The sequence below is a fragment of the Streptohalobacillus salinus genome, assembly GCF_003201605.1.
Classification (GTDB): Bacteria; Bacillota; Bacilli; order Bacillales; family Amphibacillaceae; genus Streptohalobacillus; species Streptohalobacillus salinus.
Window position 1 is genome coordinate 57,672 of sequence record NZ_QJJR01000004.1, and the last position, 57,671, is coordinate 115,342.

The window sequence follows — 57,671 nt, forward strand, 5'->3', positions numbered from 1 at the left end:
ATGGAGTCAACTAATGTTTTATTTGAAGTTGGTTTAGAAGAGATGCCAGCACGTTTTTTAGCTGACACTGAAGCGCAGCTATTAGAAAAGACATCCGCATGGCTAAATGATGCCCGGTTAAGTTTTACAGCAATTGACACGTTTGTTACGCCGCGTCGTTTAGCAGTGTTGATTAAAGGATTGGCAACTGAGCAACCCGATTTGTCAGAAGAAGCAAAAGGACCTCAAAAATCGATTGCTGTTGATGCTGAAGGTAATTGGACCAAAGCGGCTATGGGATTTGCTAAAGGTCAAGGACAACCTGTCGAGAACTTATTTTTCCAAACGTATAATGATGTTGAATATGTCTATGTTAATAAATTTATTAGCGGTAAAGAAGCAACGAGTATTTTGCCTGACTTTAAATCTGTAATCTTATCGTTAAACTTTCCGAAAAATATGCGCTGGGCTGACCGTAACTTGCGTTTTGTGCGTCCGATTAAATGGTTACTCGCCTTAAATGATGAAGCTATTATTCCTTTTGAAATTGAAGGTGTTAAAACGGATCGATTCACGAAAGGTCATCGTTTCTTAGGAAAGACAGTTGCGCTTAAAACAGCTACTGATTATGAATCGCTGCTACGACAAGAATATGTCGTTGCCAATGTAGATCAGCGTAAACAAATCATTGTCGATCAAATCGAAGCAATTGCAACAGAAAAAAATTGGAAGATTAATATCGATGAGGACTTACTTGAAGAAGTTACGCAACTGGTTGAGTTACCAACAGCCTTTTCAGGTCACTTTGATCCAGCATTTCTGATCGTGCCAGAAGAAGCACTTATTACCTCAATGCGCGAGCATCAGCGTTATTTCCCGGTGCGTGATGTTGCTGGTCAATTGCTACCTTACTTTATTGCAATAAGGAACGGAAATGCTGAGCATATTGAGACGGTTGCCCGTGGCAATGAAAAAGTACTCAACGCTAGATTAAAAGATGCTGTTTTCTTTTATGAAGAAGATCAAAAGCACTCGATTGAAGAGAATAATGAAAAATTAACGCGTATGGTCTTCCAAGAAAAATTAGGAACATTGGCTGAAAAAGTTAATCGCGTTGCAGCAATTTCAACGACGATTGCCAATGAATTAGATCTAAATGAAGCTGCACAAATAAACGTTTCTCGAGCTGCTGAAATCAGTAAGTTTGATTTAGTAACGCAAATGGTAAACGAATTCACTAATTTACAAGGGGTCATGGGTGAGAAATATGCCTTACTCATGGGGGAACCTGAAGAGGTTGCAATGGCAATTAACGAACAATATATGCCACGCCATAGCCAAGACAAAACCCCGTCAACGACTATTGGTCAGATTCTGAGTGTAGCTGATAAAATGGATACGATTGTTGGTTCAATTGCTGTTGGTTTAATTCCAACAGGGTCGCAGGATCCTTATGCCTTACGCCGTCAATCATTAGGTGTGATTCAAATCGCAAAACATGCGGAGTGGAACGTGTCATTTGAAACGTTATTAAATCATGTGCTTGAACTATTTATCACCACTGACATCGACATTGAGAATCCAGATCAGGTAAAAATGCAAGTGAAGGACTTTTTCATGCAACGGATGTTGTATTTAGCAAAGGAAAACCATATCCAAGCCGATACAATGAGAGCGGTTATGCATAACAATCTTGGTGTGGTTCATGACACTTTTGAAATTGCGTCAATTTTAGAAGCTAAACGTCAAGATCCAAGTTTTAAAGCGACACAGGAAGCAATAGTAAGGGCCATGAATTTGGCGAAAAAAGCAACAACAAACGATGTTAAACCAACGCTTTTTGAAAATGAATTTGAAGAGCAACTTTACCTGCGGATCAAAGATATGGAAGGGTCATTCAATCAATTTTTTGAAGAAAAACGTTATCAAGAGGCAATTGAATTACTTGCTAGTTTAGTCCCTGCGATTGATAATTTCTTTGAAGAAACAATGGTGATGGCCAAGGACGAAACTGTTAAGGCGAATCGTTTGGCTTTATTGGCGTTGATTAAAACAATGGTCGACCGGATTGCGGACTTTACTTATATTGAATGGAAACAACATGCTTAACTTAAGGAAAGGGTGCTTATTATGAATAAGCCGATCATTTATCTTATTTCTGATTCATTAGGTGAAACAGCTGAAAAAGTTATCAAATCAGCCTTGCTTCAGTTTGGAAATCATCGAGAATATGAATTAGTGAGAGAACCCTATATAAATGACAAAGAAAAAATTAATCATTTATTACTTACGATTGCAAGAGAAAACGCTATAGTCGGTTACACGCTCGTGAATCCAGATTTGAGACAATACATTAAGCGTCGATCAGTTGAGTTAGAACTTGAAGCAATTGATATATTAGGACCGATGCTTGAGGCAATGGAACGCATGTTTCAGAAAAAGCCGCGGTTAAAACCAGGATTAAGTCATCAGCTCGATGAAGCGTACTTCAAACGAGTGGAAGCGATTGAGTTTGCTGTTAAGTATGATGACGGCCGGGACCCACGTGGTATTGAACAAGCGGATATTGTACTTGTTGGTGTTTCGAGAACTTCTAAAACACCACTAAGTCAATATTTAGCACTAAAAAGCTTTAAAGTTGCGAATGTACCGATTGTTCCAGAAGTGGAACCGCCTAAAGAACTCTATCAAACAGATCCAAGTAAGTGTATTGGTCTTAAAATTAATGCGAAAAAGTTAAATGATATTCGAAAAGAACGATTAAAGGCATTGGGGTTAAAGGCTAGTGCGAATTATGCACAAACTGAACGGATTGAGAAAGAGCTTCACTATTTTGAAGGGGTCGTTAAAGCTTTAGGCTGTCCGGTCATCGATGTTTCTAATAAAGCGGTCGAAGAAACTGCTAACCTCATTCTTCAATTACAAATGTTACGTTAATATGAAATCCTGCCGTCTTTAAAATAATCAAAGACGGTAAGGGTTTTTTGCTTGTTCACTGCATCGGCATAAATTACATAAGTAAATTAGTAGCATTATTGACGTAAATGTACTATAATTATTGTTTGTGACAAATTGATAATTGATGTCTTTCTTTTAAATAAATTAACATTTTTAATAAAGAGGCAGGAATTCTCATCAAGGAACACGAATATAGTGTAAGAGAACCTTTGCGTATTTATACAGAAATGAAGCTGTGTTCATTTTCTATTGTTACGTTTAACAAAGCTTATTTAAAGGTAAAGAGTAATTAAGAACAGGAATTTTGTTATAATAATGAACAAAAAGATTGGTGATGTTAATGGCAAATCAAATTCCTGAAACGTTGATTGAAGAGATAAGAAAAACAAATGATATCGTTGATGTCGTAAGTGACTATGTCTCTTTAAAGAAACAAGGCCGTAATTATCTTGGACTTTGTCCGTTCCATGGTGAAAAAACACCTTCTTTTTCGGTAACACAAGAAAAACAGATCTTTCATTGTTTTGGTTGTGGAAAAGGTGGCAATGTTTTCACTTTTTTAATGGAGTTAGAAGGTTTTACATTCTTTCAAGCTGTTGAACACTTGGCAAACAAAAGTGGTGTTGAGCTTCCAGAAGCAACAGTGGGGGCATACAACCAAAAACACTCTTCGCATGACCAAGTTAGTTTAAATGCCTATGAATGGTTAACAAAATTTTATCACCATGTGTTAGAGCATACAAAAGAAGGTCAAGAGGCCAAAAAATACTTGATTGACCGTGGTGTAAACGAAGAAACGATAAAAAAGTTTCAACTCGGATATGCGCCGTCAAATAGTGATTTAACAATTGATTTCTTGCATAAAAAGTCATTTGATAGTGACGAACTTGTTGAGTCCGGTTTATTAGGTGCTACCGATAAACAAAAACCTTATGATCGGTTTAGGGGACGGGTGTTATTCCCTATCCGTAATCATTTAGGTAAAACCGTTGGTTTTGGGGGACGAGCAATTCATGAAGGTAATGAACCAAAGTATCTAAACAGTACCGATTCACGTTTATTTCAAAAAAGCAAGCTGTTATTTAATTTTGATCTTGCTCGGAGTGAGATGAAAAAAGTTAATCAAGCAGTATTATTTGAAGGTTACATGGATGTGATAACCGCAGATCAACACGGGATTTTAAACGGTGTTGCTTCGCTTGGTACATCACTAACTGAGCATCAAGCTGCGCTGATTAAACGTTATGTTGAAGAGGTGGTTGTTTCTTATGATGGTGACCAAGCAGGTATTGAAGCGGCGATAAAAGCTGCTGACTTGTTTCATAAGGTCGGCTTAGACGTGCGGGTGGCGACGATCCCGGAGAACTTGGATCCAGATAGTTATATCCAAAAATATGGTGGCGATCGTTTTAAACAAGAGATTATTAATCAGAGTGCTACGTATGTGTCCTTTTATATGCAAGTATTGAAGCGATCATATAATTTATCAGTAGAAGCAGAATTAATGAATTATATTAATGCAGTGATTGAGAAAATTGCCACATTAGACAGAGCGGTTGATCGAGATCACTATGCAAATGAGTTGGCGACAAACTACCAGTTGTCAGTGGATACAATTCGTGAAGAAATTCAAACGCTCAGACAAAAGATGACACCGGAATCGCAGCGAAAGCCTAATCAACCCCAAAGACAACGTCGTAAGCAGCAACCATTGTTCCCGGCGTATCATAATGCAGAGCGTAAATTAATTGGTTACATGCTTTATGATGAGGCAATTGCTGAGCGGATTAAACACCGGTTGGGGGCGTCTTTTAATATTGAATTGCACAAAGTTATTGTGACCCACCTATATGCATTTTATGAAGCAGGAAATGAAGCAAATATTAGTCAATTTATTGAGCGAATGGAAGACGAGCAAGTAAAACAACTCGTTATTGAATTAGCAATGGCCCCAATTTCACCAGACATATCTAGGCAAGAAATTGAAGACTATATCTATTTAATAGAATCAGAACAAGGTGATAAAGCAGTGATTAAGCGATTACGAACTGAACTAAAAACAGCAGAGGCGAATAAAGATGTTGATAAAGCTGTTCAAATCGGTATGGAAATCGTTCAAATAAAAAAACAAATGCAGTCGTCACAACGCACGTAACATTGAGGGATTATGGAAGGGGGACTCTTTATGGCAGATAAAAAGCCTAAAGATCAAAAAGCAAATGAACCGGAACTAACATTGGACCAAGCTAAAGAAATAATAATGGAAATCGGTAAGAAAACTGGGGTCATTGCCTATGATGACGTAGCAGAACGTTTAGCAATTTTTGAATTAGATTCTGATCAAATTGATGAATTTTATGAGCAGTTAACTGAGCAAGGTGTTGAGGTAATTGCCGACAAAGAAGAAGACCCCGATGAAAAAGATATAAAAAAAGAAGAAGAATTTGATTTGAATGATTTAAGTGTGCCGTTAGGGATAAAAATTAATGACCCTGTACGTATGTACTTGAAAGAAATTGGTCGTGTGAACCTTTTATCAGCAAAAGAAGAAGTAAGTCTTGCTGAAAAGATTGAACAAGGCGATGGCGAAGCGAAGCAGCGTTTAGCCGAGGCTAATTTACGTCTTGTTGTGAGTATTGCGAAACGTTATGTAGGACGTGGCATGCTATTCTTAGATTTAATACAAGAAGGAAACATGGGATTAATTAAGGCTGTTGAAAAGTTTGACCATCGCAAAGGTTTTAAGTTTAGTACCTATGCAACTTGGTGGATTCGTCAAGCAATTACTCGTGCCATTGCAGACCAAGCACGTACGATTCGTATTCCAGTTCACATGGTAGAAACGATAAATAAATTAATTCGTGTTCAGCGACAATTACTACAAGATTACGGCCGGGAACCCACACCAGAAGAAATCGGTAATGAAATGGATTTAACACCTGAAAAAGTGAGAGAAATCTTGAAAATAGCGCAAGAGCCTGTTTCGTTAGAAACACCAATTGGTGAAGAGGACGACTCACATTTAGGTGACTTTATCGAAGATCAAGAAGCAACATCACCGTCAGATCATGCTGCTTATGAGCTTCTTAAAGAACAACTAGAGGACGTACTTGATACATTAACTGACCGCGAAGAAAATGTGCTGCGTCTTCGTTTTGGTCTTGATGATGGACGTACGCGAACGTTAGAAGAGGTAGGGAAAGTATTTGGTGTTACGCGTGAGCGGATTCGTCAAATTGAAGCAAAGGCATTGCGTAAACTACGTCACCCATCGCGCAGTAAGCGATTGAAAGACTTTTTAGAATAAAAATGATGACTTTAAGTCAATCTAGTCTCAGTTGAGCATCAATTGACACTTGATTGACTGTTTTTTTACATATGAAAAGTAAAGAGGTGTTGCTGGTGGATGAGCAACGTAAGATTACGATTATTAATGAAATCAGATATTGGAAAGATAATCACTTATTACCGGAACATTATTGCGATTTTTTAATGGCACTTTATACGGAGGGTGAACAGGATAAGGCGGATGCACTCTCAAAATCAGAAGGTACAGATGCGCTCCTGGCTAAAAAAAGAAACATAAAGGTAGAAAAGCGGGCGAAAGAAAAAATGTTCCTACCACATTTGTATGCATTAGTTATGGTCAGTTTAATCCCGATTATTTTAGTCGCGCGGTTTCTGATTCCATTCTCGCCGCGTTTAGACTTAGGTATTGCCATTACTGCATTTTTATTAGCAAGTTTATTCTATTATATTAGTGTCAAGATTCCCATACTCTCAGCAAACTACACCTTAACGGTCTATATGATGAGTATTTTGATGATTAGTTTAGTCGTCTTAGATGTTTATAATCAAGGTGTAGTGTCACTTGTTATCATAATTATTCCGCAATTTATCCTATGGATTTATCTCATTGTTAAGAAGAAAGACAAATGGTTAATGGCACTAACAGTCTTAATTATCTTAACGGCAAGCATAGGCTTATTATTATAGTGAAATGAGGAAGTTGAATGGAAGCAGTAAAATTATCACATCGATTAAAGACAGCAGCAAATTATATTCAATCAGGTGCTTTTTTTGCCGACATTGGCAGTGATCATGCTTATCTGCCTATCTATGTTTGTCAAATTGATCAAACGGCCCGCGCTATTGCGGGAGAATTAAATGAAGGTCCAAAACAAGCGGCTCAAAGTCATGTCAGCGGCTATCAACTGACAGACCGAATCGATGTAAGAAAAGGCGATGGTCTTTCAGTCATTCGTGAAGAAGCAATCGATACAGTTGTAATTTGTGGTATGGGTGGTGGCTTGATCCGTTCTATTTTAGAAAACGGTGAAGGGAAACTATCATCTGTTAAGCGTCTAGTGCTTCAACCAAATATGGATAGTCATTATTTAAGAGCTTGGTTAGACGATCAGTATTTTCATATAACTGCTGAAGAAATTCTTGAAGAAGACGGCCATATCTACGAGGTTATTATTGCTGATAAAAAAACGACACATCAACAAATGACTGATAAACAGTGTTACTTTGGACCGCTTTTAATGCAAGAAAAGAATAGTGCTTTTCTTGCAAAATGGCGACGCGAACAAGAAAATATTAGCCGTATTATAGAAGGGTTAAAGAAAGGAAAACAAATCGATCAAACGAAAATGGATCAATTTAACCAAGCACTACAATGGACGAAAGAGGTGTTAACTAATGAAGACAACAGCTCAAACGATTATTGATTTATTTGAAAACTGGGTACCGCAATCATTGAGTTACAGCTGGGATAATGTAGGGCTTCAAGTAGGGGATGTTGACCAAACGGTAACGGGTGTATTGACGACACTCGATGTCACAGAAGCTATCGTTGACGAAGCGATTAATCTTAATGCTAACTTTATTTTTGCGCACCATCCGTTGTTGTTTAAATCGCTTAAGCAAGTAGATTTAAAGACACCGATAGGGAGAATTCTGCAAAAAGCTTTAACGCATAACATCGTTATATATGCCGCTCACACTAATTTAGACCTTGTTAATGGTGGAATAAATGATATGCTTGCAGATCAATTAACATTGATTCATCGAGAAATCTTTATCAAAGAAGGCAGTCAAAGACTGTATAAACTGCAAGTGTTTGTACCTGAAGATGCTGTGAATGCTGTCGATGATGCGCTTGTTCGCAGTGGGATCGGTCATATTGGTGATTATGAAGCGTGTGTTTATCAAACAACAGGTACTGGGATGTTTCGTCCGACTGATGCTGCAAATCCGTATATTGGAACAAGTAGCCGTAGAGAGCGGGTCAAAGAAATGAAGCTAGAGTATTTGCTTCAGGCGAGTCAAATTGAAAACGCATTGACCGCATTAAAAGGATCACACCCCTACGAAGAACCCGTTTATGATCTCATCAAACTAGAAAATAAAGGGGAAATGTATGGACTGGGTCGAATAGGGACCTTAAGTCAACCTCACACCTTAGAAAGTCTGGCTAACTTTGTCAAAGACGTCTTTCAATTACAAGGGTTAAGAGTAACCGGTAATTTAGATCAACCAATCAATCGTATTGCTATCGTTGGTGGAAGTGGGGATGATTTCATTGATCAGGCATATCAGCAAGGTGTTGATGCTTATATATCTGGTGATATCGGTTTTCATCAAGCCCAAATCGCTGAGGAATTAGGTTTAGCGGTGATTGATGCCGGCCACTACATTGAATCAGTCATGATTGAGAAGATGCAGTCTTTCTTTGATCATGCATGTAAAGAGGCGCAACTATCTATCCCGATTTATGGCACAAATCATTCTACAGATCCATTTAGGTATGTGTAAGGTGATAAATGCAGTGCAATTTGTTGTAAAGTCCGGTATAATAGGCAAGATAATGAAAGAATAAGGGAGTTTAACATGGAAAAACATAATTTTAAAGAATATAAACTAGACGATTGGGTTCATCAAGTGATTGATAAGTTGCATTTTGATCATCCAACGCCAATTCAAGAAAAAGTCATTCCAGCAGTGCTAAGACACGAAAGTGTCATTGGACAATCGCATACAGGGTCAGGTAAGACACATGCCTTTCTTTTACCGTTGTTCAATCAACTTGAAATGGATAAAGAGGAAGTGCAATTTGTCATCACGTCTCCAACCAGAGAATTAGCGACTCAAATCTTTGATGAAGTGAAAAAGATTATTGATTACGCTCAATTAGAAGATAATGTGTCTGCAAAATTGTTTATTGGTGGGACGGATAAGAAACGTTCGTTAGGAAAATTAAAAACACAACCACAAATTATTGTTGCTACACCAGGTCGATTACTCGATTTAATCGAAGATGATGCGATTAATATGTACACAGCTAAATCATTTGTTATTGATGAAGCTGACTTAATGCTCGATTTAGGTTTAATTACCGAGATCGATAAAATGTTAGTACGGGCAAAGGAATCGATTCAATTATTGGTATTCTCCGCAACCATTCCTGAACGACTACAGCCGTTCTTGAAAAAGTACATGGCGAATCCAACTAATTTCCATATACAAGATCATTTTGCGCCTGAGACGATTGAGCACCGTTTAGTGCCATTAAGACACCGTCAAATTGAAGATGTTGTGTACCAAATTGCTCAAGCAATTAATCCATATTTGGCGATCATTTTTGTTAACAGTAAAGAGGCGGCAAACGCATTAGCAAAGGCCTTAGAGAAACGTCAAATCAAGGCAGGATTGATACACGGTGGGTTGCAAGCGCGTGAACGAAAACGTGTGCTTAAAGATATTCAAGCATTAAAATATCAATACATTGTAGCCACTGACTTAGCGGCGCGCGGTATTGATATTAAAGGTGTGAGTCACGTTATTAATGCGCAAATGCCAAAAGAAGAAGAATTTTATATTCACCGTATTGGCCGTACTGCACGTGCAGGTATGGAAGGAACGGCAATCAATTTATACCATGAAGAAGACTTAGCGCTCTTGAATAAATTAACGTCACGCAAAATTGAATTCACCACGTATGATATCGTAAAGGGTGAATGGAAAGAAATTAAAGCGTGGAATGAACGAAACCTTCGTAAAAAATCTGGTCATGATGTAGACCAAGAGGCATGGCGTCGCGTTCGTAAACCAGATAAAGTAAAACCGGGTTACAAAAAGAAAATGAAATGGCAACATGAGAAGATCAAAAAGCAAATGAAACGGCAAAACAAGAAAAAATAAAGGTAGGTTATCGCAATGAAGTTAGGTTCACACGTATCAATGAGCGGAAAAAAGATGCTGTTAGGCTCGAGTGAAGAAGCGGCAAGTTATCAATCGACAGCAATGATGATTTATACAGGTGCACCACAGAATACGCGTCGTAAAGCAATTGATGCGTTAAATATTGAGGCTGGCATTGCTCATATGAAAGCACATGGTATTGAAGATTTGGTGGTTCACGCCCCTTATATCATTAATTTAGGTAATACAACAAAACCTGAAACATTCCAACTAGGTGTGGATTTTATGCAAAGTGAGATTGAGCGTACCGCAGCGCTAGGAGCAAAACAAATTGTTTTACATCCTGGTGCACATGTGGGTGCAGGTAGCGAGAAGGGCATTGCACGCATTATTGAGGGCCTTAATTTGGTATTATCAAAGCACCATGATGTTCAAATTGCATTAGAGACGATGGCTGGTAAAGGAACTGAAATAGGCCGTAGCTTCGAAGAATTGGCAGAAATCATTAATGGTGTTACGGATAATGAACGCTTAAGTGTTTGTTTTGATACGTGTCACGTACATGACGCAGGTTATGATATTGTCAATGATTTTGAGGGTGTGTTAAACACATTTGATAAAATTGTCGGTATTGATCGTATAAAAGTTGTTCACGTAAATGACAGCAAAAATCCGGTAGGCGCTCATAAAGATCGTCATGAAAACATTGGATTTGGTCACATTGGCTTTGATGCATTATCAGAAATTGTACATCATGATGCGTTTAAAGCGATTCCTAAAATTTTAGAAACACCTTATGTTGGTGTCGAGAAAAAAGATAAAAAACCACCGTATCAATTTGAAATTGCAATGCTTAAAAATCAAAAATTTGATGAAAATTTAAAAAATAAGATCATGAATCAGTAATGTAAGGGCTTTAAATCACAGGTATTAATAGTGGTTTAAAGCCCTTTTTTTGATAAAAATCAACGAAGCCGTCAGATGATACACATGGATATATTTAGGGTTGTATAGTTATTTTATGTAATTTTAATATAATTTAAGTTATTTATAACCATAATATAGGATGGATAATACGTTTAACTTGATATTTAGGATTGTTTGGTGTAGCATATCGCTTTGTAATGCTCAATGGCTTACGGAAAGGAAGAAAAAGGATGAAACAGAATCTTTTTATTCTAGCAAGCGCAATTATTTTAGTCTTAACGTTATTTTCTACGCAATTAACGAAACAACAGAAATTTGTCGCATACGCAGAAGCAAAACCGATGGTCGCAACTGATAAAGCAGGAAAAGAAGATCATTTTAATTTAGTCGATCAAGAAAAGTCAGCAAATGATGTGACGGTGGTTAACTGGAAGATGGTCGAAGAAACGGCAACTAAAATGGTAGCAGATAGTGATCAACGATTCAAAAAGAGCTGGGCAGTTTATATGATTAATGAAGCGGATGCTAAAGGCATTAACCCATACATTGTGTATGAGCTTTTAAAAGTAGAAACAGGTCATACCTTCTCGCCAGATTTAGTAGGACCAAAAACGATTTATGGTCATGCTTATGGCATGTCTCAATTTATGGAGAATACTGCACCATGGATAGCAGAGATGGCGGGTCTTCCTTATGAGAAGGAAATGTTATTTGATCCTTACTATGCTATTAAATTATCTGTGACCTATCTTGATCACTTGTATGGTGAATTTGGCAATTGGGATGAAGCTTTAACTGCATACCATCGAGGTATTGCTGGTATGAAGAATTATAAGACGAAAAACGGTACAGCTAGAAGTGAATATGCGCGTGTCATTCAAACAAAAGCAAATACACACGATGCAGTTGCAATCGCAAACTAAAATAGAGCTGAAGGGAAAGCGTTGAATCCCTTCAGCTCTTTCTTTTTTTGTGATAAATAGGGAGGGTTTAATCGTTCAGGCGCTTTGTAATAAACCGAATCTATGCTTGTTAATGTAAATATTAGTTGAAAGATTCAAACACAATCGCCATAATAGAGAATAGGATGAGATATTGAATTTAAATACTTTAAGATTTTGGTGAAGTGGGGGTAGCTATAATGGAATGGTTCGAGTTAGAATGGTTTAGTTTCGTCGTGGTAGGTCTAGGAACAATGTTTTTACTCGGGGAGTTTCTTGTTCGAGCGAAAGGTATTTTCTTCTTGCTAGGGTTAGGACTCATTACGACATATTTTCTGCAGTACTTAGATCCATCGATGTTTGTCATAATGGGAATTGTCTACGTTGGTGGTATCATATTAATATTTGTTGATGGTGAATACCTTAATGATGGGACATTAGCTGCAATTGGTGGCGTTTTGATGATTGTATCAGTTGGGATGAGTTCTCCAAACTTCACCGTCGGCACTTATGCAGTACTTGGGCTATTATTAGGTGCTGTTGCAAGCTTAGTTTGGTTGAAAATATTACCGAAGCGACAATTATGGGATAAAATAGCCTTAAACGACCGAATGACCGATGATCGTGGATACAGTTCAATTAATCCAACCTTTAAGGCGCTGATAGGTAAACGTGGTATCGCGGCTACAGATCTAAGGCCGGTTGGTCGAATCGAAATTGATGAAAATGAATTTAGTGCCATTACAAATGGCCACTACATTGAAAAAGGGACACCGATAGTTATTAAACAAGTCGATGGAACGCGTATTCTTGTTGATGAAATAACAGAAGAATAAGATAAAAAAACAATGTCAATTTCAATAATTCGATGACATTGTTTTTTTGCGGAAAAATTACTTTGTAAATTTAGTGTAAAGTTTTTAACGAAACCATTTACATTTCATTCACAAACCATTAATAATAGGGAAGGATTGTTGTATGATTAACAAATCAATCGTAATATTAAAAAGAGAAGGGATTGAATGATTGTGGAAATAGATGTTCAATCGATATTATTTGAGTTTATTGGTGGTTTAGGTATTTTCTTACTCGGTATTAAATACATGGGTGAAGGGCTTCAGAAAACTGCCGGCGATCGACTAAAAGATTTACTAGACAAGTTTACGAGTAATCCTTTCATGGGTGTACTTGCAGGTATTGTAGTTACGATACTTATTCAAACAAGTTCAGGGACGACCGTACTAGCTGTTGGTTTAGTAAATGCTGGTTTTATGACGTTACGCCAGTCAATTGGTGTAATCATGGGTGCGAATATTGGGACGACCGTGACTGCCTTCATTATCGGTATTGATATAGAAGCATACGCGTTGCCGATCCTCGCTCTTGGTGCAATGATGTTATTCTTTTTTAAAAATCAAAAATTACAAAATTATGGTCAAACAATCTTTGGATTTGGTGCATTGTTCTTCGGTTTAGATTTAATGGGAAGTGGATTATCCCCCTTAAGAGACCTCGAAGCTTTCCGTGAACTGACTGTACAAATGTCGGAAGTACCAATACTTGGTGTAGTTATCGGTATGGTATTTACATTTGTTGTCCAAAGCTCAAGTGCTACAATTGGGATATTGCAAAGCTTATTAGGGCAAGAAATGATTAAACTTGATGCGGCAATGCCAGTTCTATTTGGTAACAACATTGGTACGACGATCACAGCTATTATTGCTTCAATTGGGGCATCAATTGCTGCCCGTCGAGCGGCTTTAACACACGTGATTTTTAATCTGATAGGCGCAATTATTATTTTAATGTTGCTTAATCCTTATACAGCACTCATATCCTATATTTCAGAACAATTGGTACTGAATTCTGAAATGACAATCGCATTTGCCCACGGGATATTTAACTTTGCAAACGTGTTGTTATTCTTCCCGTTTATAGGTTTACTAGCTGCACTTGTAACTAAACTTATTCCTGGTGAAGATTCTGTTATGGAATTTGAGCCAACGCACTTGGACCCAATTTTCATTCAACAGTCACCTAGTTTTGCTTTAGAACAAGCAAAAGAAGAGATAATCAAAATGGCTGAATATGCATACCGTGGATTAGAGGAAACAGCTCTATTTTTAAACAATCATGATCAAAAACATGCGGATAATGCCTTTCAAATTGAAAATGCATTAAATAAATTAGACCGTGAAATTACGGAGTATTTGATTCAACTATCTTCGGCACAACTTTCTGATCAAGATAGTGAGAAACACTCGGCTCTAATTAATTCCGTACGTGATATCGAACGAATCGGTGATCACTTTGAAAATGTTGTGGAGCTTGTTCAGTTTAAAGTTTCTAATAAAATTGTTATTACCGACGGTGCTAAGGCAGATTTAAATGAGATGATTGAATTGACAAACCGCGCATTCCGCGAATCAATCGAATCAATTTCTGAAATGAACCGTGATAAAGCATTAGAGGTTGTTAAGTTAGAGAATCAAATTGATCGCATGGAAAAATCTTTCCGCAAAAAACATATTATTCGTTTAAATGAAGGGTCTTGTACGGGATCTTCTGGTATCGTTTATGTGGATATTCTAAGTAATTTAGAACGGATTGGAGACCATGCCTTGAACATCGCTGAAGATGTGTTAGGTGAAAAAATTCCTGAGACAGTTCACTAAAAAATTATTAATACAGCATGTCTTGAGTAAGTATGAATCCTTTCATACTTACTCAAACTGTTGTTATTACAGCTAACTCACAAATTGATCTATCTTTTTAAAGAAAGCTATTGACGATTTAAATTGTACGTGATATATTATTAAACGTCGCTGAGTTATTCATTGTTGCTCAGAAGATGATTATTCCACAGTAGCTCAGTGGTAGAGCAATCGGCTGTTAACCGATCGGTCGTAGGTTCGAGTCCTACCTGTGGAGCCATTATGGCGGTGTAGCTCAGCTGGCTAGAGCGTACGGTTCATACCCGTGAGGTCGGGGGTTCGATCCCCTCCGCCGCTACCATAATATTTTAATACGTTGATTTTCTATAATGGCGGTCGTGGTGAAGTGGTTAACACATCGGATTGTGGTTCCGACATGCGTGGGTTCGATCCCCACCGGTCGCCCCATTAAAGGACCCTTAGCTCAGTTGGTTAGAGCTATCGGCTCATAACCGATCGGTCGCAGGTTCGAATCCTGCAGGGTCCACCATTTGACGTATCGCGGAGGAATACCCAAGTCCGGCTGAAGGGATCGGTCTTGAAAACCGACAGGGGCTTCACGGCTCGCGGGGGTTCGAATCCCTCTTCCTCCGCCATTACAATTTTATATTTAGGCTCGGTAGCTCAGTCGGTAGAGCAACGGATTGAAGCTCCGTGTGTCGGCGGTTCGATTCCGTCCCGAGCCACTTAAAAAGACAACTTAGTTAGCTAAGTTGTCTTTTTTATGTTTAAATTTATCGAAAAGTGGAACTAGAAGAGAGTAAGTATACTTGGAAAAGGTGGGGATGTCGATGGACAAGGAAAAACAGAAAAACTTAAAAAAAATGTTAGAGAGTGAATTAAAAAACTTGCATGAAATAGTTAAACGACATAAAGAAGAAACATTAGCATCAACTGAACTATCTCATTATGATAACCATCCAGGCGATGAAGGTTCTGACTTATATAATGAAGAGTTACAACAAGCATTGAATGAAAAAGATCGTCAATACCTAGAAGAAATTAAAGCTGCCCTAACGCGGATGGAAATTGGCACATACGGAAAGTGTGAAGTTTGCGGTAAACCAATTGCCTACGCACGCTTAGAAGCACTGCCAACGACAACGACTTGTATTGATCATGCGGATACGGATGAGGCAGATCAAACCTATCATTCAAAAGAAGGTTTGGCGGTTGATGATGTTGATGCGCTAGCTCAATTAGAGGAATTTGGGTCTTCTGATTCAAAAGCTGAACAATCGAAACAAACAACGAAAGATCCATTTGATCACGTAAGTAAGGATTCGAAACATGTCTAAATAAATCGGACGTATTTTGATAAACGCGAGAAGCAAAACGTTTGCTTGAAATGTTTATCTTTGTTAAAGTATGGGTATAGTAATAGTGAACATTTTGTGAACTTTAATCTTTAAAAATATCAAGGAGGAATTTAACAATGAGTAAATTTGTATTACCAGAATTACCTTATGCATACGATGCACTAGAGCCTTATATCGATAAAGAAACGATGAACATTCACCATACGAAGCACCACAATGGTTATGTTACTAAATTAAATGCTGCGTTAGAAGGGCATGATGAATTAAGCGAAAAATCAATTGAGGATTTAGTTGCTGATTTAAATTCAGTGCCTGAAGATATTAAAACAGCTGTACGTAATAACGGTGGTGGACACTTAAACCATAGCTTGTTCTGGTCAGTTCTTACACCGGATAGTGGAAAAGAACCAACAGGTGAACTAAAACAAGCGATTGAGGAAAAATTCGGTGGTTTTGATGCGTTCAAAGAAACATTTGAAAATACTGCAGCGACTCGCTTTGGTTCAGGGTGGGCATGGCTTGTTGTTAATAACGGTAAGTTAGAAGTTATGAGCACACCAAATCAAGATAACCCAGTTACTGACGGTAAAACCCCAATTCTTGGCATTGATGTTTGGGAGCATGCGTATTACTTGAAGTATCAAAACAAGCGTCCAGAATATATTTCAGCGTTTTGGAACATCGTTAATTGGGAAAAGGTTGGAGAACTCTATAACAACGCAAAATAATCAAATACTTTTAAAGAATCTCATCTTAATTGGTGAGATTCTTTTTGTTTACCTGATAATCATGCTATAATTAAAATTCATGTACGTTTATCAATCACAATATGAAATCAAATATAAGGATGTCGATTATGGCTAAAAAGAAAAAAAGAACAACCATTCCAATCAGATTAAACGTTTTCTTTCTGTTTGTCTTCCTTCTTTTCTCGGTACTCATCTTACAACTTGGTGTCGTTCAAATATTAAATGGTGAGGAAGCTAGAGAAAAATTAAACGAGACAGAGAATACAAAATCAACCATCGCAGTCCCGAGAGGACTTATGTATGATCGTTATGGTCGATTAGTGTTGGACAATGAGCCGGTGCGCTCGATTACTTACACGCCCCCTAAAAACGGTGATTCTAATCAAACAAAGTTAGAAATTGCTGACAAGTTAGCAGCTTTAATGCGTATGGAAGAAAGTGATGAAGACTTAGACGAGTTAATTAGAGAGCGTGATAAAAAAGAGTTTTGGTATGTATACGATCGAGAACACCGCCTAGCCGTTCAAGAGCGATTAAGTGAAGAGGACAGTGAGCTAGATGCAAGTGCGCGTTATCAACGGGAGTTAGATTTGATAACTGCAGAGGATTACAACATGTTTGATTGGTCAGATCCGCACCTGTTAAACACTGTGGCGATAAAAAAAGAATTAGATCAAGCGTTCGAGTTATCTGCTCATACCATTAAAAACGAGGGTGTCACCGAAGAAGAGTACGCGTTGATATCTGAGAATTTAGGAGAGTTGCCGGGCATTGATGCAAAAATAGATTGGAATAGAGTACGTCCATATGGTAGCCTATTTCAAAGTTTTATTGGTAATGTGAGTTCCTCAGACGCGGGAATCCCGAGGGATAATCAAGAATATTACCTGAACTTAGGTTACAGTTTAAATGACCGAGTGGGAGAATCTGGGCTTGAATTATCATATGAATCTTATTTAAGAGGTCGTAAAGAAATTATCCAATACACAACGGATAATGATGGAAATATATTAGGTACCAATACCGTGCGTGAAGGCCAAAGTGGACACGATCTAGTTCTGACTGTAGATATGGATTTTCAAGCAGCGCTAGATGAAATTGTTAAAGACGAGCTTGAAACGTATATTAATCAGGATCCTTATCGAAATCGATTTATGTCAGATGCGTTGGTAGCCGTTTTAGATCCACAGACGGGTGATGTCCTGGCGTTATCGGCAGCACATTATAACCGTGGTGATAATGAATATGTTGATGAAGCATATCGGACGATCTATGATGCCCATATACCAGGATCAATTGTAAAAGGAGCAACCGTGCTCACAGGTTATCAGCAGGATGTTATTGATATTGGGACAGTTTTTAATGATCGACCAATTAAAATTGCTGGGACGCAAGTTAAAAAATCTTGGCGTGATTTTGGTTTAATCAATGATTTGGGAGCATTGGAACAATCATCCAACGTCTATATGTTTGAAATTGCCATGCGGATTTCTGGCGCCACATATAATTATGATGAACCATTATATAATTTTGACAGAAGTAGTTTTCAAACAATGCGTAATTCGTTCCATCAATTCGGGTTAGGATCTAAAACAGGGATTGATTTACCTTTTGAATCAACAGGGTATGTTGGAACGAACATCCAAGATGGTGGTTTGCTGTTGGACTACGCAATTGGCCAGTATGATACGTTCACAACGCTGCAATTGGCACAATATGTTTCAACAATTGCAAATGATGGTTACCGTTTAAGTCCGCGTATCGTCAAAGAAGTGCGGGAAACGAATGGAAATAAAGAGTTACTAGGTCCTGTGCTTGAAAGTTATAGTCCGAACGCTCTCAATCGTATTGCCGTAGATGAACGATATATCGAACGTGTCCAACAAGGATTTAGACAAGCAGCTACGGATGGTACAGGTCGAACACACTGGGCAAATAACCCCTACAACGTGGCGATTAAAACGGGTACTGCTCAAAATGAATTTACTGAAGATGGGGCAAAACAGTACACAAACAATTTAACTTTAGTCGGGTATGCACCATTTGAGGAGCCGGAATTAGCATTTGCGATTGTTGTACCACGTGCAGGCGTTGGTAACGATCAAAATGGAATCCATCACAACATTGGTAACCGTTTAGTTGATGAGTATTTTAAAATTAAAGCAGAACATAATCAAGGGATTACAGTATCAGAAGATGAAACCTTAGCAGACGGGGTAGCTAATACCGTTACTGAAGAAAATGATTAAAGCGATGGCCAACTTGGCCATCGCTTTAATCAACTATTAATTCTCTTTCGTTGCGATTGTTTCAACGACTTCGTCTAAGGACATATCACGGTTTAGTTCAAACTCACCAATTTGGATATTGGTTCCGTATCCGTTGTCGTAGAGATAAGTAACGAACTCATCTCTGGAGTCAATTAAACTAGCAACCATTAAATAATTTGCTACTTCTGTAATTGTCATACCAGGCTGGATAGAAAGAATAAAACTATCGGTTTCTGATGTCGTATCGCCGGGTGTATCTTCATCGGTCGAATTTTGATCGGGTTGTTCGGGGGAGGATGGCTCAGTACTTTCTTCAGTTTCTTCATCATTTTCAGAAAGATCATTCTCTTCAATTGATGTATTATTTTCATTTACTTGTGGTGTTGTTTCGTGTTCTTGGTCACTAATATAATAACCTTCGGCTGTTAATGCTTCAATCATCTCCTGAGTAGATTGTTCTTTTTCAACGATTACTGTTTCTGTTTCAAAGAAAAAGTAATAGTAAACAAGCATAGAGAGAGTAGCTGCAAACAGACCTAAGGAAAAGTATCGTAATGATTGCTTCATAACATATCCCTCTTATCTTGTTTTAATTAATTGATTGATGAGAATTTCAACATCGTAAGCACTCAGTTGAGTTATTTGACTAATTTGACTGATAGACTTTCCGTTCTCATAGAGTGCCTCTACTCTGGATTGAAGTGGCGATTTAGGTTGAGAAGTGAAATTGAAATCAAGTTCTTCAGGCATAAGCTCTTCTTCTAAAATTTTTATTTTTTTCTTTAATTGATAAGCTTCTTGCATTTGATTTAATGACAATTGTTCAAGTTGCGTTTCAATTGATTTAAATCGATCACTGGCGAAAAATGAACTAATAAACAATAGTGTGCTTATAATAAGTAATGTAATAATAACAGTTAACATGGCAACCTCCTTTATTTCTCCTTTAGTTATATCATACTTAGTAAAAGACAGCAAAAAGATTCGAGGGAAGATTATGCAAAAAACAAATAGATATATTTGTTTTTCCCTTGAATTATTCTTAAAGGTTTGGTAATATGAATTAGTCTGAAAATGATAATTTTTGATATTTGATAGCTGAAAAGTTTGGAGGGATAATCATGCGTGTAAACATCACTTTAGCGTGTACTGAAACAGGCGATCGTAACTACATTACGACAAAAAATAAACGTACAAACCCAGAGCGTATTGAAATGAAGAAATATTGCCCACGTTTAATGAAACATACGCTTCACCGCGAAACAAAATAAGTACACTAAAACTCTTATCGCAATTGGTGCAGATAAGAGTTTTTTGTATATAAGGTGGTTTTTATATGAGCGAACAAAGTAAATACCAACTAAGAAAAAAGCAGTTAGAAATCTTAGGTAACTTAACAGAGCGTGAAAGAGCGGAGATTTCATATGCATTACATAACGCGTTAACGAAAGCACCTGTATATAAAAATGCCGCGATTATCGGAATTACTTTAGCACAATCACACGAGTGGCATACAGACTTAATTATTCAAGAGGCTTTAAATGAAGGAAAGAAAATTGTTGTTCCTGTTTGTGAACCAAAAACTAAAACAATGATATTTTATCCGCTATCATCTATTGATGATGTTGCTCCTGGTCATTTTAATATTAGAGAACCAATCGTAGACCACGTAACGCCAATTGATAAAGACAAGATTGATTTATTGATTGTCCCTGGTTTGGTCTTTGATGAAGCACGTTATCGAATTGGTCATGGTGGAGGTTATTATGATCGTTTTCTTGCAACATTTTCCGGTGTGTCGTTATCTTTAGTATGGAAAGAACAAATGGTTAAACATTTTGATCACGAGTATTTCGATGAGCCGGTTGATCAATTAATTATCGTGGAGTAAATTATAAGATGACTTTGTTTACCAATTGACGAGCTTTTTTGTTATAATAGGAATGGTGATAAAATGAAAACGTACCATGATGTGCAAAAATTATTATTACGATTTGGAATTTATACATATATGGGTGATCGTGATGCAGAGCTAGAACTAAGTCTAATTGAATTAAAGGCACTAAGACATGAAGGTGTACTTACTGATGATGAGTATTATCAGTCATTGCGAATTATACTACACGAAAAATCAACCAATTAAAGAGAGGATTGAATCGAATGAAAAAATATCTTTTAGGTGTCGATATTGGTGGTACTACAATTAAAATGGGAATAATATCTGTGGAAGGTAAAATTATCGAAAAATGGGAAGTGACAACAAAGACAGGAGAAGAATCCGATCAAATTCCGAATGATATTTGGAACGCTCTACAATCAAAGTTAACAACACATTCAATTCCCGTAGAAGCTTGTTTTGGCATCGGGGTGGGCGCGCCAGGTTTTGTTGTGACAGATACAGGTGAAATCGCTCAAGCTGTTAATTTAGGATGGTTAGATTTCCCACTTGGAACGCTATTGCATGACCTCTCAAATCTACCTGTTTATGTAGAAAATGATGCAAACATTGCTGCGTTAGGTGAAAATTGGTTAGGTTCAGGTGATTTAGCTGAAAATCTGGTCGCGATTACGTTAGGCACTGGCGTCGGTGGCGGAATCATTGTAAATGGTAGAATTGTAAGTGGAACGAACGGTATGGCTGGAGAAATTGGTCATATGACGATGGAGAAAAATGGTGTCCCTTGTAATTGTGGACGCCGTGGTTGTTTAGAAACAATAACCTCAGCTACAGGCATCGCTCGAATTGCACAAGCGCGTGTGACAGCTGATTCTGACACTGAGCTTGCCCCATTACTAGAGAAAAAAAAGAAATTAACGGCTAAAGACGTATTTGATGCAACCAAAAATAATGACCGTGTTGCCCAAGAGATTGTGGCTGAAGTTGTTGATGTTTTAGGTTTAGCTATTTCGAATATCACAACGATTGTTAACCCTTCAAAAATTGTAATTGGTGGCGGTGTGTCAAAAGCTGGTGAAGAACTTTTAAAACCATTAAAAAAAGCTTTCGTAAGTTATGCATTGCCGCGCATTGTGGAAAGTACCTCGTTTGAAATTGCTGAGCTTGGAAATGATGCTGGCATTATTGGTGGCGCTTATTTAGTAAAACAACACCAATCTTAATGTAACCATTTGGAAAGAGATAACGTCTATACAGTTAATGCGAACAAAATATGTTTGAAGTGATCAGATCAGGGAAAACATATAAAGGTGGGTCTATTCACTTTAGTTTATAGCAATTATTGAGAATAGACGTTAAGGAGGACAATAAACATGTTCAAAAAGAAAGATTTTTTATCACTATATGTTATAGCTAGTTTGTTATTTGGCTTAAAGACATATGTGATGTATCGTTTCATGTTCACGATGGATATAGAAAATATCATGCAAGAGATCATTATATTTATTAACCCATTTGTGATGGCGTTCTTTATTTTAGCGCTAAGCGTTTGGTTGAAAGAAAAGACACAGCCTAAGTATATTAGAACAATGATGGTACTTGGTTCGATTATTTTATATTTAAACCTAGTGTTTTATCGAAACTTTGGCGATTTTCTTACAATTCCAATTTTATTTCAAGGTAGCAATGCTGCTGATTTAGGATCAAGTGTAGTTTCACTTGTTGAATGGTTTGATATTTTCTTATTTTTAGATTTAGCGATTGTTTGGTACTTAACTTCTAAGAAAAGAGACATTCACACCGTTAGTTTCCGCCCGAAGAAAAGATATTTAGTTTTAAGCTTATCTATAATACTCTTACTAGGAAATTATATTTTAGCTGAGATTGAACGCCCGCAATTGTTACAACGTGGGTTTGATCGTGAATATCTAGTGAAAAATATTGGTGTATTTAATTTCCACCTCTATGATGTTGTGCAACAGTCAAAATCTAAAGCGCAACGCGTCTTGGCAGATGGTAACGAACTGTCGGAAATCCTTGACTATATTGAAACTGAAACGACAGATCATACAGATACAGATATGTTTGGCGTTGCTGAAGATAAAAACGTCATATTTGTTTCTTTAGAATCATTGCAATCCTTTGTTATTAATAACACCTTGCATGGTGAGGAAGTGACACCATTTTTAAATGATTTAATTGAAGATAGTTATTACTTTGAGAATTTCTATCATCAAACGGAACAAGGGAAAACAGCTGATTCTGAGTTTATCGTAGAGTCAGGTTTATACAGTTTGCCAAGTGGAGCTGCTTATTTCACTCATAGTGAAAATGAGTACCAATCACTTCCAGAAATGTTAACCCAAAATGATTATTCAACATCTGTTTTTCATGCAAATAGTGCAAGTTTCTGGAATCGAAATGTCATGTATGAAAACATGGGCATTGAACACTTTTATGATATTAATGCCTATCACGTTACTGATGAGAATAGTGTAGGTTGGGGATTAAAAGATAAAGATTTCTTTGATCAGTCGATGAAATATTTGACGAATTTAGAAGAACCTTACTATACACGTATGATTACGTTAACGAATCATTATCCATTTACGTTGGATGAAGAAGACGCAACACTTGCACCATTTGATTCGAATTCAAAAACATTGAATCACTATTTTCAAACAGCACGTTATTTAGATGAATCGATTGAAGATTTTTTCACATCACTGAAAGCGTCAGGAGAATATGAGGATTCAATTATTGTCTTGATGGGTGACCACTATGGTATTAGTGATTTCCACAATCGTGCAATGGCTACCTATCTTGAAAAAGATGAAATTACAGCATTTGATCATGTCCAGTTACAACGTGTACCTCTCTATATTCATATTCCAGGTCATGAGGGTGAAGTTATTTCTGACGTGGCGGGACAAGTGGATATTAAGCCAACACTTCTTCATCTATTAGGTATTGACGAAACTGAAGAGTTAAGTTTTGGGACAAACTTATTCGGAACAAGAGAAAAGGCGTTTACTGCTTTAAGAGATGGTTCATTTATTACCAATGATGTTATTTATGCGAAAGGGAACTACTATGACCTTGAAACGGGAGAAATAACTGAAGAAAATCTTGAGGAACTTGCTAGTATTCGCGAACAAGTTCAAAAAGAACTTGGTTTTTCTGACCAGCTCATTTATGGCGATTTACTTCGCTTCCATGACATCAATGAATAATAAAATAAGAGCGCCTTATTCAACTTGAATAGGGCGCATCTTATTTTTTAATGTTTTTACTAGGAGAGGAGTCAAAACAATTGGAGATTAAACAACTTTCACTCGGTCAATTAGGTACGAATGGATACGTTATCAACGAACAAGGAAAAGCACTAATTATTGATCCAGGTGCAGAAGCTGAACGAGTAATGGAAACGGTTAAAACACTCGATAGTGAACCGCTTGCGATACTGTTAACGCATGCGCATTTTGATCACATAGGTGCAGTTGATCAGTTAAGAGAGACATATAATATCCCGGTTTATTTACATGAAGCAGAAAAAACATGGTTAATGGATCCTAAGTTGAATGCATCGACATATTTCCCATTAGGCGAAATTATTGCAAATGAGGCGGATCATTTTATGGTCGAAGGCGTCTTGTCGATTGGCCCTTTTCAATTTGATGTTAAACATACACCAGGGCACTCCCCGGGTGGCGTAAGCTTTGTGTTCGATCAACAAAATGTTGTCTTTTCAGGTGATTGTCTTTTTAAACGAGGGATAGGTCGTTTTGATTTACCGCAAGGAAATAAAGAGGTGCTGATAGATTCGATTACTCGTGTACTTTATCGATTAAACGATGCATGCATTGTTTACCCCGGGCATGGGCCTGAAACAACGATTGGCGAAGAAAAAGAGTCGAATCCCTTTACTTAAGGGATTGACTCTTTTTCTATGACCAATGGATAATTAAGTGATAGCTGATAAGGGGGGGAGGTCTGACTGACAATGTTTAATGTCCACTGCTCGTCTTCAAGGTAAAAGGTATATTTGGCAGTGCCGATAGGAAATTGATAATTACCTGTTGAAGGTACAGGTTGCGATGACCATGTATCAATACTGTTTTGATAAGTCATTTGATGGATCATCATATGGTCTTGATGTTCGCGTTCAAGATGAATGAACTTTTTCTCTGATTGATAAGCAAGTGTAATTAAAATAAAAAGTAAGCTCAGCAGCTGACTCACAAAGAAAATGTATAGTGAGATGGAACCTCTTTCATTGCTTATAAAAGGGAACGATTGATGTTGCAATTCTATCACCATTCTTTTTAATAACTGTTAAATTTAATTGCGCATTTACAAATGTTAAATCGAACTGATCTACATGGTGTAATAAAACTTCATGACCTGTTTGATTAACTTGACGTCGAATGACGCTTTGATATTTTTCAATTGTGACGACTTGTTTTTGATGATTTAAAATCAATAGTTGCTGATTTTTAACGGATATGATTTGTCCTGTTTGTATTTCGCGTTCGAGGAATCGAATAAATTGATCAGTGTCATAATGAGCATAATTTGTTTCTGGTTGTAATGCTTGCACGAGTAAAGGCAAAAACATTAGGACAATCAACAAGATTTGTAAACTAATAAGTACTTCAATAAGGGTAAATCCCTTTGAATTAAGGCGCATAATAAACGTCGATGACAATCGTTTTCTCACTGTGATTCACGTAACTTGCAACTGCTTTTAAAAAGGTTTGTTCTTGTGAATAGGCAATATTAACAGAGGTATTGAGGTATAGTTGTTCTATTTCTTTAGGGAAACCGCTGCCTGTTTCTTCTTGTAGTTGCGAGTAAACATACTGAGTCATTGCTAGCTCATTTCGATTTTCATGCATTTCTAACTTTAATTGATAAAGATAAGGTATAGTCGCACTTAAAATAACACTTAAAAGAGACAGATTGATTAACCACTCAAGCAGTAAAAAACCGTCAGCGCTCTTTTGTGATAACATACGCACGTCCTTTCCCAAACGGAAAATAGATTTGGTGTGAATAATAAGTTGTTGTCAAACGCATTTGTCCAGGCGATTTAAAGTTTCCATTTCGTGAAAAGCGTAAATGATATGATGTGGTTAGTAATTCTAACTGCCAATCTTTATTATATGTTCGTATCTCTTCCGGAGAATAAATGGGTGAATACCTAATCTCGTAGTTATATCTGTTTGGGTTTAATTGTATAGTCATATCCAGCGTGGTTATCATAGTCTTTTTTTGTACATAGAGTAAGTCATGCTCAAATTGAACATACCATAGCTGAAATTGATATAAGTCTTGTGATTTGGCGTAATGAAAACTGGAAAACATCAGAATTAGTTGTAAGAAACTTAGCACAATTAATAGTTCAATCAATGTAAAGCCAACTTGGTTATGGGACTGGGACATCTTCAACAAGATGTACTTTTTTATTTTCTGATGTTTCAAAAGCTAATACTATTCGATTAGGATCAATTATATCTGCTTTAAGATAGTCGTCATTTACAAGCGCTTGTAAAGATTCTGGATACTCGCCATTATCGAGATAATAAGCTTGTATTTGTGTGTTAACAAAACTAACCGTCGCTTCATCGCTTTTTTTTGCAATGTTCTCATTGTGGTTGCCGAGTCGAGGGGTAATTAAGACGAGCAGTAGAGCGATTACACTCATGACAATTAACATTTCGATTAAAGTAAATCCTTCTTCGTTTTGATTCAAGTGCATATGTGTGCAACTCCTCATGATTATTTTTAAAATAAAGACATTTCGACCACGCATTTCAAAACATGTTAGCATCTAAGTAGCAATTAAGTGGTGAATACGACTAAAGCAATTAAGAACTTATTAAACGATTTGAATCATGTCTAACATAGGTAATAAAATGGATAAATAGACCAAGACGATACTGACAGCGATGGTAACAAAGACAATCGGTTGGATCATTGTTAGCTTACGATCAACGGCTTGTGTTAACTGATCTAAAAGTAGACGCGTATAGGCAGTTAAATCGCGTTTTAATTGTGGATGAGGTTCTTGCTTTTTAAATATTTGATAAAGATCCTCAGTCAAGAAGGTTTCATTTAAGACTGCAAAATCAAGACTGGATCCATTGCTCAAGGCTTGCTCAAGCCGGTTTGTAATGAATGCAAAATAATTAGTGGACTGCTTTTCTGTTAAAGCGACAAAGCACTCTTTAATAGAAAGTTTACTTTCAAGTAACGCACCAATGTGCGTAGCAAGCATAAAACTAAAATAGTAGCGCAACAATGGAAACACAATAGGAATACGGCTAAGCATAGCGAGTTGTTTCGCTGTCTTTAATAGTCGTTTACTTAGAAGGATGAAGATTGTACCAGCAATTAATAGGTAAGCACTAATGACGAGTAAATTAAAAACAATGTCTACGGCTTGAGTGGAAAGGGTCAATAGTGATGACTCTACTTGATTTGTTTGATATAACTGCTGGAAATTAGGATAGACGTAGTGTTGGGTAAAGAACAGCATGAGTAGGAAGCTCATGATTAAGATAAGTGGATAACGCATTGTTTTTTTGAAAGATTGTTGAATCCTGAGCTGTTGTTTGATTAGTGCTGTGCTTTCCACAAAGGCTTCTGTTAAGTTTCCATGAATCAGTGCAAAATGCACAAAGGAGACGATTTGATGATGAAAACCAGTTTGATTAAGGGCAACATCAAAGCGGATGCCATTAGTTAGTGCAAGTGATAGTGACTGTGCAAGTGGTTGGTATTGTTTTTGCCATTGGATGATGATTAAAGCCTGATTAATTGAATAATGCTGCTGCAACAGTTGTCCAAGAACTTCAATGAAATGCAATTGTTGATCAAGGTTTAGTTGTTTAGTTTTATTGTGGAAGGGTGTCAATGTAACCATAAGCATAAGCCTTTCGTTTAAGTGATTTGAAATTGACAAAAGGTTCCGGTAGTATGTGTGGATTTTTCATGTATCGTTCTAAAGGAACGCCTGCAAGAATCTCTAAAATACCGGCGCGACGTTGTTGTAAGTGCAACGGTAATAATTCAATGGCGCAAATGCCAATTAGATTTTGTTCAATATCAATGGGTTTAACCCCCATCTCAATTAAGCGATGGATGGTTCCTACAGCATTCTTTGCGTGAAGTGTGGAAAAGACTAAGTGTCCTGTATAAGCGGCATGAAAGACGAATTCGGCTGTTTTATCATCACGTATTTCACCGACCATTATAATGTCGGGGTCATGACGCAGGGCGGCTTTCAATCCGGTTTGATAAGTCATGCCACTTTTTTCGTTTATTTGCACTTGCAAAAAATTTTTCATATCTTTTTCGATTGGATCTTCAAGTGAGATCGTTTGATAAGCGTGTTGTTCGAGTAGGTAATCAATCAAGCTATAGAGGAGTGTAGTCTTTCCAGATCCAGTAGGGCCTGTCAAGAGGATAATACCTGATGTGCGGTTGATTAATCTCTGCAGTGTTTTCACTTGATGAGGGAACAACAATAAGTCGTTGAGTGATCTTGTGCGGTTGTGAGGTAATAAGCGGACTGCTAGACTTTCTGATTGACGGACAGGCAGGGTGGATATGCGTAAATCGACCGTTGTTTCACTTAAGGACCATGTTAGTGTACCATCTTGGGGATGGCGAGATTCTCCGATATCCATCTGCGCTTGATACTTTAGGTAATTGATAAAGCTCGTATAAAAACTTAAGGGAATTTGCTGATAAGCAACACGCTTTCCTTGGATGCGTACGAAGAGTGAAACGTTTGTTTCACTTGGAATAAAATGAAAATCCGAGATGTGGTGAGTGACAGCATAAATTAAAATTTTAGTTAAATAGTGATCAAAAGTATTGATCTAGTTACACCTCCATTCAACATTTTGAAACAACGCCTTCATCATAATTTATATTCAGACGAAGCACAAGATAAAAAAGACAGGTCAGTCAGAGAGACTTTGTCATTTCAGATCACTAGTAGATGATTTTTTTCAATGATTGCGATAATACTTGAAAAGTGATAGAGTAATTGCAACTAATTAAATAACTGGCTATATAGAAGAAATCAGAAGAGGTGGGATGACTATGGACAGTGATGCAAGTGTTTTTTTAATTGGCTTTATGGGTTGTGGAAAATCAACCGTCGGTAAATATTTGGCAGATCAACTAGGTTATCATTATATAGATACAGATGAAGTAATTGTTGAGCGATGTCATCAATCAATTCCAGATATATTTAACGAATCAGGGGAAGGTTATTTTAGAGATCAGGAAACGTTGGCCCTCTGTCAAGTCCCTTTAAAACAGCATGTTATTGCGACAGGTGGTGGAATAATTGAGCGTGAGCAAAATCGCTCATACTTATCAGATCAAGTCGTTGTCTACTTAAAAACGGAGTGGGAAACAATCGTTAGCCGACTGCAAGGTGATCAAGCACGACCTATTTGGCAAGACAGTAAACGTGACAAGCAGCATTTGTATTATCAACGGGAAAAACTGTATCAGCAGACAAGTCAAATTGTTGTCACCACAGATGATAAATCAATTGGAGCTATTGTGCATGAAATCATTACAAAATTCGAGAAGATATCTATAAAATAACCAATAAAAAGAGAGAGTAGCTTTGAGCTGCTCTCTCTTTTACATGCAAAACAGGGTAGTGACTCCTAACCACAGAGTTCAATTATTTTGCTTTATCAGACTTTTTTATTTTACCTTTCCAATCTTTAAATCCACCTTTGAGATCGTAAATCTGTTGATAACCTTCTTTATGAAGTAACCAAGCAGCTCTTGCTGAACGCGAACCTGATTGACAATAAAGATATATTGGCATGTCTTTTCTTAATTCTTTTTTGCGTTGCTTAAGTTGAGTGACAGGTATATTTCTTGCCCCCCATATATGGCCAGCATCAAACTCTTTTTGTTCGCGAACATCAATTAATTGAGCTTTACGATAGCCTTCTCTGAACTGATCTTCGGATAAAGTGGTTAATATTTTTTTTGTTTTTAAATAACGATAAACAGTGTAACCGAGATAGATGAGTACAAAAGCAATTAATGCAATCCAATCCCATCCTAAACCTAATGTTAAATACATAATTTTATTCCCCTTTTTTTTCAGTCTGGTACCATTATACGATGATTTTTTCTAAAAGTGAACCGTTTTCCTTTTTTAATCGAATAATAGATAAGGTATGAAGGGAAAACACATTTTACTAGAATCCCTTCGTTCGCGTTGTTTTTTCTTTAGAGCCTTTTTAATCGGTCAAATTTATTGTATACTATATAATGATAGGAGGATGTTTATGCCAACGCCTAGTATGGAAGATTACATAGAACAAATATATTTACTTATCGAAAATAAAGGATATGCAAGGGTTTCTGATATTGCAGAAGCGATTGCTGTTCATCCTTCGTCAGTAACAAAAATGGTGCAAAAGTTAGATAAAGATGGATACTTGAACTACGAGAAATACCGAGGTTTAATCTTAACCAATAAAGGCGAACAAATGGGCAAGCGATTAGTTGATCGACATACGCTGCTCGAATCGTTTTTACGAATTATTGGTGTGAACGAAGAAAACATCTATCATGATGTGGAAGGCATTGAGCATCATTTAAGTTGGAATTCAATTGATCGAATTGTTGATCTTGTTTCTTATTTTGAAGAAGACGATGCGCGCGTAGAAGCATTAAAAAAGTTAAATGACCATGAGGTATAATAAGGAATCCTAAGCAGAGGCTACCGCTTAGGATTTTATTTGTTAAGTGCTTAACACCTCTGATCGTATAGAAAAGCTTTTATTTATTTAAAGAAGTCTTTTTTGACTTAGCCTTTTCTCCATCGATGACACGAAGGTGAGATGTTTTCTTCTTTTTTTTACGTTTTCGGCGGGATTGTGTTAAAACACTGCGCTTATTTTTTAGTTTATGTCGATTTTTAGACTGTTTAACAGCTTGCTTATATTTTTTCATATCGGTTGGTACTCGTTTTCTTAGAAAGAAAACGTAGATTACACCGTATATTGAAATTAAAATAGCGACTGTTAAAGCGAGTGAACGAAGGAATGCACCGGTATTAAATATGAGTGTATAGGTAAAACCAAGCATTGCAAATCCTAAAATGATGTAAACAATAAGCGGACGTTTAGTACCCATAAGGTAACCCCATTTCATAGTATGAATATTACGTGTGCAGCAGAGAAGCAATTGCTCCAGCGATGCTGCAAGAATAATTTTTTATTTGTCTGCAAAAGGAGAGGCTATCAATATCGATTACTAAAAGAAAGCAGCCACTCAGACAATTAGTACAACTATAAAAAACATACTACTTATGATACACTATTAAATGGCAAAGATAAATCAAGAAGGGTGAGTTATCGTGAATAAATTAGCAACGTTACGAACTAAATTAAAAGAAAAAAATGTCGACGCAATCATTGTTACTAATGGTTTTAATCGCCGATACATCAGTGGCTTTACCGGAACAGCTGGTGTTGTCCTTATCACTTTAGACAAACAACTCTTTATTACCGATTTTCGTTATACAGAACAAGCTCATGCACAGGCTGTTGGGTATAATATTGTAGAACATAAACAATCCGTTATAAAAGAATTAGCGCGTCTTATTAGTGAGCTCAAACTTGAAAAGGTAGCCTTTGAAGCTGATGATTTAACGTATGATGTCGCAAATCAATACAAAGATCAAATTGATGCAGAGCTAATCCCTACAGTAGATATTATTGCAACTATTCGAATGATTAAAACAGAAGAAGAATTATTAGTTATGCAAAAAGCAGCAGATATTTCTGACGCTGCGTATGCACACATCTTGAACTTTGTAAAACCAGGCATGACAGAAATTGAAGTCGCAAATGAACTGGAGTTCTTTATGCGTCAACAAGGGGCGACCTCATCAAGCTTTGATATCATTGTGGCGTCGGGTTATAGATCAGCTTTACCACATGGTGTAGCTTCTGAGAAGAAAATTGAAACTGGAGAATTGGTTACCTTAGATTTTGGAGCGCTATACCAAGGTTACTGTTCAGATATGACGCGGACATTTGCTGTGGGTGAAATAAATGATCAATTAAAAGAAATTTTCGACACGGTACTGGAAGCACATCTGCGGGGGTTAAAAGGGACAAAAGCAGGGATGACCGGTAAAGCAGCTGATGCGTTAACACGTGATTATATTAAAGCAAAAGGCTATGGTGAATACTTTGGTCACGGTACAGGCCACGGTCTGGGTCTTGAAGTGCATGAAGGCCCGCGTTTATCACCAATGGGAACCATTACTTTGGAAGAAAATATGGTCGTAACAGTTGAACCAGGAATTTATGTACCGAATGTAGGTGGATGTCGAATTGAAGACGATATCATTATCACTAAAACAGGCAATAAAAGCTTGAATAAAGCACCAAAAGAACTTATTATAGTATAGTTAATAGAAATTCTAGGAGGAAATAGAATGATTTCAGTGAATGATTTTAAAACAGGCCTCACAATCGAAGTAGATAATGGCATCTGGCAAGTATTGGAGTTTCAACACGTTAAGCCAGGCAAAGGGGCTGCCTTTGTGCGTTCAAAATTACGTAATTTGCGCAATGGGAATATTCAAGAAAAAACGTTTCGTGGTGGCGAGAAAGTTGAAAAAGCACATATTGAAAATCGTAAAATGCAATATTTGTATGCTTCAGGTGAAATGCACACATTTATGGATATGGAGTCTTATGAACAATTGGAGATTCCCGCTAAACAGATTGCATATGAATTAAAGTTTATTCTAGAAAATATGGAAGTGCATGTTATTTCATATCAAGGCGAAATTCTGGGTGTTCAATTACCGAACAATGTTGAACTTGAAGTAACAGAAACAGAGCCGGGAATTAAAGGTGATACAGCAAGTGGAGGTTCTAAACCTGCAGTGACTGAAACGGGATTAACTGTACAGGTTCCTTTCTTTGTAAACCCTGGTGATAAGTTAATTGTTAGTACAACAGATGGTAAATACGTATCTCGTGCATAATGATTCAAACACTGATTAAATATTTAATCAGTGTTTTTCTTTCTTTCGCAAAACACAATATCAACACTTCAATTGAAGTGCAATTCCTAGAAACAAAGAATTCTTGAACTTTTGTTCAACATCTTATAGAATGAATAGAGGAAAGATTAGTACCTGTTATTAATATTTAGTAATTATTATTTAATTTCGGAAAAAATAGGAGAGATAAACATGTTTAATATAACTGATGTCAAACAATTAATAGAAGCAGTTGATGCTTCGTCAATTCGAGAATTATCATATGAAGGAGAAGAAGGGAAATTAACGTTACGAAAAGATACCCATCAAACGACGCATACTGCTGTTCAACAACCAGCAACTGTCGAGCCAACACTAGCGCCGGTCGAGCAGAAGCCTGTAAACGATGAAGCGGTCGCGGTGAATTCAGAAAAAGAAGTGAACTATGATCATGTGATTCATTCGCCAATGGTGGGTACTTTTTACTTAACTTCTTCACCGGATACACCACCTTATGTCGAAGTTGGCGATACAGTTACAGAAAAAAGTGTGGTTTGTATTATTGAAGCGATGAAGTTGTTTAATGAGATTGAAGCTGAAGTTGATGGCACTATTGTTGAAATTCTTGCTAAAAATGGTGAGCTTGTTGAATACAATCAACCTTTATTCGGCATAAAAAAGGCCTAGAGGGGAGATGTATTTATGATTAATAAAATATTAATTGCAAACCGTGGAGAAATAGCTGTACGTATTATTCGTGCTTGTAAAGAATTAAACATTAAAACTGTTGCAATATTTTCAGAAGCAGATCGAGATGCGCTGCATGTACAACTTGCTGATGAAGCTTATTGTATTGGCCCAGCCAGTAGTCAAGAAAGCTATTTGAACTTTACGCCAATTATGAGTGTGGCTAATCTAACAGAAGTTGACGCGATTCATCCAGGGTATGGTTTTTTAGCCGAGAATGCGGATTTTGCTGAGTTATGCGAGAAGTGTAACATACGATTTATCGGACCAAGTGTTTATGCGATTCAAAAAATGGGAACTAAAGATGTAGCAAGAGAAACGATGAAAAAAGCGAATGTTCCAGTGGTACCAGGTTCAAATGGTATTATTCAGTCAGAAGAAGATGCCATTGAAACGGCTGAAAAAATTGGTTATCCAGTCATTATTAAAGCAACTGCAGGTGGTGGTGGAAAAGGAATTCGTGTGGTCAGGGAGCGGGATCAGCTTCTTAAATCCATTCGCGTTACTGAACAGGAAGCGGCAAAAGCATTTGGAAACCCAGGTGTGTATATTGAAAAATTCATCGAAGATTTTTCGCATGTAGAGATACAAGTACTGGCAGACCACTTTGGAAATGTGATACACTTAGGAGAGAGAGATTGTTCCGTTCAACGTCGATTGCAAAAACTAATCGAAGAAACACCTTCACCCGCAATTAATGACAGTATACGCGAGAAAATGGGTCAAGCTGCTGTAGCCGCAGCTGAAGCTGTTGATTATCGTGGTGCAGGTACGGTTGAATTTATCTTTGATAAAAAGTCTAGCCAGTTTTATTTTATGGAGATGAACACACGCATACAAGTAGAACATCCTGTTACAGAAATGGTCACAGGCGTTGATTTAATTAAAGAACAGATATATGTCGCGGATGATATTCCGTTACGGTTTACACAAGCCGATGTTAAATTTGATGGTTGGGCAATTGAGTGTCGAATCAATGCTGAAGATCCATTTCGTTCATTTATGCCAACACCAGGCACGATTGACTTCTATTTAGCACCAGGCGGCTTCGGCGTAAGGGTAGATTCAGCTGTATATCCTGGGTATAAAATCCCTCCGTACTATGATTCAATGGTAGCCAAGCTAATCACTTATGGAAACTCACGATCAGAAGCGATTGACCGTATGAAGAGAGCCCTTGATGAGTTCTTCATTGAAGGGGTAAAAACAACCATTCCCTTCCATAAACGCGTGATGAATCATCCTGTCTTTTTGTCTGGTGATTTCAACACTAAGTTTTTAGAGGAGAATCCGATTATTGATGATTAATTCTTCGGCAGACAGAACAGCTCGATTAACGTTTAAAGGGGTAGATCGATGATGAGTGAACAAACATTACACGTTAGTGAAGATTTAAAATTTGGCAAGGTTGAGATTGCACCTGAAGTAATTGAGGTCATCGCAGGAATTGCGACAACTGAAATTAAGGGTGTTTATGCAACGCGTGGTAATTTTGCAGTGGGTATGGCTGAGAAATTTGGCCTTAAATCACCGGGCAAAGGTATTAAAGTCGAATTAGTTGACGAAGGCGTACGTATCGATGTTTTTGTTGTATTTGACTACGGGGTAACCATTCCAGTCGTTGCACAAAAAGTCCAATCAAATATTCGACAAGCACTAATCAATATGACATCATTAGGCGTTGAAGAAGTGAATGTTCATGTTGTCGGTGTACAGATGGATAAGGAAGAGCCCATTTCAGAAGAATAAAATGACTTGAATCACCAAACGAGAGTAGACGCTCCTTTGGTGATTTTTAAATTTCAATTTTATCATGAAGAATCATGGATTTATCTTTATTAATGTGGGGTACATGTGATAATATTAATCTTTAGTAGAAGTAAACGAGTGAGTAGACTGTTTGAACAAGGAGAATAAATATGAATCGAAGATTAGCCAGAGAAAAAGCTTTCCAAGTCCTTTTCTCTATTGATAATGAGGATTTTGATCCGAGGGTTGCACTTGAGTTAAGCATGGACGGGGAAGAAGCGAATGAGTTTCTTACAGCACTTATTTATGGTGTTGTTGAAAATAAAAGCGACATTGACGAACAAATCACAGATGCTTTAGAGAACTGGTCGTTTAAGCGATTAGCAAATGTCGAAAAAACGTTATTGCGGATTGCAACGTTCGAGATGACATCAGCTATTGATACCCCAGTTGGGGTAGCGATAAACGAGGCGGTTGAACTAGCTAAGGTGTATGGCGATGATCAGTCTGGAAAGTTTGTGAATGGCGTACTCTCAAAAATAAACAAATAAAAAGGGGATGACGTTTTTGGCTGCAGAAGTAATTTATGGTGATCAACTTGCACAATCATTACGTGAAGCAATGAAGGAAGAAGTAACAGCGTTAAAAGAAGAAGGGTTACAACCGCGTTTAGTCGTTGTTCTTATTGGTGATGATCCTGCCTCGAGATCGTATGTGTCTGGGAAGCAAAAGGCAGCCGACTTTATCGGGATTGATTCGGAATTAATAACTTTACCTGATTCAACAACAGAGGAAGCGTTACTTAGCTTGATTAGCAAATTAAATCAGGACCAAAGCGTCAACGGTATATTAGTTCAATTGCCGTTACCTAAACAAATAAATGAACAAGCAATTATTGAAGCAATTGATCCGAGTAAAGATGTCGACGGCTTTCACCCGATCAGTATTGGTCGGATGTTAACAGGCCAAGAAACATTCTTGCCGTGTACACCGTTTGGAATCATTACGATGTTAAAATCTAAAGAAATTGATCTTGAAGGTAAACATGCAGTCATTGTCGGTCGCAGTAATATTGTTGGTAAGCCAGTAGGACAACTGCTTTTAAATGAACATGCGACAGTAACTTATACGCATTCACGCACAAAAGATATGCAAGCCTTGACGAAAAAAGCAGATGTTTTAGTCGTTGCAGTAGGCCGGGCAGGGATGATTACGCAAGAGTATGTTAAGCCAGGCGCTGTCGTTATTGATGTCGGTGTCAACCGGACAGAAGCAGGGACATTAACGGGCGATGTTGATTTTGAGTCGGTTCGTGAAGTGGCTTCATACATTACCCCGGTACCAAAAGGTGTAGGTCCAATGACAATTACGATGTTAATGAAGAATACAATTAAAGCCTGTGTGAATCAAAATAAAAAGTAATAGGGTGTTGTAGATGACTGATCAATATTTAACGGTGAGTGCACTCACGCGTTACATAAAACGAAAATTCGAATTAGATCAACACTTAACAACCGTTTGGTTAAGAGCTGAAATTTCAAATTTTAAGCATCATAACCGTGGACATATGTACTTCACCTTAAAGGATGATCAAGCACGAATTATGGCCGTTATGTTTAATGGCTATAATCGTGCTTTAAACTTTCAACCAGAGAATGGTATGGACGTTATTGTTAAGGGGCAAGTTAGCGTTTATGAAGCACAGGGTCAATATCAATTATATGTGCATGAGATGATTCCTGATGGCGTTGGTGCCTTACATGTGGCTTATGAACAGCTAAAGGCTAATTTAGAACGGGAAGGTCTTTTCTCAGAAACACGGAAGCTCCCAATTGTTAAATTCCCTAAGCGGATTGCGATCGTGACCGCAAAAACAGGAGCGGCTGTTAGAGATATTATCTCGACGATTATGCGAAGGTATCCGATTGTAGATGTGACGGTTTATCAAACACTGGTCCAAGGAAATGACGCGAAATTTGAAATCGTTGATCGTTTGAAACAAATCAATCAAGAAGCTTCTGCCGATACGATTATTTTAGGACGTGGTGGTGGTTCAATTGAAGAACTATGGGCTTTTAATGAAGAAATGGTAGCCCGTACGATTGCAGAATCATCGATTCCGATTATTACTGGAATAGGACACGAAACAGATTTCACGATTGCTGATTTTGTCAGTGATTTACGGGCACCAACCCCAACAGCGGCTGCGGAACTAGCAGTTCCTTCACTTGTTGAAGTGACAAGAGAATTGAAGCAACTAACCGGTAAATTAGACGAGCAATTAATGCAACGGTTAAAAGATAAAAAATATCAACTCGAACGCTTAACTTCAAGTTATGCCTTTAAGTACCCAAAACAATTAATCAATGAGAAAGAACAAGAACTTGATCGTATGGTCGATCGTTTACAAAAAGCTTCACTTCGTCAGGCTGTAGAAAAACGACAAGCTTTTGATTACTTGGTAAAGCGAATTGAAACCGTTGACTTAAAGCATTTAGTCAAACAAGAACAAGTGAAAATAGACCAGCGTAAAAAACAAATTGAGACGAACTTCTATCAACAATACCAGAGGCATTTGCAGCGTTTCCAAACTCAGTTGAATAAATTGGAACTCCTTAGTCCCTTAAAAATCATGCAGCGGGGTTATAGTTTAAGCTATGACAAAAACAAACAACTGGTTAAGTCAGTGAAACAAATCGTACCTGGTGATTCCTTAACCTTACGTTTACGTGATGGTGATTTAGATTGTCAAGTATGGGGGATTGAAGAAAAGGATAATGTAACAGGAGGGAAAAAGAATGGCGAAAGAAAAGAGTTTTGATGACGTAATGAGTGAGTTAGAAAATATAGTCGAGAAATTGGAGAAAGCAGACATTCCGCTTGAAGAAGCTGTGGACTACTATCAAAAAGGCATTGAACTATCAAAATGGTGCGATGAACGCTTAAAACATGTTGAAGATAAGGTTGTTTCACTCATTGACGAAAATAACAACAAAGTACCACTCGATGACGAGGAGGTCTAATTGATGGCTGAACAATTGATGCCAATAATCTCCCAGTATAAAGCGAGCATTGATCAAGATTTACTTGCTTGTATCGAAGAACTAGACATTCATGAGCACTTAAAAGCATCAATGCAATACTCCATCGAAGCTGGCGGTAAACGGGTTCGGCCGATTTTAATGTATCTAACAACATTAGCATGTGAGGGTTCAATTGATAAAGTTAAGCCCGTAGCGATAGCGTTAGAGCTCGTACATACGTATTCACTGATTCATGATGATTTACCAGCTATGGATGATGATGACTACCGACGCGGTCAGCAAACAAATCATAAGGCATTTGATGAGGCAACAGCTATCTTAGCAGGGGATGCTCTTTTGACACTTAGTTTTCAATGCATTACCAATGCGGTCAGCTTATCGGCTGAAGAGAAGGTATTTGCCTTAAGCCGTCTAAGTGAGGTGAGTGGTGCAAAAGGTATGGTGGGTGGTCAAAGTCTAGATTTACACTTTGAAAACACGCCAATTGATTTGACGCAACTTGAAGACATTCATCATCTGAAAACGGGTCAATTACTTGTTTATGCAATGGAAATGGGGGCGTATTTAGCTGGAGCTCCTTTGGATACCATAGACGCACTGAAAGAGGCAGCAAAAGCGATTGGTTTAACTTTTCAAATTCAAGATGATATTCTGGATGTGACTAGTGATACAGTCACGCTCGGGAAACCAGCGGGTAGTGACGAAGCGAACTTAAAAAGCACCTATCCGAAATTGTTAGGAGTCAAAGGTGCTGAGAGCGAAAAGCAAAAACAAGTAGGTATATCCCGTCGTATGTTAGAAAAAGCGGGTGTTAATGAAACTTTACTTACACAATTTATTACTTATTTAAGTAATCGTGATCGCTAGTCATCTGCATCAAATGATAGTCAAAAAATCTAAAAAATGCTATAATAGTTTTTATTGGAATGGTGCAGTATTCTAGTCGATTCTCCATTTCTGAAGGCAGGCCTAAAAATCTGCCAAAGGGCATATCGATGAAGTTCCTTGTGTCGGCTTGAGGCGCCCAGCCTTGGGTCGGTGCTGGGAGTTAAGGTTGTAGGGCGATCCACAAAGGCATGTGGGCGTTGACCCTACTTCCGCGGAGGCCCATCTCTGTTGTGTTTTTTTAGCCAAAAAAACAGGATGGAATGGGGTATGAACCTGTTAAGTGGATCTAATGGGATTCCAACTGACAGCGTAGCCTGCCTTGAGTGATCACTGAGGGGATTGCAGTATATAGCTTAATATTAAGTTGGCCAACTTTATCATTTAAGTCGTCTGCATGAAATCGGGATTGCAAAAGAGGCTAGGAAATGGTTAAGAATTGTCGAGGAAATCTCCTAGACTGTTCAAACGACATCTGCTAAGGATTATAGTGCGACCTAAGTGGTAATCCAGTCTAGCTTTCGGTAACGAAGTTAAGGTGCATTTAAAGGGGAACCGCCAGAATGGCAACATTCGGTATGCACTTGGGAAAACCTACTGGACCTAAGCCGCAGTTTTTACTTATCAGATGACCATTCCACTTACATATATTATAAATGAGGTTTGTATAATGGCGAAATCTAAAACGCAACTCAATAAAGCGCTAAAATTCAGCATAAGTATTGCCGTTATCACGTTTGTGTTAGCGGCAATTTTTTCAGTTATCTCATCATCCATATTAGGTGGCGTTGGCTGGTATATCGGTTTAGTCATTGTGTTAATTATTGTTTTTATGGGTGTCTTCTTTGATACATTAGGGGTTGCAGCAACTGCTGCGAAAGAAGAACCACTTCATGCCATGGCCGCTGAGCGTGTATATGGTGCAAAAGAAGCAGTTTTAATTGTGCGTAATGCAGATCGCTTTGCTAGTTTTTGTAATGACGTGGTAGGTGACATTTCAGGTATCATTAGTGGGACAGCAGCAGCCTTAGTGGTTTTACAACTTGCGCGTCTTTTTGGCCATTCAGATGGTAGTTTCATGCAAATTTCAATAAACGTTTTACTCACAAGTATAGTGGCAGCGCTAACTGTTGGTGGGAAAGCAATTGGTAAATATTTAGCAATCAATTATGCAACTGAAATTCTTGGGTTTGTAGGGAAAGTCATTGCGGTATTAGACCACCGTTTTAAAATAAAAGTACTAAAAAAATAAAGTATCAGCTAAACGTAACATGACAGTGCAACGGATACTAATATAAAGGGTTCGATATGATATGAAGGTTAATAAAGTTAGATTAGATGTTTTATTGGTTGACCGCGGATTAGCCGAAACGCGAGAAAAAGCTAAACGTTCAATTATGGCGGGGCTCGTTTTTTCAGATACAGAACGACTTGATAAGCCAGGTGTGAAAGTCAATGAAGACATTCCGCTAACTGTTAAAGGGAAGGTCATGCCTTATGTTGGTCGGGGGGGTTTGAAATTAGAAAAGGCTTTATCATATTTCAAACTTGATGTGACAGGGAGAGTGATGTTAGATATTGGATCCTCAACAGGAGGTTTTACTGATTGTGGTTTAATGAATGGTGTGAAACTGAGCTATGCCTTAGATGTTGGCTATAACCAATTAGCATGGAAGCTAAGGAATGATCCGCGGGTTGTTGTTATGGAACGAACGAATTTTAGACACGCAACGCTGGACATGTTTAAAGAAGGCCAACCAGATTTTGCAACGATTGATGTCTCCTTTATTTCACTGTCTCTTATTATCCCGCCACTAAAAGCGATTATTGCACTTGAAGGTGATTGTGTCGTTTTAATTAAGCCACAATTCGAAGCTGGACGTGATCAAGTCGGTAAAAAAGGAATTGTTAAAGACAAACAAGTTCATCATGAGGTGTTGGCTAAAGTTCTGAAGTTATTTTATGCTGAAAGCTTTAACCTTATTGACTTAACTTACTCACCGATTACAGGTGGTGACGGAAATATAGAATTTTTAGCACATATACAACGTGTGAACAATCCGAAGTTGGTGGAAGATGTTAACTCATTCGTCGATAATGTTGTTGAAGAGGCACATGTAGCCTTAAAAAAATAAAGGTGAGGTAATAAAATGAATAAAGGTCAACGTTTAATTAAAATTCGTGAATATATCACTTCAAATGAAGTAGAGACACAAGATGAATTAGTTGAAGCACTTCGAAGTGAAGGTTATGTTGTAACACAAGCGACAATTTCTCGGGACATTAAAGAGTTACACCTAGTTAAAGTACCGACAAGTAATGGTCGCTATAAATACAGTTTACCGGCAGATCAACGTTTTAATCCTTTAGAGAAATTAAAGCGCTTAATGCGTGATGCGTTTGTTCGAATTGACAAAGCGACTCACTTTCTGGTCATAAAAACATTACCAGGAAATGCAAATGCGTTAGGTGCACTTATTGATAATTTAGACTGGGATGAAATATTAGGAACGATCTGTGGTGATGATACAATTCTAGTTATTTGTCGCGATGAGAACGTTACGAATTCAATTGAAACACGCTTTCTAGAAATGCTATAGGATAGTAAAGAAGGGAAGAGATGCATGTTAACCGAATTATCAATCAAGGATTTTGCGATTATTGATCAATTAGAAGTAGAGTTCAAGACAGGTCTCACAGTTTTAACAGGGGAAACAGGTGCTGGTAAGTCGATTATTATTGATGCGATACAGTTACTGGCGGGTGGCAGAGGTTCTGTTGAATTTGTCCGATATGGAGCTAAAAAGGCCATTTTAGAAGGTCTATTTAGTATTGAAGACAAGCATCACCCTGTTTACCGGGTTGCTGGACAATTTGGTATTGAAATCAACGATCAAATGATTGTGTTGCATCGGACCATTTCTGAATCAGGCAAAAGCGTATGTCGTATTAATGGGCATTTAGTGACGCTGGCTATCTTAAGAGAGTTTGGACGAGTATTAATTGATATTCATACCCAACATGAAACACAATCATTAATGGATCAAGAACGTCATATTGAATTACTTGATTTGTATAGTGAAGATGAATTAAAAGAAGTTCAATCAGACTATCATAAAGTTTTTCACCAATGGAAGAAGGTACAACAACGGATGCGTCAATTGAAAGATAATGAGAAGGAAATGATTCAGCGCTTAGACTTATTATCTTTCCAATTACGTGAATTACAAGATGCTGAATTGGTACCTGGGGAAGATATCGAGCTTGAAGAAGAACGGGAACGCCTGAGTCATGCGGAGAAAATTTATGACAATATTAAAGAAGCGCATGATGCGTTGTCTTTAGAACACCGAGCAAACGATTGGTTAACGTTAGCTTTTAGTAACATTGAGCATGCTGCTGAATTTGATCAAGAGTTAAAGCCTGTCCAAATTAATTTTTCTGAAGCATTTTATATGGTTGAAGATGCAACGCATCGTTTACGTGATTACTTAGACCAATTTGAATTTGACCCAGAGCGATTAAATCTGATTGAATCGCGCTTGAACGAGTTGAATCGTTTGATGCGTAAATATGGTGTGAATGTTGAAGAAATGTTAGAGTATCAAGCTTCGATTGAAGATGAAATTGATCAGATCAATGATCGAGATATGTCATTAGACAAATTATCAAAAGAAAGTGAATCGTTAAGGGAAGATGCGCTTGCTGAAGCACGTCATATCGATGAGTTAAGACGAAAAGCCGCATTAACACTAAGCGATCAAATTAAAAGTGAACTGACCGATCTATATTTAGATAAAGCTGAATTTAAAGTGGATGTCTCGCTTAAAAAGGCAGAAAAGTCACCGGTGAGAATTAACGGAACCGCAGTTAGATTAACTGAAAATGGTTTTAATGACGTTCAGTTTTTATTAACAACAAACCCTGGTGAGCCATTAAAACCACTAAATAAAGTTGCTTCTGGTGGTGAACTGTCACGCATTATGCTAGCACTTAAAAAGATATTTAGTAAACACCAAGGTGTGACGAGTGTGATTTTTGATGAAGTTGACACAGGGGTAAGTGGTCGCGTCGCACAAGCTATAGCAGAAAAAATCGCTTCAATTGGCCTGGGTTCGCAAGTGCTTTGTATTTCTCACTTGCCACAAGTGGCTGCGATGGCAGACCGTCATTTGCGAATTGAAAAACATGTAACTGACACACATACGTCGACAAGCGTGGTTGAGCTTGAATCAGCTGAAAGAGAAGAAGAACTCGCACGTATGATGACTGGAAAAGAAATCACAGATACATCGTTAGAACATGCAAAATCGCTAATTACCCATGCGAATATTTTCAAGGGAGAATGATCAAATCATTCTTCTTTTTTATCTAAATATAGGCTTCGCCCCCCACTTCAAGAAATGTGAAGGGCGAAGCCCAAAGCCCAAAGCCCAAAGCCCAAAGCCCAAAGCCCAAAGCCCAAAGCCCAAAGCCCAAAGCCCAAAGCCCAAAGCCCAAAGCCCAAAGCGTAAGTGAGAGATGAATCACCTTCGGGCAAAGGAAAGGATACCCGTCATCTTAATTGCCCCACTTATACCTTTAAAAGTATGTAAACATACAAAAATTAATGGTTTTTTAAATAATCAGAATTTTACTGTAACATTTTACTGTAAGGTATGATATTATTTAAACTACTATAAAGATATTGGAGTTGTATACGATGAAAGTAGCTAAATTCGGGGGAAGTTCAGTTGCAAATGCTGAACAATTAAAAAAAGTAGCCAATATAATTAAAGCGGACAAAGATCGGCGCATTGTTGTTGTTTCAGCACCAGGTAAGCGACTAAGCGAGGATATTAAAGTAACGGATTTACTGATCGCTTTAGGCGATGCTTATCGTAAAGGTGAAGATTATACAACAGAGCTAAATAATGTTTTAGAGAGATTCGAATCCATTTTAATTGAATTAGATCTATCAAAGCATGTCTTAAAAGACATTGTTAAACAGGTTGAATTTATTACTCACCAAGGTGGAGATTTGGCGTTTAAGTTAGATGCGATTAAAGCAATTGGTGAAGATACGTTAGCCAAAATATTAAGTGAGTACCTGGTCAAAGAAGGGTTAAATGCAAAATATGTAAATCCTAAGGATGCAGGATTGATTTTAAGTGATGAACCTGGTGGCGCACAAATATTAGACGAAAGTTTTCCGATTTTGTATAAGTTAAGAGAAGCAAATGAGATTTTAATCATTCCAGGCTTTTTCGGTTACACCAAAGCAGGAAAGCTAGTAACTTTCTCACGAGGTGGCTCAGATATTACCGGTTCCATTGTTGCTGCGGGTGTACATGCGGACTTATATGAGAATTTTACTGACGTTGATTCAGTCTATTGTGTTAATCCACAGTTTGTACCTCATCCAAAAGAGATTCACACTTTAACCTATAAAGAAATGCGTGAGTTATCGTATGCGGGCTTTTCCGTGTTTCATGCAGAAGCGCTCATACCAGCATTTAAAGGTAAAATTCCAGTTTGTATTAAAAATACCAATAATCCATCTGGAAGAGGCACGATGATTGTTTCAGAAAAACCAGAGCAAGCCCAATCAGTCGTGGGCATTGCAAGTGATGATGGTTTTGTTAGTCTATATGTTAGTAAGTACTTAATGAACCGTGAAATTGGTTTTGGACGTCGATTGTTAAATATATTGGAAGATGAAGGTATTTCCTTTGAACATACTCCTTCTGGGATTGATGATTTGTCAGTTATTATACGTGAAGATCAATTAACGGATGAGAAAGAACAAGTCGTTATTAATCGAATCAATAAGGAGTTAAAACCGGACATGGTATACATCGATCGGGGATTGGCGCTTGTTATGATTGTGGGTGAAGGGATGCATAGTTTCGTAGGTACTGCTGCAAAAGCAACAAGAGCATTCCAGGATGCAAATGTAAACTTAGAAATGATTAACCAGGGCTCTAGTGAAGTATCAATGATGTTTGGTATTAAGGAAGAAGGCGTCGAACGAGCCGTTCAATCATTGTATCATGTATTTTTTGAGTAAAGCATCGTGATAAGATTTCCTATATGGGGAATTTTATCACGGTTTTTTTATTGAATTAAAACCTGGTACTATTAACATATATAAATTATCACTTGCGAAATTTACTAATTAGCGATAAGATTAACATGAATTGAAAATGAAAAGTCCTATTTAAAAGGAGATTTTTTTATGTCTAAAAATTATGACCTAGTCATATTGGGTGGTGGTATGGGTGGATATGTATCAGCCATTCGTGCCCGTCAATTGGGGATGACTGTTGCCCTCGTGGAAGCTGAAAAATTAGGTGGTACTTGCTTACACAAAGGATGTATTCCCACTAAAGCATTACTTAAAAGTGCTGAAATCTATCAAACTTTAAAAAATAGTTCAAATTATGGCGTTTACGCTGATAACATTTCTTTTGATTTTTCAAAAGTTCAATCTAATAAAGAAGAAACCGTTACTGCGCTTTACGAAGGTGTACAGCAACTGATGAAAAAACATCAGGTCGATATTTACCAAGGTTATGGGCGCTTGCTAGGTCCATCAATCTTTTCACCACAACCGGGCACAGTATCGGTTGAAATTAAAAACAGCGAGAATCAAATGTTGATCGGAGAATCAGTCTTACTAGCAACTGGGGCGAAACCAAAGGCACTTCCAAACCTCCCTTTTGATGGGAAGGTTGTGTTATCGTCTGATGATTTATTGACAATGGAAGCACTACCTAAGGAGATTGTTATCATTGGCGGTGGTGTAATCGGTTGTGAATGGGCATCGATGTTACTGGATTATGGCGTTAACGTGACACTGGTTGAACAAGCAAATCAGTTGTTACCTAACTTTGACCATTCGATTCAACAAACACTTAAGCAAGCACTAGTAAAACGCGGGTGTAGAATATATACAGGTGCAGCGATGGAAGCATTTGAAGTGACTGAGCAACAATTTAAGACAACACTTATAACCGATGAAGAAACCAAGTCATTGCAAGCTGAGGTGGTCCTTGTTTCGATTGGACGCCAACCGAATACAATCGGAATTGGCTTAGAAAATACAGCAATCGAACAGGATCAACAAGGGTTTATTCAAGTTGATGAGAACTTTCGTACAAAAGAGAAGCATATCTATGCTGTTGGAGATTGTATTGGCGGATTGCAGCTTGCTCATGTCGCTGCGCATGAAGGAAAGTACTGCGTTGAAACAATTGCCGGTGAACATCCTTTTGCAGAAAGTTTAGCAAATGTCAGTAGTTGTGTGTATTCTGAACCAGAAATCGCAACGGTTGGTCTAACTGAAAAAGAAGCGAAAGATGCTTTTGCCAAAGTGAAGGTTTTCTCGGTACCGTTTAGAGCGAATGGTAAAGCAAAAATTGAAGGAAAAGAAGACGGTTTCATAAAAATCGTCATGAATGAAGATACCGATGATTTATTAGGTGTCCATATGATTGGGGCAAAGGTAACTGAAATGATTGCAGAGGCTGGTCTTGCGATGTTAGTCAATGCCTCAATTGAAGAGATTGGTGCGACGATTCACCCGCATCCATCGTTAACAGAAGCGATCGAAGAAGCGGCGTTAGGGTTAAAAGGCAAGATTATTCATGGTTAAGGAGGTAAGTGAAATGACAAAACATAAAGCAGTGGGGTTAACAGATGATGAAGTATTAGCGATGTACCGTTTGGTATTAGCGGCAAGACGTGTTGATGAACGGATGTGGATTTTAAATCGTGCTGGAAAAATTCCCTTTGTGGTTTCTTGTCAAGGACAAGAAGTTGCTCAAGTAGCGGCAAGCTTTGCTTTAGAGAAAGGATCTGATTATACCGCACCTTACTACAGAGATGTTGGTGTTGTCCTTGCGATGGGAATGACCATTAAAGAATTGATGTTACAAGCATATGCAAAAGCAAGTGATCCTAACTCAGGTGGTCGCCAAATGCCCGGGCACTTTGGCTGCAAACGCCTAAAAATGTTATCAGGATCCTCACCCGTTACGACACAAATTCCGCATGCAGTGGGAATAGGACTTGCATTAAAGATGAACAAGGAAAAGGCTGTTTCTTTTGTGTCATTAGGTGAGGGCTCAAGTAATCAGGGGGATTTTCATGAAGGGCTAAACTTCGCAAGTGTTCATAAATTACCTGCGATAGTGTTTGTTGAAAATAATCAATATGCTATTTCTGTAGGTTTGGATAAGCAAGTGGCTTGTAAACAAATATCGGATCGTGCAATTGGTTATGGTATGCATGGTGAGACAATTGATGGTAATGATCCATTTGCCGTTTATAAGGCCGTTAAAGACGCACGCACGCGTGCAATTGAAGGTGAAGGTCCAAGTTTAATTGAAGCACTAACTTATCGTTTAACACCTCATTCAAGTGATGATAATGATATGACCTATCGGACAAAAGAAGAAGTTGATGCTGCAAAAGCTCGCGATGGTTTCATAACGTTTAGAGAATATTTAGTTGAACAAAATATTTTGACGGAGTCTGTTGAAAGTGACATGGAACAAGCAATAAAAGAAGAAATCAATCAGGCAACAATTGAAGCAGAAGAGGAGCCGTATGCGAGTGCTGAAACACTCTTTGATGCGGTGTATCAGTAGGGAGGTAAACATAGTGGCAGTGATTTCATATATAGAAGCGATAAATCGAGCAATGCGGGAAGAGATGGAACGTGATGAGCGTGTCTTTATATTAGGTGAGGATGTCGGTAAACGCGGCGGTGTATTTAAAGCAACTGAAGGTCTTCACGAACAATTTGGAGATGAGCGTGTGATGGATACACCGTTGGCAGAATCAGCAATTGCTGGTGTTGGTATTGGAGCAGCGATGTACGGGATGATTCCAGTAGCCGAAATTCAATTTGCAGACTTCATTTTGCCGGCTGTTAATCAGATTGTTTCTGAAGCAGCTAAATTACGTTATCGTTCAAATAACGATTGGACATGTCCGATTACGATTCGTGCACCATATGGTGGTGGGGTACATGGTGCTTTATATCACTCACAATCGATTGAAGCAATCTTTGCTTCACAGCCAGGTTTAAAAATTGTTATGCCCTCAACACCGAGCGATGCATTAGGGTTGTTGAAAGCAGCTATCCGAGACCCGGATCCGGTCTTATTTTTCGAACATAAACGAGCCTATCGTTTATTAAAAGAAGAGGTTGCTGATGATCAAGATGTGATTGAAATAGGGAAAGCGAATCGTGTCTTGGAAGGTGAAGATATCACGGTGATTACGTATGGCTTATGTGTTGAATTTGCTAAACAAGCAGCTGAGGAATTAAAGGAGACGGGTGTCTCAACAGAATTGATTGATCTAAGATGTGTTTACCCACTCGATAAAGAGACAATCATTGAAGCGAGTAAAAAAACAGGAAAAGTACTTTTAATTACAGAAGATAATAAAGAAGGTTCAATCATTAGTGAAGTGGCTGCGATAGTTGGTGAAGAATGTCTATTTGATTTAGATGCGCCGATTACACGCCTTGCAGCACCGAACGTGCCAGCTATGCCATATGCACCACCATTAGAAAAAGCTTTTATGGTTGACCAAGAAAAAATAAAAAGCGCAATGTTGAAGCTTGCTCAGTTTTAATTGAAGGGATGTGACATGAATGATAAAGACAATAACGATGCCACAACTTGGTGAAAGCGTAACAGAGGGCACCATTAGTCAATGGTTAATAAAAAAAGGCGATGTCGTTGAATTATATCAACCTTTACTTGAAGTTATGACCGATAAAGTGAATGCAGAAGTCCCTTCAAGTTTTAGTGGCCAGGTGGAGACACTCTTAGTAGAAGAAGGCGAAACGGTAGCGGTAGGCACTGAAATCTGTACGATAGTTGTTGAAGGTGAAGCACCAACTGGTCGTGACGATAACAATAACGATGCCACTGTCGCTAGTGAAACACAAACAGAAGAGGTTGATTCTAATGCCTCACCACGGTTATCTCCTGTTGTCATGCGCTTAGCACAAGAGCATCAAGTGCCATTAGACAAAGTGAAGGGAACAGGATCAGGTAGACGTATTACCAAAAAAGATATTCAAGCTTACTTAAGTCAAACAGAACATCCTGTGAAGGTAGAGTCAGTTCCTACTGAATCAGAACCAGATATTGCAAAGTCAAAGTGGACGAAAAAAGAAAAACCAAAGCCATCCTTTACAGCTGATCACGAAATCCCGGTAACTGGAATAAGAAAAGCGATTGCTGAAAACATGGTGCGCTCAACAACAGAAATTCCACACGCATGGATGATGATTGAAGTTGATGTCACCAATCTTGTGAATTACCGAAATGCTGAAAAAGAGGCTTTTAAAGCAAGTGAGGGCTATAACCTTTCCTACTTTGCATTTTTCTTAAATGCTGTCGCAAAAGCATTGAAAAAGTTCCCACAACTTAATAGTTCTTGGCAAGGGGATAAGATTGTTCAGCATAAAGATATTAATTTATCGATTGCTGTAGGCAATGATACTGAACTGTATGTCCCAGTGATTAAGAATGTAGATGAAAAGAGTATTAAAGGAATTGCTAAAGAGGTGCATGTGCTTGCCCATAAGGCACGCCATGGTCAACTAAGTAAAGCAGATATGGAAGATGGGACATTTACAATGAATAATACTGGAACATTTGGTTCGGTGCAGTCAATGGGCGTTATTAATTACCCGCAAGCTGCAATTTTACAGGTGGAGTCAATTGTTAAGCGTCCGGTTATTATAAATGACATGTTTGCTGCCAGAGATATGGTGAATTTATGTTTGTCACTTGACCATCGAATCTTAGATGGTGTGATTTGTGGTAAATTCATGTCACATGTTAAAGAAATCTTAGAAAATATTTCAGGCGATACGACACCAATCTATTAGAATTGAAACACTTCATTTGATGAGAATCAGATGAAGTGTTTTTAATTTGTGAACAATTCTTGGAAACTATTCTAATTTTAAGGTTTGTATAGTATAATTGTTAATTGTTTCACATAAGAAAAGGGGTGTACGCATGCGTAAGAAGATTGAGAAAAGAAAAAAAACAGAGAAAAAGCACGAAAAAATTCAAGGGATGGGTATTAGACAACGGCTATTAATATCATTTGGATTAATTAGTTTACTACCGCTAATGATTGTCGGTGTTTTTATTTTTGTGTTTGCTTCAAATGCATTAGAAGAAGAGGTTAGTTTGAAAGTTGAAGAATCGGCGCACTTACATATGGAGACGATTGATCGTTTTATATTTGAACGTATGAATGATATCGAAACACTCGTTCAAAGTCATAACTTAAGTTCAAACAACCCCTCAACAAGTGATGTATCTTTTTTGGTGAATAGTTATACATATTTTGATCGATTTGAATATGTCGATGCGGATGCGATATCAGAATCCGCCTCTGTCGACCCATCAGAAAGTATGTTATCTGATATTGTTTATGATCAGCGATTAAATGATTATGTACTTAATTTCTATCAGGAAATAGGCGCAGATCAATTTCTTGTTGGAACGATGTCCATCAGTCATATTTGGCAAGAAGTTAATGCTATCGTTTCTGAAACATCAACGGTCGAATTAATTAATCGTGAAGGGGAGAAATTAGCAGATACAGTATCAACTGCTTCAGTTACTGAGGAAGATAGTGTTGCAACGCTTGACTACGATTCACCACTGTATCAATCAATTGAGACATTAGATGCACAAGCCAATGGTGTCTTTGATTTGGAAGCAAGCAACGGGGTAGATAGCTTAATCGGCTATAGCACAAGTCAGGGCTATGGCGACTACCAAGGAAATGATTGGATTCTCTTAGTCAGTGAATCAAAAGCAGCCATTTTACAATCGATTGAAACATTACAGATGATTTTATTAAGTGTTGCAGGTATAACCTTAGTGCTTGTAATTATTATTACATACTTAATTGCCCAGTCGATTGCACGTCAGGTTAAGTACTTATCTAATGTTGCATCAAATGTTTCGAAAGGTGATTTAACTCAATCGATACAATTAAAAGCCAAAAGCGAAATTAAACAATTAAGCGATGCGCTTATTGTGATGGTCAAAGAACTGAATCAGATGGTTACTCAGTCGAAAGCAGTTTCAACAACGATTGATAATCAGTCATCTGCACTTAAAAAGCGAAGTGAAGAGCTATCAACGGGCTTAGAGCAAGTGGCTAGAACGATTCATGAGCTTGCCAAAGGTGCAGAATCGGAAGCTTATTACACAACAGAAATGACTGAGAAAACACGCGATTTAGAACAAGCAGTTACGGTCATTAAAGAAGAAACGAACCATTTAACAACACATGCAGATGATGTTAAAAAAATTACGACAGATGGTATCAATCAAATGACACGTTCCGTTTCTCAAATGGGTGCGATTAATACAGACGTGGTTGAATCAAATACGCGAATGGACGCATTAAATCTAAAAACGCAAGCAGTCGAGCAATTAACGACATTAATCAACGATATCTCGGCCCAAACAAATTTGTTAGCACTTAATGCGGCCATTGAAGCTGCACGTGCAGGTGAAGCAGGTAAAGGCTTTAGTGTTGTTGCGGATGAAATTAGAAAATTAGCTGAACAAGTAAGTGACTCGGCAGTAGAAATTCAAACCGTTGTTAAAGAAATGACGGCAGAGTCCACACTGGTAAAAGCATCTTTAACTGAGACTGAATTAGAAGCAGAAAAAGGAATGGCAGAATTAAAAACAATGCAGGGCTATTTCACTAAAATCAACGAACAAATCAAGCAAATTAATCAATCAGTTGCTGTCGTTGACCAAAAAGTCGATGGCATTCAAGGGCAAACGGAATCCATTCATAGTGGCATTCAAGACATTTCTGCAATTTCCGAAGAAAGTTTGGCGAGTATCGAAGAAACTACAGCCATTATTGAACAACAAAAAACGTCGGCTCAACAGTTAAATGAAGATGCAGATCAATTAAAAATACAGGCGTTTGAACTCGATCAATCCATGAAATCATTTGAGCTATAAACATAATCGTCATCCACCCATCTCTCACTATTATTGTGTATAATAGTGAGAGAAAATATTAATCATGTCGTTTTTTTAGGGGGCGTTTATGTGAAAATTGGATACAGAACATTAAAAACAGCAATTGCTGCACCACTCGCAATTTTAATTGCCGAGCTGTTGCAATTAGAAGGTGTAGGTTCAGCTGGAATTATCGCGGTGCTTTGTATACAACCAACGCGGAAGCAATCGTTCTTAACTGCTTGGCACCGGATTGCAGCAGGGTTGCTATCGATTGTATTTGCCTTCGTCATCTTTGAAGGCCTTGGCTATAATCCACTAACTGTCGGTATCTTACTGATTTTATTTATTCCAGTAACAAACTGGTTGAAAATAGCTCCAGGTATTGTTACGAGCTTAGTAATTTTATTTCATTTTTATGCAGCAGAAACAGTTGATATTCCGCTTGTTATTAATGAGATAGCCTTAATGTTCATCGGAATTGGCTTGGCACTTATTCTTAACTTATACATGCCAAATCTGGATAATTCGTTTCAAGAAGTTAAAAATCAAGTAGAAGCAAATTATCAACAATTATTTCGAGAAATCGCTGGTTTTTTAAGAGGAGACCGAGCGACGCTATCACTAGAATTATTAGCACAAACGCGTCAGCTCTTTAATCAAGCGAGTGACTTGGTTCAACGTGACCAAGAGAATAATTTTAACCGTCAAGAAAGTTGGCTAAAAAATTATTTTGCAATGCGTGAGATTCAGCTATTAGCACTTGAACGTATGGCGAAATTAATTAAACCCAAACTTGTAACTGTTAAACAAGCGCAGCAAATTGCGGACTTGTTTGATGATATGGCTGATGCGATCTATCCGACAAATCCAGTCCAATATCATCTCGAACAAGTGGATGACTTGCTAAAACGTTTTGAACGTCAAGATTTACCACAAACACGCGAAGAATTCGAAGTGCGGGCGGACTTGTTTCAGTTATTAACGGAAATCAATCATTATTTAACCGTTAAAAATCAAACAATTAAAACAGCGAATGAATAAGCAAATAATAGAAACCCCTTAACCAGATGGTTAAGGGGCTTCATGTTTGATTTTTTAAATTAAGAAATATAGACCTGAAGTCACTAATGAGCCAACCATTGCGACAATCATAATGTAGACAATGATTTTATTGCGACGTTCACGTTTTGAAGGCTTACGCGGTACTTGTTTATTGTGAGTTGTTTTAGTCATGATTATTACCTCCTTTGACAGGACATTCTATTTGTATTTTAGCTTGAATTGCTTAAACTTACAAGTAATTGATACGAAAATATATCAAATTGACAAAATCACCTTAAGTAAGCTAACGTAGTAACGTAGAAAAGAATAAGAAGAGGAGCATACAAATGATAAACAAAGCCAGATTAGTTAAAGATTTTTTGAATTGGATACAAATCGACTCAGAAACTGGGGATGAAGCGAACATTCAGCAATTATTAAAAAAGAAATTCGAGTACTTAGGGCTTGAGGTAGAGGAAGATAATGCTAAAGAAAAAACAGGCTTTGGTGCGAATAATTTAATTTGTACCTTGCCCGGAAATCCAAAGTATCCGATGATTTATTTCACGGCGCATATGGACACCGTTGTTCCCGGAAAAGGCGTAAAACCAATTGTTACTGAAGAAGAAATCACCTCTGATGGAACAACCATCCTGGGCGCAGACGATAAAACGGGGATAGCAGCTATTATTGAGACCATTCAAGTGCTTAAAGATGAGAACATTGACCATGGTCCGATTCAGTTTGTCATAACGGTAGGTGAAGAGTCTGGTCTAGTTGGTGCGAAAGCTTTGGAACGTTCCATGATTAAAGCAAAGTTTGGTTATGCCTTAGATAGTGATGGTCCAGTAGGAAACATTATTGTAGCAGCACCAACTCAAATGAAACTATTAGCAACAGTCCGTGGGAAGACTGCACATGCGGGAATTGCTCCTGAAAAAGGAATTTCAGCGATTACAATGGCCGCAAAAGCGATTGCGAAAATGCCTTTGGGCAGAATTGATAAAGAAACAACTGCCAATATTGGTCGCTTCCAAGGAGGCCAAAAGACAAATATTGTTTGTGATGAAGTTGAAATTCTAGCAGAAGCGCGCTCACTTGAACCAGCAAAAGTTCAAGGACAAATTGATAAAATGATTGAAGCTTTTGAATCCGTTGCATCAGAAATGGGAGGTAGTGTGGAAGTTGAAACGGATGTGATGTATCCTGGTTTTAAACAGGTTGATGGCGACCTAGTTGTTGAGATAGCTAAACGTGCAGCGAAAGCAATTAATCGTACGCCTGTTTTAAAAACAAGTGGTGGCGGAAGTGATGCAAATATTATTGCTGGATTTGGTATTCCAACCGTTAATTTAGCTGTTGGTTACCGAGATATCCATACTAAAAGTGAAACCATGCCGATTGATGAGCTCGTTAAAGTCACTGAAATGGTATTGGCCGTTATTGAAGAAGTGAAAAGCGAGCGTTAAACACAAACAAACACGAGAGCTTAGCAGTTTAAATTGCTAAGCTCTCGTGCTATAATTAAAGAACAAATGTTCTTTGGGGGAAGTCGAAATGTCAAAATGGTATCCGAAAAATGGTCGTGTTATTTTTCATGTTGATATGAATAGTTTTTATGCGTCTGTTGAAATGGCATATGATCCGTCATTAAAAACCAAAGCGATCGCAATTGCTGGTAACCCAGAAGAGCGACGAGGAATTATTGTTACTAGTAGTTACGAAGCCCGAGCCAAAGGTGTCAAAACAACCATGCCGCTCTGGCAAGCTCGACGTCTATGCCCAGAACTGATTGTACTGCCACCGAATTTTGAACGGTACCGAAAAATGTCGCGTGAACTGTTTAAAATAATGGCTGAAATTACTGATCTTGTTCAACCTGTTTCAATAGATGAAGGCTACATTGATGTGACGGATTGCAGTCATCTTGGTTCACCAATTGAGATTGCTTCCCAGTTACAGCAGCGGCTTAAAGCTGAGCTCGATTTACCTTGTAGTATCGGTATTGCACCCAATAAGTTTTTAGCTAAAATGGGTTCAGATATGAAGAAACCAATGGGGATTACAATTATTCGAAAGCGAGAACTTAAAGATGTATTATGGCCGTTAGATATCGGAGAAATGCATGGTGTAGGCGAAAAGACAAAAGCTAAATTTAATGATCAAAATATCTATACGATTCAAGACCTTGTTGATGCTGATCCTTATCTATTAAAGCGCGTATTTGGTGTCAACGGCGTCCGACTTCAACAAAAGGCAAAGGGAGAAGACAAACGACCTGTTGATCCAGATGCTGTCTTTGAATTTAAAAGCATTGGTAATTCAGAAACGTTACCAGAGGATACGGTAGAAGAAGCAACGATTTTAGGTTTACTGCGTAAGTTGTCGAAAAAAGTTTCAGAGCGATTAATTAGAAAAGAAGTGGTTGGTCAAACAGTACAACTTATGATTCGTTATTATGATCGAAAAACAATCACCCGAAGTATCACGCTGGCGAAATTTTTACATCAAGAACAAGCGATTTACCAGGTGGCCGTTGATTTATTTGAAACACATTGGAATAATGAACCGATTAGACTCTTAGGTGTAACTGTGCAAGGGCTAGTCGATAAATCAGAAATCGTTGAACAACTCGATTTGTTTCATTATCAAGAAATGTTGAAAGATGAGGGACTGCAACGTACCATTGATCAATTAACGGAGCGTTATGGGAAAACGACGTTTAAAAAATTGCAGTCAACAACGGAACAACAACCACGCACAAGTTTTCAAAAAGATTTCTTAGATGATTATCGCACATCTAAATAATGTGTTGTTTCTGATTTCGATCCACAGCGCTAGCTATGAATAAATGGGGGTCATCATGGAAATAGGCTAAGTCGTAGGATTGAATACGACTTAGCCTACTTTTCTTTTTTGATACGAATTAAAAAGCGCATCATTTTTCTTGTCGATCCCAGGTCTTGGATGGGAAGATAACAACTTAGCGGTTTCTGAAATCATACTTTTCACTTGGTACATTTAAGGTATGCCCATTGATCATAACTGTATAATTGTCTTTCCATTCAATTTCAGCAGTTGACTCACGGTAATTCCAATAGATATTTTTCGTTTGACCTTTACTGGTGTTGAATACTAATTCTCCACGTATTGCATATGCAGTTGTGGCACCGCCGTTCGCAAGATAGGCTTTTAATGTATAGTTACCATCTGGTGATGTTTCTTCTGTAAGGAATTCGCCTGTTGGTAAGCTACTCATATCAAAAAACGCACGATATATTCCATATCCAAGAAGGCTGAGAAGTATTATGTTAGTAATCAGGATATTTTTCAGTACCTTTTTTCGACGTTTTGGTTTGTGTGCGTTCACGGTATTTGCCCTCCAGTGCTAAGTAGCGAGTAGACATTGACTCAGTCATGTTGCCTAAGTGTCAAGGGGTTATCTTCCTTTTAAAATTTATCTCAATTACAATTATCAACTCAGAAATGTCACCAGATTTAGCTCGACCTTTCAACCTTCTATTTTTAAGGTTTGACAACGTTTAGGGTCAGTAGATCTATTGCTATCTGGGTGTTAGTAAACTGTGCTTTTGCTTCTTGTTCCAAGTCGAGCTGATCTTTTGCTGTGTACCGCTGTGAGATGTGGGTTAAACACAATTGTTTGACGTTAGCTAACCGAGCCAGTTGTGTCGTTTCAGTGATGGTGCTGTGAAAGAATTGTTCGGCTAAGCTTGGCAAATCTGAGGCGAAAGTTGCCTCTGCAATGAGTAAATCACTATTCTTTACGAAGTCAACAAATTGCGTGGGCTGTTTTGTATCTCCTAATATAGTTACAATGCGTCCAGGCTTGTCAGGACCGATAACATCTTCACGCTTAACGGTTTCGCCGTTTTCCAAAGTAGTGACATGCTGAGATTTAATGGTTTGATACATTGGTCCTGGAGAAATGCCTCGACTTTTTAACTTATCGACTTGCAGCTCACCGAGCTGATCGTTCTCAATCACTTGGTAACCAAATGAATCAATGCCGTGGGTGAGTTTCTTAACACGTACTTTCAGACCATCAAAGATGTAGACATCGTTATCATTAACGGTAAAGAAATCAAGCGGGTACTGCAAATGTGTGTGACTAATTTTAAAACTTGTCTCAATGAAGGTCTGAAGC

General features: G+C 37.9%; 61 protein-coding genes and 6 tRNA genes (2 of these 67 cut by a window edge). 53 read left to right on the plus strand and 14 right to left on the minus strand.

The window, feature by feature from the left end; all coding sequences use genetic code 11:
* Positions 1–14: the 3' portion of a glycine--tRNA ligase subunit alpha gene (gene glyQ, locus DES38_RS04620; protein ID WP_110250933.1), read on the plus strand. Its footprint begins 874 nt before the window's first position; only the last 14 of its 888 coding nucleotides appear in the window; its start codon lies off the left edge, out of view; it ends in the stop codon at positions 12–14.
* Positions 1–2,088, plus strand: coding sequence for a glycine--tRNA ligase subunit beta (glyS, locus tag DES38_RS04625; RefSeq protein ID WP_110250934.1), 2,088 nt, complete (start codon positions 1–3; stop codon positions 2,086–2,088). Before glyQ ends, glyS begins: the two co-directional genes overlap by 14 nt.
* 21 nt (positions 2,089–2,109) lie before the next feature.
* The gene (locus DES38_RS04630; RefSeq protein WP_110250935.1) at positions 2,110–2,916 is read left to right on the plus strand and encodes a pyruvate, water dikinase regulatory protein; all 807 of its coding nucleotides are present in this window, start codon (positions 2,110–2,112) and stop codon (positions 2,914–2,916) included.
* 361 nt (positions 2,917–3,277) lie between these two features.
* A complete protein-coding gene (gene dnaG / locus DES38_RS04635; protein ID WP_110250936.1) occupies positions 3,278–5,092 on the plus strand; it encodes a DNA primase in 1,815 nt (604 codons plus the stop codon).
* 30 nt (positions 5,093–5,122) lie between these two features.
* Entirely contained in the window at positions 5,123–6,244 is a 1,122-nt protein-coding gene (rpoD, locus tag DES38_RS04640; RefSeq protein WP_110250937.1) for an RNA polymerase sigma factor RpoD, read from the plus strand.
* A gap of 95 nt (positions 6,245–6,339) precedes the next feature.
* The gene (locus tag DES38_RS04645) at positions 6,340–6,933 is read left to right on the plus strand and encodes an LTA synthase family protein (protein ID WP_110250938.1); all 594 of its coding nucleotides are present in this window, start codon (positions 6,340–6,342) and stop codon (positions 6,931–6,933) included.
* A gap of 17 nt (positions 6,934–6,950) precedes the next feature.
* Complete coding sequence (locus DES38_RS04650) at positions 6,951–7,670, plus strand: tRNA (adenine(22)-N(1))-methyltransferase (RefSeq protein WP_110250939.1); 720 nt, start codon at positions 6,951–6,953, stop codon at positions 7,668–7,670.
* Positions 7,642–8,757, plus strand: coding sequence for a Nif3-like dinuclear metal center hexameric protein (locus DES38_RS04655; protein ID WP_110250940.1), 1,116 nt, complete (start codon positions 7,642–7,644; stop codon positions 8,755–8,757). Before DES38_RS04650 ends, DES38_RS04655 begins: the two co-directional genes overlap by 29 nt.
* 75 nt (positions 8,758–8,832) lie before the next feature.
* Entirely contained in the window at positions 8,833–10,143 is a 1,311-nt protein-coding gene (locus DES38_RS04660; protein ID WP_110250941.1) for a DEAD/DEAH box helicase, read from the plus strand.
* A gap of 15 nt (positions 10,144–10,158) precedes the next feature.
* Positions 10,159–11,049: a deoxyribonuclease IV gene (locus DES38_RS04665; RefSeq protein ID WP_110250942.1), complete on the plus strand. Its 891-nt coding sequence runs from the start codon at positions 10,159–10,161 to the stop codon at positions 11,047–11,049.
* A gap of 251 nt (positions 11,050–11,300) precedes the next feature.
* Positions 11,301–11,993, plus strand: coding sequence for a lytic transglycosylase domain-containing protein (locus tag DES38_RS04670; RefSeq protein WP_110250943.1), 693 nt, complete (start codon positions 11,301–11,303; stop codon positions 11,991–11,993).
* Between the two features lie 218 nt (positions 11,994–12,211).
* Positions 12,212–12,847, plus strand: coding sequence for an NfeD family protein (locus DES38_RS04675; protein ID WP_110250944.1), 636 nt, complete (start codon positions 12,212–12,214; stop codon positions 12,845–12,847).
* Positions 12,848–13,039: 192 nt separating this feature from the next.
* Positions 13,040–14,686 carry a Na/Pi cotransporter family protein gene (locus DES38_RS04680; protein ID WP_110251155.1) on the plus strand — a complete coding sequence of 549 codons (1,647 nt, stop codon included), beginning with the start codon at positions 13,040–13,042 and terminating at the stop codon, positions 14,684–14,686.
* A 184-nt stretch (positions 14,687–14,870) separates the two neighbouring features.
* A tRNA-Asn gene (locus DES38_RS04685) sits at positions 14,871–14,945 on the plus strand.
* 4 nt (positions 14,946–14,949) lie between these two features.
* Positions 14,950–15,026: transfer RNA gene (locus DES38_RS04690), tRNA-Met, on the plus strand.
* A 31-nt stretch (positions 15,027–15,057) separates the two neighbouring features.
* Positions 15,058–15,133 (plus strand) — tRNA-His (locus DES38_RS04695).
* 5 nt (positions 15,134–15,138) lie between these two features.
* Positions 15,139–15,215 (plus strand) — tRNA-Ile (locus tag DES38_RS04700).
* Between the two features lie 13 nt (positions 15,216–15,228).
* Positions 15,229–15,321, plus strand: a tRNA-Ser gene (locus DES38_RS04705).
* 17 nt (positions 15,322–15,338) lie between these two features.
* A tRNA-Phe gene (locus DES38_RS04710) sits at positions 15,339–15,411 on the plus strand.
* 105 nt (positions 15,412–15,516) lie between these two features.
* Positions 15,517–16,023 carry a TraR/DksA family transcriptional regulator gene (locus tag DES38_RS04715; RefSeq protein WP_170114332.1) on the plus strand — a complete coding sequence of 169 codons (507 nt, stop codon included), beginning with the start codon at positions 15,517–15,519 and terminating at the stop codon, positions 16,021–16,023.
* Between the two features lie 137 nt (positions 16,024–16,160).
* Complete coding sequence (locus DES38_RS04720; protein ID WP_110250946.1) at positions 16,161–16,772, plus strand: superoxide dismutase; 612 nt, start codon at positions 16,161–16,163, stop codon at positions 16,770–16,772.
* A gap of 128 nt (positions 16,773–16,900) precedes the next feature.
* Positions 16,901–19,042: a peptidoglycan D,D-transpeptidase FtsI family protein gene (locus tag DES38_RS04725; protein WP_110250947.1), complete on the plus strand. Its 2,142-nt coding sequence runs from the start codon at positions 16,901–16,903 to the stop codon at positions 19,040–19,042.
* Positions 19,043–19,078: 36 nt separating this feature from the next.
* Here the strand turns inward: DES38_RS04725 and DES38_RS04730 are convergent, their stop codons facing one another.
* Together DES38_RS04730 and DES38_RS04735 are read right to left on the minus strand one after the other, a co-directional pair.
* The gene (locus DES38_RS04730; protein ID WP_110250948.1) at positions 19,079–19,630 is read right to left on the minus strand and encodes a hypothetical protein; all 552 of its coding nucleotides are present in this window, start codon (positions 19,628–19,630) and stop codon (positions 19,079–19,081) included.
* 12 nt (positions 19,631–19,642) lie between these two features.
* Positions 19,643–19,987 carry a hypothetical protein gene (locus tag DES38_RS04735; RefSeq protein WP_110250949.1) on the minus strand — a complete coding sequence of 115 codons (345 nt, stop codon included), beginning with the start codon at positions 19,985–19,987 and terminating at the stop codon, positions 19,643–19,645.
* A 197-nt stretch (positions 19,988–20,184) separates the two neighbouring features.
* Between DES38_RS04735 and rpmG the strand changes: the two genes are divergently transcribed.
* The 6 genes from rpmG to DES38_RS04765 all read left to right on the plus strand — a co-directional run bounded on the left by rpmG (position 20,185) and on the right by DES38_RS04765 (position 24,891).
* Positions 20,185–20,334 carry a 50S ribosomal protein L33 gene (gene rpmG, locus DES38_RS04740; protein WP_110250950.1) on the plus strand — a complete coding sequence of 50 codons (150 nt, stop codon included), beginning with the start codon at positions 20,185–20,187 and terminating at the stop codon, positions 20,332–20,334.
* Positions 20,335–20,399: 65 nt separating this feature from the next.
* Entirely contained in the window at positions 20,400–20,954 is a 555-nt protein-coding gene (locus DES38_RS04745; RefSeq protein ID WP_110250951.1) for a 5-formyltetrahydrofolate cyclo-ligase, read from the plus strand.
* Between the two features lie 63 nt (positions 20,955–21,017).
* Positions 21,018–21,206, plus strand: coding sequence for a YqgQ family protein (locus DES38_RS04750; protein WP_110250952.1), 189 nt, complete (start codon positions 21,018–21,020; stop codon positions 21,204–21,206).
* 17 nt (positions 21,207–21,223) lie between these two features.
* Positions 21,224–22,183 (plus strand): ROK family glucokinase, encoded by a 960-nt coding sequence (locus DES38_RS04755; RefSeq protein WP_110250953.1) that lies wholly within the window; start codon positions 21,224–21,226, stop codon positions 22,181–22,183.
* A gap of 150 nt (positions 22,184–22,333) precedes the next feature.
* A complete protein-coding gene (locus tag DES38_RS04760) occupies positions 22,334–24,193 on the plus strand; it encodes an LTA synthase family protein (RefSeq protein ID WP_110250954.1) in 1,860 nt (619 codons plus the stop codon).
* Between the two features lie 80 nt (positions 24,194–24,273).
* Positions 24,274–24,891, plus strand: coding sequence for an MBL fold metallo-hydrolase (locus DES38_RS04765; protein WP_110250955.1), 618 nt, complete (start codon positions 24,274–24,276; stop codon positions 24,889–24,891).
* Here the strand turns inward: DES38_RS04765 and DES38_RS04770 are convergent.
* From DES38_RS04770 to comGA, 7 genes are all read right to left on the minus strand, one after another.
* Positions 24,888–25,268, minus strand: a complete 381-nt coding sequence (locus DES38_RS04770; RefSeq protein ID WP_146206353.1) for a hypothetical protein — start codon at positions 25,266–25,268, stop codon at positions 24,888–24,890. The two genes, DES38_RS04765 and DES38_RS04770, sit on opposite strands and share 4 nt — an antisense overlap.
* Complete coding sequence (gene comGF / locus DES38_RS04775; RefSeq protein ID WP_110250957.1) at positions 25,234–25,650, minus strand: competence type IV pilus minor pilin ComGF; 417 nt, start codon at positions 25,648–25,650, stop codon at positions 25,234–25,236. Before comGF ends, DES38_RS04770 begins: the two co-directional genes overlap by 35 nt.
* Positions 25,640–25,975 (minus strand): hypothetical protein, encoded by a 336-nt coding sequence (locus DES38_RS04780; protein WP_110250958.1) that lies wholly within the window; start codon positions 25,973–25,975, stop codon positions 25,640–25,642. The genes comGF and DES38_RS04780 overlap by 11 nt, the downstream gene beginning before the upstream one ends.
* Complete coding sequence (gene comGD / locus DES38_RS12235; RefSeq protein ID WP_425450534.1) at positions 25,953–26,405, minus strand: competence type IV pilus minor pilin ComGD; 453 nt, start codon at positions 26,403–26,405, stop codon at positions 25,953–25,955. Before comGD ends, DES38_RS04780 begins: the two co-directional genes overlap by 23 nt.
* The gene (comGC, locus tag DES38_RS04790; RefSeq protein WP_170114334.1) at positions 26,389–26,721 is read right to left on the minus strand and encodes a competence type IV pilus major pilin ComGC; all 333 of its coding nucleotides are present in this window, start codon (positions 26,719–26,721) and stop codon (positions 26,389–26,391) included. Before comGC ends, comGD begins: the two co-directional genes overlap by 17 nt.
* Positions 26,722–26,841: 120 nt before the next feature.
* Positions 26,842–27,888, minus strand: coding sequence for a type II secretion system F family protein (locus tag DES38_RS04795; RefSeq protein ID WP_170114335.1), 1,047 nt, complete (start codon positions 27,886–27,888; stop codon positions 26,842–26,844).
* The gene (gene comGA / locus DES38_RS04800) at positions 27,860–28,849 is read right to left on the minus strand and encodes a competence type IV pilus ATPase ComGA (RefSeq protein WP_110250962.1); all 990 of its coding nucleotides are present in this window, start codon (positions 28,847–28,849) and stop codon (positions 27,860–27,862) included. Before comGA ends, DES38_RS04795 begins: the two co-directional genes overlap by 29 nt.
* Before the next feature lie 226 nt (positions 28,850–29,075).
* Here comGA and DES38_RS04805 point away from each other — a divergent pair, with 226 nt between their 5' ends.
* Positions 29,076–29,591 (plus strand): shikimate kinase, encoded by a 516-nt coding sequence (locus tag DES38_RS04805; protein ID WP_110250963.1) that lies wholly within the window; start codon positions 29,076–29,078, stop codon positions 29,589–29,591.
* Between the two features lie 82 nt (positions 29,592–29,673).
* Here the strand turns inward: DES38_RS04805 and DES38_RS04810 are convergent, their stop codons facing one another.
* Positions 29,674–30,087, minus strand: coding sequence for a rhodanese-like domain-containing protein (locus DES38_RS04810; protein ID WP_110250964.1), 414 nt, complete (start codon positions 30,085–30,087; stop codon positions 29,674–29,676).
* 208 nt (positions 30,088–30,295) lie between these two features.
* Between DES38_RS04810 and mntR the strand changes: the two genes are divergently transcribed.
* Complete coding sequence (mntR, locus tag DES38_RS04815; RefSeq protein WP_110250965.1) at positions 30,296–30,712, plus strand: transcriptional regulator MntR; 417 nt, start codon at positions 30,296–30,298, stop codon at positions 30,710–30,712.
* A gap of 79 nt (positions 30,713–30,791) precedes the next feature.
* On the opposite strand, the gene DES38_RS04820 is transcribed toward mntR, so the two are convergent.
* Positions 30,792–31,148 (minus strand): SA1362 family protein, encoded by a 357-nt coding sequence (locus DES38_RS04820; RefSeq protein ID WP_110250966.1) that lies wholly within the window; start codon positions 31,146–31,148, stop codon positions 30,792–30,794.
* 223 nt (positions 31,149–31,371) lie between these two features.
* Here DES38_RS04820 and DES38_RS04825 point away from each other — a divergent pair, with 223 nt between their 5' ends.
* The 21 genes from DES38_RS04825 to DES38_RS04925 all read left to right on the plus strand — a co-directional run bounded on the left by DES38_RS04825 (position 31,372) and on the right by DES38_RS04925 (position 53,506).
* Complete coding sequence (locus DES38_RS04825; RefSeq protein WP_110250967.1) at positions 31,372–32,433, plus strand: M24 family metallopeptidase; 1,062 nt, start codon at positions 31,372–31,374, stop codon at positions 32,431–32,433.
* A 27-nt stretch (positions 32,434–32,460) separates the two neighbouring features.
* Positions 32,461–33,018, plus strand: coding sequence for an elongation factor P (gene efp, locus DES38_RS04830; RefSeq protein WP_110250968.1), 558 nt, complete (start codon positions 32,461–32,463; stop codon positions 33,016–33,018).
* A 210-nt stretch (positions 33,019–33,228) separates the two neighbouring features.
* Positions 33,229–33,702 carry an acetyl-CoA carboxylase biotin carboxyl carrier protein gene (gene accB, locus DES38_RS04835; RefSeq protein ID WP_110250969.1) on the plus strand — a complete coding sequence of 158 codons (474 nt, stop codon included), beginning with the start codon at positions 33,229–33,231 and terminating at the stop codon, positions 33,700–33,702.
* Between the two features lie 15 nt (positions 33,703–33,717).
* Positions 33,718–35,070 carry an acetyl-CoA carboxylase biotin carboxylase subunit gene (gene accC / locus DES38_RS04840; RefSeq protein WP_110250970.1) on the plus strand — a complete coding sequence of 451 codons (1,353 nt, stop codon included), beginning with the start codon at positions 33,718–33,720 and terminating at the stop codon, positions 35,068–35,070.
* Between the two features lie 51 nt (positions 35,071–35,121).
* Complete coding sequence (locus tag DES38_RS04845) at positions 35,122–35,511, plus strand: Asp23/Gls24 family envelope stress response protein (protein ID WP_110251156.1); 390 nt, start codon at positions 35,122–35,124, stop codon at positions 35,509–35,511.
* Positions 35,512–35,681: 170 nt separating this feature from the next.
* Positions 35,682–36,062, plus strand: coding sequence for a transcription antitermination factor NusB (gene nusB / locus DES38_RS04850; protein WP_110250971.1), 381 nt, complete (start codon positions 35,682–35,684; stop codon positions 36,060–36,062).
* 16 nt (positions 36,063–36,078) lie between these two features.
* Entirely contained in the window at positions 36,079–36,933 is an 855-nt protein-coding gene (gene folD, locus DES38_RS04855) for a bifunctional methylenetetrahydrofolate dehydrogenase/methenyltetrahydrofolate cyclohydrolase FolD (RefSeq protein WP_110250972.1), read from the plus strand.
* 13 nt (positions 36,934–36,946) lie between these two features.
* A complete protein-coding gene (xseA, locus tag DES38_RS04860; RefSeq protein ID WP_110250973.1) occupies positions 36,947–38,332 on the plus strand; it encodes an exodeoxyribonuclease VII large subunit in 1,386 nt (461 codons plus the stop codon).
* Positions 38,310–38,534, plus strand: coding sequence for an exodeoxyribonuclease VII small subunit (xseB, locus tag DES38_RS04865; protein WP_110250974.1), 225 nt, complete (start codon positions 38,310–38,312; stop codon positions 38,532–38,534). The genes xseA and xseB overlap by 23 nt, the downstream gene beginning before the upstream one ends.
* Before the next feature lie 3 nt (positions 38,535–38,537).
* The gene (locus tag DES38_RS04870; RefSeq protein ID WP_110250975.1) at positions 38,538–39,422 is read left to right on the plus strand and encodes a polyprenyl synthetase family protein; all 885 of its coding nucleotides are present in this window, start codon (positions 38,538–38,540) and stop codon (positions 39,420–39,422) included.
* A 688-nt stretch (positions 39,423–40,110) separates the two neighbouring features.
* Positions 40,111–40,692 (plus strand): hypothetical protein, encoded by a 582-nt coding sequence (locus tag DES38_RS04875; protein WP_110250976.1) that lies wholly within the window; start codon positions 40,111–40,113, stop codon positions 40,690–40,692.
* Between the two features lie 61 nt (positions 40,693–40,753).
* Entirely contained in the window at positions 40,754–41,575 is an 822-nt protein-coding gene (locus tag DES38_RS04880) for a TlyA family RNA methyltransferase (protein ID WP_110250977.1), read from the plus strand.
* Between the two features lie 15 nt (positions 41,576–41,590).
* Positions 41,591–42,040: a transcriptional regulator AhrC/ArgR gene (ahrC, locus tag DES38_RS04885; protein ID WP_110250978.1), complete on the plus strand. Its 450-nt coding sequence runs from the start codon at positions 41,591–41,593 to the stop codon at positions 42,038–42,040.
* 24 nt (positions 42,041–42,064) lie between these two features.
* Positions 42,065–43,789, plus strand: coding sequence for a DNA repair protein RecN (recN, locus tag DES38_RS04890; RefSeq protein ID WP_110250979.1), 1,725 nt, complete (start codon positions 42,065–42,067; stop codon positions 43,787–43,789).
* Between the two features lie 353 nt (positions 43,790–44,142).
* Complete coding sequence (locus DES38_RS04895) at positions 44,143–45,489, plus strand: aspartate kinase (RefSeq protein ID WP_110250980.1); 1,347 nt, start codon at positions 44,143–44,145, stop codon at positions 45,487–45,489.
* 168 nt (positions 45,490–45,657) lie between these two features.
* On the plus strand, positions 45,658–47,076 hold the full coding sequence (lpdA, locus tag DES38_RS04900) for a dihydrolipoyl dehydrogenase (RefSeq protein WP_110250981.1): 1,419 nt from the start codon (positions 45,658–45,660) through the stop codon (positions 47,074–47,076).
* Positions 47,077–47,089: 13 nt separating this feature from the next.
* On the plus strand, positions 47,090–48,073 hold the full coding sequence (locus DES38_RS04905) for a thiamine pyrophosphate-dependent dehydrogenase E1 component subunit alpha (RefSeq protein WP_110250982.1): 984 nt from the start codon (positions 47,090–47,092) through the stop codon (positions 48,071–48,073).
* Between the two features lie 13 nt (positions 48,074–48,086).
* On the plus strand, positions 48,087–49,070 hold the full coding sequence (locus DES38_RS04910; RefSeq protein WP_110250983.1) for an alpha-ketoacid dehydrogenase subunit beta: 984 nt from the start codon (positions 48,087–48,089) through the stop codon (positions 49,068–49,070).
* A 19-nt stretch (positions 49,071–49,089) separates the two neighbouring features.
* Positions 49,090–50,340: a dihydrolipoamide acetyltransferase family protein gene (locus DES38_RS04915; RefSeq protein WP_110250984.1), complete on the plus strand. Its 1,251-nt coding sequence runs from the start codon at positions 49,090–49,092 to the stop codon at positions 50,338–50,340.
* A gap of 133 nt (positions 50,341–50,473) precedes the next feature.
* Positions 50,474–52,462 carry a methyl-accepting chemotaxis protein gene (locus tag DES38_RS04920; protein WP_110250985.1) on the plus strand — a complete coding sequence of 663 codons (1,989 nt, stop codon included), beginning with the start codon at positions 50,474–50,476 and terminating at the stop codon, positions 52,460–52,462.
* Between the two features lie 90 nt (positions 52,463–52,552).
* Positions 52,553–53,506 (plus strand): aromatic acid exporter family protein, encoded by a 954-nt coding sequence (locus DES38_RS04925; protein ID WP_110250986.1) that lies wholly within the window; start codon positions 52,553–52,555, stop codon positions 53,504–53,506.
* A 54-nt stretch (positions 53,507–53,560) separates the two neighbouring features.
* On the opposite strand, the gene prli42 is transcribed toward DES38_RS04925, so the two are convergent.
* Complete coding sequence (gene prli42, locus DES38_RS04930) at positions 53,561–53,698, minus strand: stressosome-associated protein Prli42 (RefSeq protein ID WP_110250987.1); 138 nt, start codon at positions 53,696–53,698, stop codon at positions 53,561–53,563.
* Positions 53,699–53,853: 155 nt separating this feature from the next.
* On the opposite strand from prli42, the gene DES38_RS04935 reads away from it, so the two are divergent.
* A complete protein-coding gene (locus tag DES38_RS04935; RefSeq protein WP_110250988.1) occupies positions 53,854–54,975 on the plus strand; it encodes a M20/M25/M40 family metallo-hydrolase in 1,122 nt (373 codons plus the stop codon).
* 88 nt (positions 54,976–55,063) lie between these two features.
* On the plus strand, positions 55,064–56,314 hold the full coding sequence (locus DES38_RS04940; protein WP_110250989.1) for a DNA polymerase IV: 1,251 nt from the start codon (positions 55,064–55,066) through the stop codon (positions 56,312–56,314).
* 175 nt (positions 56,315–56,489) lie between these two features.
* On the opposite strand, the gene DES38_RS04945 is transcribed toward DES38_RS04940, so the two are convergent.
* Positions 56,490–56,876, minus strand: a complete 387-nt coding sequence (locus DES38_RS04945) for a DUF5412 domain-containing protein (protein ID WP_110250990.1) — start codon at positions 56,874–56,876, stop codon at positions 56,490–56,492.
* A gap of 155 nt (positions 56,877–57,031) precedes the next feature.
* Positions 57,032–57,671, minus strand: partial view of a ribonuclease Z gene (rnz, locus tag DES38_RS04950; RefSeq protein WP_110250991.1) — the 3' portion only. Its footprint extends 284 nt past the window's final position; 640 of the gene's 924 nt are visible here — the last part of the coding sequence; the start codon falls outside the window, past its right edge — the gene reads right to left on this strand; its stop codon occupies positions 57,032–57,034.

Coding starts and splice junctions, on each gene's coding strand:
- accC (WP_110250970.1), top strand. CDS start 33,718: ATGATTAATAAAATATTAATTGCAAACCGTGGAGAAATAGCTGTACGT.
- DES38_RS04935 (WP_110250988.1), top strand. CDS start 53,854: ATGATAAACAAAGCCAGATTAGTTAAAGATTTTTTGAATTGGATACAA.
- DES38_RS04820 (WP_110250966.1), bottom strand. CDS start 31,148: ATGGGTACTAAACGTCCGCTTATTGTTTACATCATTTTAGGATTTGCA.
- DES38_RS04845 (WP_110251156.1), top strand. CDS start 35,122: ATGAGTGAACAAACATTACACGTTAGTGAAGATTTAAAATTTGGCAAG.
- comGF (WP_110250957.1), bottom strand. CDS start 25,650: ATGCGCCTTAATTCAAAGGGATTTACCCTTATTGAAGTACTTATTAGT.
- DES38_RS04715 (WP_170114332.1), top strand. CDS start 15,517: ATGGACAAGGAAAAACAGAAAAACTTAAAAAAAATGTTAGAGAGTGAA.
- recN (WP_110250979.1), top strand. CDS start 42,065: ATGTTAACCGAATTATCAATCAAGGATTTTGCGATTATTGATCAATTA.
- mntR (WP_110250965.1), top strand. CDS start 30,296: ATGCCAACGCCTAGTATGGAAGATTACATAGAACAAATATATTTACTT.
- accB (WP_110250969.1), top strand. CDS start 33,229: ATGTTTAATATAACTGATGTCAAACAATTAATAGAAGCAGTTGATGCT.
- DES38_RS04805 (WP_110250963.1), top strand. CDS start 29,076: ATGGACAGTGATGCAAGTGTTTTTTTAATTGGCTTTATGGGTTGTGGA.
- efp (WP_110250968.1), top strand. CDS start 32,461: ATGATTTCAGTGAATGATTTTAAAACAGGCCTCACAATCGAAGTAGAT.
- DES38_RS04730 (WP_110250948.1), bottom strand. CDS start 19,630: ATGAAGCAATCATTACGATACTTTTCCTTAGGTCTGTTTGCAGCTACT.
- DES38_RS04780 (WP_110250958.1), bottom strand. CDS start 25,975: ATGTTATCACAAAAGAGCGCTGACGGTTTTTTACTGCTTGAGTGGTTA.
- DES38_RS04895 (WP_110250980.1), top strand. CDS start 44,143: ATGAAAGTAGCTAAATTCGGGGGAAGTTCAGTTGCAAATGCTGAACAA.
- DES38_RS04880 (WP_110250977.1), top strand. CDS start 40,754: ATGAAGGTTAATAAAGTTAGATTAGATGTTTTATTGGTTGACCGCGGA.
- DES38_RS04660 (WP_110250941.1), top strand. CDS start 8,833: ATGGAAAAACATAATTTTAAAGAATATAAACTAGACGATTGGGTTCAT.
- comGD (WP_425450534.1), bottom strand. CDS start 26,405: ATGTCCCAGTCCCATAACCAAGTTGGCTTTACATTGATTGAACTATTA.
- rpoD (WP_110250937.1), top strand. CDS start 5,123: ATGGCAGATAAAAAGCCTAAAGATCAAAAAGCAAATGAACCGGAACTA.
- DES38_RS04875 (WP_110250976.1), top strand. CDS start 40,111: ATGGCGAAATCTAAAACGCAACTCAATAAAGCGCTAAAATTCAGCATA.
- comGC (WP_170114334.1), bottom strand. CDS start 26,721: ATGCACTTGAATCAAAACGAAGAAGGATTTACTTTAATCGAAATGTTA.
- DES38_RS04755 (WP_110250953.1), top strand. CDS start 21,224: ATGAAAAAATATCTTTTAGGTGTCGATATTGGTGGTACTACAATTAAA.
- lpdA (WP_110250981.1), top strand. CDS start 45,658: ATGTCTAAAAATTATGACCTAGTCATATTGGGTGGTGGTATGGGTGGA.
- DES38_RS04725 (WP_110250947.1), top strand. CDS start 16,901: ATGGCTAAAAAGAAAAAAAGAACAACCATTCCAATCAGATTAAACGTT.
- DES38_RS04665 (WP_110250942.1), top strand. CDS start 10,159: ATGAAGTTAGGTTCACACGTATCAATGAGCGGAAAAAAGATGCTGTTA.
- prli42 (WP_110250987.1), bottom strand. CDS start 53,698: ATGACTAAAACAACTCACAATAAACAAGTACCGCGTAAGCCTTCAAAA.
- DES38_RS04920 (WP_110250985.1), top strand. CDS start 50,474: ATGCGTAAGAAGATTGAGAAAAGAAAAAAAACAGAGAAAAAGCACGAA.
- DES38_RS04630 (WP_110250935.1), top strand. CDS start 2,110: ATGAATAAGCCGATCATTTATCTTATTTCTGATTCATTAGGTGAAACA.
- DES38_RS04650 (WP_110250939.1), top strand. CDS start 6,951: ATGGAAGCAGTAAAATTATCACATCGATTAAAGACAGCAGCAAATTAT.
- DES38_RS04720 (WP_110250946.1), top strand. CDS start 16,161: ATGAGTAAATTTGTATTACCAGAATTACCTTATGCATACGATGCACTA.
- DES38_RS04670 (WP_110250943.1), top strand. CDS start 11,301: ATGAAACAGAATCTTTTTATTCTAGCAAGCGCAATTATTTTAGTCTTA.
- DES38_RS04750 (WP_110250952.1), top strand. CDS start 21,018: ATGAAAACGTACCATGATGTGCAAAAATTATTATTACGATTTGGAATT.
- DES38_RS04940 (WP_110250989.1), top strand. CDS start 55,064: ATGTCAAAATGGTATCCGAAAAATGGTCGTGTTATTTTTCATGTTGAT.
- xseA (WP_110250973.1), top strand. CDS start 36,947: ATGACTGATCAATATTTAACGGTGAGTGCACTCACGCGTTACATAAAA.
- rpmG (WP_110250950.1), top strand. CDS start 20,185: ATGCGTGTAAACATCACTTTAGCGTGTACTGAAACAGGCGATCGTAAC.
- DES38_RS04655 (WP_110250940.1), top strand. CDS start 7,642: ATGAAGACAACAGCTCAAACGATTATTGATTTATTTGAAAACTGGGTA.
- xseB (WP_110250974.1), top strand. CDS start 38,310: ATGGCGAAAGAAAAGAGTTTTGATGACGTAATGAGTGAGTTAGAAAAT.
- DES38_RS04905 (WP_110250982.1), top strand. CDS start 47,090: ATGACAAAACATAAAGCAGTGGGGTTAACAGATGATGAAGTATTAGCG.
- glyS (WP_110250934.1), top strand. CDS start 1: ATGGAGTCAACTAATGTTTTATTTGAAGTTGGTTTAGAAGAGATGCCA.
- DES38_RS04760 (WP_110250954.1), top strand. CDS start 22,334: ATGTTCAAAAAGAAAGATTTTTTATCACTATATGTTATAGCTAGTTTG.
- DES38_RS04915 (WP_110250984.1), top strand. CDS start 49,090: ATGATAAAGACAATAACGATGCCACAACTTGGTGAAAGCGTAACAGAG.
- DES38_RS04745 (WP_110250951.1), top strand. CDS start 20,400: ATGAGCGAACAAAGTAAATACCAACTAAGAAAAAAGCAGTTAGAAATC.
- DES38_RS04810 (WP_110250964.1), bottom strand. CDS start 30,087: ATGTATTTAACATTAGGTTTAGGATGGGATTGGATTGCATTAATTGCT.
- nusB (WP_110250971.1), top strand. CDS start 35,682: ATGAATCGAAGATTAGCCAGAGAAAAAGCTTTCCAAGTCCTTTTCTCT.
- dnaG (WP_110250936.1), top strand. CDS start 3,278: ATGGCAAATCAAATTCCTGAAACGTTGATTGAAGAGATAAGAAAAACA.
- DES38_RS04795 (WP_170114335.1), bottom strand. CDS start 27,888: ATGGTTACATTGACACCCTTCCACAATAAAACTAAACAACTAAACCTT.
- ahrC (WP_110250978.1), top strand. CDS start 41,591: ATGAATAAAGGTCAACGTTTAATTAAAATTCGTGAATATATCACTTCA.
- DES38_RS04870 (WP_110250975.1), top strand. CDS start 38,538: ATGGCTGAACAATTGATGCCAATAATCTCCCAGTATAAAGCGAGCATT.
- DES38_RS04735 (WP_110250949.1), bottom strand. CDS start 19,987: ATGTTAACTGTTATTATTACATTACTTATTATAAGCACACTATTGTTT.
- DES38_RS04675 (WP_110250944.1), top strand. CDS start 12,212: ATGGAATGGTTCGAGTTAGAATGGTTTAGTTTCGTCGTGGTAGGTCTA.